The organism is Methylobacterium pseudosasicola, assembly GCF_900114535.1.
Lineage (GTDB): Bacteria > Pseudomonadota > Alphaproteobacteria > Rhizobiales > Beijerinckiaceae > Methylobacterium > Methylobacterium pseudosasicola.
In genome coordinates this window covers 1-41,169 of the sequence record NZ_FOTK01000044.1, presented here as the reverse complement: position 1 = coordinate 41,169, position 41,169 = coordinate 1, and the positions used below count along the sequence as shown (strand labels likewise).

Genomic DNA, 41,169 nt, shown 5'->3' with positions numbered 1-41,169 from the left:
TCGTGCTGGAGCGGCGCCGGGTGGTCGAGCGCACCTTCGGCTGGCTCGGCCGCTGGGGCGGCCTGCTGCGCGAGCGCGCCGGCCGCCTGGATGTCGCCACGAGCCGTCTCGCCCGCCTCGCCAGCCTTATGGCTGCCCGCGCACTCAACAATCTGGCTTGAGAGCAATGGCTCAAACAGGCTCTAAGTTTGCCCGTGTCTCCGACGTTACGGTCTGAAATGGTGGCCAACGTTGATTCGAAGAGCACGTGCCGGCAGCTGTAGCGGCGCCAGCTGGGTGAGTTAGTGAAAGGCAGACCGCTGCTGCTTCCGTCCCGAATGTCTGGATCGCAAGTGAGGCCTTGCCGACGCGGCTCCCCACCGTACGGGTGGCAGTATCGAGAGGACTTTGCGGCCGATTGATTGGTCCGGCGGCAGATCGGTCACGTCGGTCGCAATGATTGGGCCCGTCGTCGCGGGAGCGACTCCATAGACAGGCCGACGACACGGGTATGTCATCGTACCCGAGCGTTTGGTGCCTATCCTGAACGGCCCACGCCCTGCATCCGGAGCGCCATGCCGGACTTCAAAAGCCTCGACGTCTATTACTGGGCCGCCACCCTCGGCAGCTTCAGCCGTGCGGCCGAGCGATTGAACATGACGCAGCCCGGGGTCTCGCAGCGTATCGCCGCGTTGGAACGAGAGTTCGGCCTGCCGCTGTTCGAGCGCGGCGCCCGTGCCGTCGTCCTCACGCCCAAGGGCCGTGAACTCCTGAGCTATGCCGAGCGCTTCCTGCGCCTGCGCACCGAGATGATGGGCGCCGTCGCCAATCCCGCGGCGACGACCGGTGTGCTGCGGCTCGGCGCATCGGAGACCCTGGTCCACACATGGCTCATGCAGTTCATCGAGGCGATGAGCCGGACCTATCCCGGCGTGGCCGTGGACCTCTCGGTCGATGTCTCGCCGAACATGCGCGACGCGCTGGCACGCCACGAACTCGACCTCGCCTTCCTCGTCGGACCTATCACGGCGCCGGAACTCATCAATCTCCCGCTCTGCCGGTTCTCGATCGCCTGGATCGCCGCGCCGAGCCTCGATTTCGGAGACGGCGAGATCGGCTTGGCCGAACTGGTCCGGCATCCCGTGATCACCTATCCGCGCAACACCAATCCCTATGCTCAGCTGCGCGAGCTCCTAGCTCGCTCGAATCTACCGCCGCCGCGGCTCTACAGCAGCGCGTCACTCTCGACGATCGTACGGATGGCAGTAGAGGGCATCGGCGTCGGAGTGATCCCGGCCGAGACCGTGCGCGCCGAGTTGGCGGACGGGCGTCTGCGCGTCGTCGACACGACTGTCCGTCTTCCGGATATCGATTTCACCGCAACCTACGAGAACGTGCCGGATAACCGTCTCGCCGCGGCCGCCGCCGAGATCGCGCGCAGCATCGCCGCCGACTGGTGCAACTGTCCATAAGCCGGACTTATGGATACCGATGATAAAAGATAATTCGACGTCACGTGCCCGTCAGATAGGCTTGCCGCATACGAAGGCAGAAGAGGTCGGTGATGGCGTCAACGGCGATGATGTCCGCGAGCGATCCGACGGTTCGAGCGAGTTGGACCGGCCTTGAGGGCCGGCTCGCCTGCCGCGATGGGACGATCCCCGGCAGCACGGCGGGCGTCGCGGACGGCTACGTCCAGGGAAATCTCGCGGTCTTCCCCGAGCGACTGGCCGATGACTTCCGCCTGTTCGCCGAGCGCAACCCGAAATCCTGCCCGGTGATCGGCGAGTCGCGCCCCGGCAGCCGCGCGATCCCGGACCTCGGTCTCGACCTCGACCTCGCCACCGACGTGCCCGGCTACCGCATCTGGCGCAATGGCGCGGTGGTCGGGGAGCGGACGGAGGTCGCCGATCTCTGGCGCGACGACCTCGTAGCCTTCGTCATCGGCTGCTCGTTCTCGTTCGAGGCGGCCCTGGTCGAGGGCGGACTGCCCCTGCGCCACGTCGAGATGGGCGTGCGCGTACCGATGTACCGGACGAGCATCCCTTGCGTCCCGGCCGGGCCGTTCGCCGGGCAGATGGTGGTCTCGATGCGTCCGCTCACCCCGGCGCAGGCGATCCGCGCGGTAGAGATCACCGCCCGCTATCCCCGGGTCCACGGTGCGCCCGTCCATCTCGCCCGGCCGGACCTGATCGGCATCCGCGACCTTGGCGCCCCCGATTACGGCGACCCGGTGCGGGTGGGCGCCGACGAGATCCCGGTCTTCTGGGCCTGCGGCGTCACCCCCCAATCGGTGATCGCGTCGGCCCGCCCGGACTTCGCCATCACCCACGCGCCGGGCTGCATGCTCATCACCGATCGGCTCAATGCCGAATTCGCGATGGCGTGAATCCCGCATTGCGGTTCCCGTACCTGATGGAGAACGCCCCATGCTGCGTCGTCGCGAAGTTCTGGCCGCTGGCGCCCTGGCGCTCGCGGGCCTCAAGTCCCAGCGCGCGACGGCCGCCGACGAGGTGGTTGTCGGCGTGCTGTACGCCCTGTCCGGCGCCAGCGCCCAGAACGGCGTCGATGCCCGCCGCGCCTTCGAGACGGCGCTCGACGTCATCAACGAGAGCCACGACCTCGACCTGCCCGCCGCCAAGGGCGCCGGCCTCGAAGGGCTCGGCGGCGCCAAGATCCGCCTCGTCATCGCCGACCACCAGGGCGACCCGCAGAAGGGCCGCGCCGAGGCGGAGCGCCTGATCACCCAGGACAAGGTCGTCGCGATCGTCGGCGCCTATCAGTCCAGCGTCTCGGCCACCGTGAGCGCGGTGTGCGAGCGCTACGGCGTGCCCTTCGTCTGCGCCGATTCTTCCTCGCCGAGCCTGAGCCGACGGAACCTGAAGTACTTCTTCCGGCCGGCCGCCAACGACGAGATGTTCTCGGCGGCAATGTTCGATTTCATGGACGGCCTGCGCAAGCAGGGCAAGGCGATCGACTCGATCTCCCTGTTCTACGAGGACACAATCTACGGCATCGACTCATCCAATGTGCAGCGCAAGCTCGCGAACGAGCGCGGCTACAAGATCGCCGCGGACGTGAAGTACAAGAGCAACTCGCCCTCGCTGACCGCCGAAGTGCAGGCGCTCAAATCCGCGGGTGCCGACGTGTTGCTGCCGACCTGCTACACCAACGACGCCATCCTGCTCACCAAGACGATGGGCGAACTCGGCTACAAGCCGAAGGCCATCATCGCCCAGGCGGCGGGATTCTCCGAGAAATCCGTCTACGACGCGGTCGGCGACAAGCTCCAGGGCTTGATCTCGCGCGCGAGCTTCTCCCTTGATCTCGCCGCTAAGCGTCCCTCGGTCGGCATCGTCAACGAGATGTTCGAGAAGCGCGCCGATCGAGACCTGAACGACAACACCTCGCGCCAGTTCACGGCGATGCTCCTGCTCGCGGATGCTCTCAACCGGGCCGGTTCGACCGACGGCGCCAAGCTGCGCGCGGCGCTCGCCGCGACCGACATTCCCGGCACGCGCACGATCATGCCCTGGAAAAAGGTAGTTTTCGACGCGGGCGGCCAGAACCCCGACGCGACGCCGGTCCTGATCCAGTACGTCGGCACCAAGTTCGTGACGGTGTTCCCCGAATCCGCCGCCGTTGCCCCTGCGATCTGGCCCATGAACGCCTGATTGGACGGGTCGCGCTCGGCGAATGCTTGCCGCTGCCCGCGCGCGGAGCGAGGGCCCGCGCGTGACCTCGATCAGCCCTCGATCAACCCTTCCTCGGACCTGCGCGGGATCATGCCGATGACGATGCAAGCCCTCGTGCAGGTGCTGGCGAGCGGGTTACTTACCGGGCTGATCTACGGCCTCGTCGCGGTCGGCCTGTCGCTGATCTTCGGCTTGATGGATGTGGTGAACTTCGCTCACGGCGAATTCCTGATGCTGGCAGTGTACGCGACCTTCGGGCTCGTTGTCGTGTCCGGGCTCGATCCGATCGTGCTGATGCCGCTCGTCGCCGCGCTGATGTTCGTCTTCGGCGGCACAGTCTACCTCGGCGTGGTCCGCTTCGCGATGCGGGCCAAGGCCAACCAGGGCATGGTGCAGATCTTCGCGACCTTCGGCCTGGCGATCCTGCTCCAGGGCGTCGCGCAGTACCTGTTCACCCCGGATTACCGCAGCCTCCAGGTGTCCTGGCTCGGCGGGAAAACCCTCGACCTCGGTGGCGTCTACCTGCCCTGGCCGCAGGTGTTCGGAGCTCTCGTCTCGCTGGCGGCTTTCGGCGGCCTGTTCCTCCTGATGACGCAGACCGATTTCGGCCGGGCCCTGGAAGCGACGCGCGAGGATCAGGGCGCCGTCGCTCTAGTCGGCATCGACCGCAACCGGATCTTCGCCCTCGGCTGGGGGCTCGGTGCGGCGCTCGTCGGCCTCGCGGGCGCCGTGCTGACCGTGTTCTACTACATCCATCCCGGCGTCGGAGGCGCCTTCGCGCTGATCGCCTACGTCACGGTGGCGCTCGGCGGCTTCGGCAGCGTCTTCGGCGCGCTGGCCGCGGGCCTGATCGTCGGGTTGGTCGAAGCGGCGACGACGCTGGTCCTGCCGCCCTCCCTGAAATCGGTGGGCGTCTACGCCCTCTACCTCCTCGTGGTTCTTGTGCGGCCCCAGGGCCTGTTCGGGAGGCTCTGACATGACCGGCACGTCGCTGATCGCAGCTCCGGCGATCTCCCCAAGCCTGGACGAGGCTGACCGGCGCTTCGCGGTCAAGCGCCGCCGCAGCCTCTACGTCGGCGCGCTGGTCTTCGCCGGCCTCGCCGCGCTGCCCTACGCGATCCGGGACGTCTACCTGCAGAACGTCCTGGTCCTGACCCTGCTCTACGCGGCCCTGTCGCAGAGCTGGAATATCCTGGGCGGCTATTGCGGACAGATCTCTCTCGGTCACGCGCTCTACTTCGGCATCGGCGCCTACGCCACCAGCATCCTGTTCGTGAATTACGGCGTGTCGCCGTGGTTGGGCCTCGGGCTCGGCGCGGTGCTCGCGGCTTCGGTGGCCCTCGCCATCGGGTGGCCCTGCTTCCGTCTCGGCGGTCATTACTTCTCGATAGCAACCATCGTCATCGCCGAAGCCGGGCTGCTGCTCGTGCAGAACTGGGATTTCGTGGGCGGGGCGATGGGCGTGCAGTGGCCGTTCAATCCGGACAGCTGGGCGACCCTCCAGTTCGCCCGGGACAAGATCCCGTACGCCCATCTGGCCCTCGGCCTGTTCGTCGCGACCTGGCTCGTCACCTTCGTCGTCGCCGAATCGCGGTGGGGCTATGGCTGGCGCGCGGTCAAGGATGACCCGGCTGCCGCCCAGAGCCTCGGCGTCGAGGTGTTCCGGTCCAAGATGGCTGCGGCGGCGATCTCCGCCTTCTTCACGGCTGTCGGCGGTGGGCTCTACGCGTCCTACGTCTCGTATATCGATCCCGAGAGCGTGATGAGCTTCCGCTTCTCCCTGCTTTTCGCGCTGCCCGCCGTGCTCGGCGGCGTCGGGACCCTGTGGGGCGCGCTCGTGGGTGCGGCGATCCTCATCCCGATCACCGAGATCAGCCGCTCCTATCTCGGCGGCACCGGCAATGGCATCGATCTGATCTTTTACGGTGGCCTCGTGATGGTCGTGGCGATCGCCCGCCCCGAGGGCGTGCTCAGCCTGTTCAAGCGTACGCGCGCCGCGCGCAACGAGGAGGTGTGAACCCGTGAGCGCGGACCCGAGCGACCCGATCCTGCGCGTCGACGACGTGACGCTGGCCTTTGGCGGCCTCGTCGCCAACCGCGACGTGACCCTCGACGTGCGCGGAGGCGAGATCCTGGGGCTGATCGGCCCGAACGGGGCCGGCAAGTCGACCCTGTTCAACCTGATCTCGGGTGTCTACCGCCCGAGCAAAGGGCGCATCCTGTTCGAGGGGGCCGACATCACCAGATTGCCGCCCGCCGAGCGCTGCCGCCGGGGCATCGCACGCACCTTCCAAGTGCCACGCTCCTTCGACTCGATGAACGTCCTGGAGAACGTCACGGTCGGCGCGCTCGCCCGCCACCGCACCGCCGCGTCCGCCCGCCGCGCCGCCCTGGACACCCTGGAACGCGTCGAACTGACCCACCGTGCCGAGGCGGTGGCCGGCGAGTTGACGCCGCCCGAGAAGCGCCGCCTGGAGGTGGCCCGCGCGCTCGCCACCGGCCCGCGCCTGCTCCTCCTCGACGAGGTGCTCACCGGCCTCACTCCCTCCGAGGCCAAGGCCGGCGTCGCGCTGATCCGGCGCGTGGCGGCCACGGGCGTGACCGTGATCATGGTCGAGCACGTGATGGAGGTGGTGATGCCGCTCGTCGACCGGGCCGTGGTGCTCCACCTCGGCAGCGTTCTGGCCCAGGGCCTGCCGGCCGAGGTGGTGCGGGACGACGGCGTCATCACGGCCTATCTCGGGGAGCGTCACCGTGCTGCTTGAGGTCGACGGGCTCTCCACCGCCTACCAGGGCCTGCTCGCGATCCAGGGCGTGTCGCTGGACGTGTCCGAGGGCGAGATCGTCGTCGTGGCCGGCGCCAATGGCGCGGGCAAGTCGACGCTGCTCAAGTCGATCGCGGGGCTTGAGCGGCCGCGCGACGGGACCGTACGCTTCGATGGCGGCCGCCTCGACGGGCTCCCCGGCCACCTCATCACCGCCCGCGGCGTCGCCTACGTGCCCGAGAACAAGCGGCTATTCCCGCGCCTCTCGGTGGCCGACAATCTGCGGCTCGGCAGCTACCTGCATCGGAGCAGGGCCGACCGCGAGGCGCCGCTGGAACGGGTCTTCGCGCTTTTTCCCCGGCTGAAGGAACGGCTGCCGCAGCGGGCCGCGACCCTCTCGGGCGGCGAGCAGCAGATGCTGGCCATCGGTCGCGCCCTGATGACCCGCCCGCGCCTGCTGATGCTCGACGAGCCCTCGCAGGGCATCATGCCCAAGCTTGTCGACGAAATCTTCGCCGCCGTCGTGGCGATCCGCGACGCCGGGGTGACCGTCCTGCTCGTCGAGCAGCGGCTCGCGGAGAGTCTCGCCATCGCCGACCGCGCCTACGTCCTCCAGACGGGGCGCGTCATCCTCTCCGGGCCGGCGGCGCAGGTGCGCGACGATCCGGAGGTGCGGCGGGCCTACCTCGGAATCTGAGACCATCCCGTGCCGGCGCCGCCGGCACATGGCGAGACGGGAGAACGGGCGATGACCCGCGTGGACCTCAACTCCGACCTCGGCGAAGGCTACGGCGCCTATGCCTGCGGCGACGACGCGGCGATCCTCGACCTGGTCACCTCGGCCAACGTCGCCTGCGGCCTGCACGCGGGCGATCCCGAGATCATGGCCCGCACCTTCGCCCTGGCGAAGGAGAAGGGTGTCGCGGTGGGCGCGCATCCGGGCTTCCCCGACCTGTGGGGCTTCGGCCGGCGCCGCATCCCGTTCAGCCCGGACGAGATCGAGCGGCTGGTGGCCTATCAAGTCGGCGCTGCCCAGGCGCTCGCCGCCTATGCGGGTCACCGCATCACCTATGTCAAGACGCACGGGGCGCTCGGCAACATCGCGGCTGAGGAGCGTTCGGTGGCCGACGCGGTCGCCCGCGCGGTTAGGGCCGTCGATCCGAATCTCGCCCTGCTCGCCATCGCGCTGAGCGCGCAGGTGGCGGCAGGGGATGCGGCAGGCCTCGAGGTCCACCAAGAAATCTTCGCCGACCGCGGCTACACCGAGGACGGGTTGCTGATCCCGCGCAGCCAGCCCGGGGCCTTCGTCACGAACCCGGACGCGGCCGCCAAGCGGGTGCTGCGCATGGTCCAGGGGGGCATCATCCTGACGGCATCGGGCCGGGAATTGCCGACGCCGATCCGCTCGATCTGCGTCCACGGCGACACCGCCCACGCGGTGGCCACCGCCCGTGCCGTCCGCGTCATCCTGGAGGGCGGCGGCGTGACGCTCGCCCCGTTCCTGCCATGAGCGTCCCCCGCCTCCTTGACGCGGGCGAGGCGGCCCTTGTCGTGGAGTTCGGCACCACGGTTGACCCGGCGCTCAGCGACCGGGTGCTGGCGCTCGACGAGGCGCTCGCCGCCGACCCGCCGCAGGGCCTGCGGGAGCGGGTGCCGACTTACCGATCCCTGATGCTGCACTACGACCCGCTCGTTCTCGACCGGGCGCGACTCGTCGACCACGTGCTAAGGCTGACCGAGAACGCCGCGGAACGCACGGGTGCGGCCACCCTGTGGACTCTGCCCTGCTGTTACGACGCCCCGCACGGGGAGGATGTCGTCGAACTCGCCGGGCGTGCCGGGCTGTCGCCCGAAGCGGTGGTCGCGCTGCATGCCGGGGCGACCTACCGGGTCTACATGTACGGCTTCGCTCCGGGCTTCGCCTATCTCGGCGGCCTTCCCGAGGATCTCGCTGTGCCGAGGCGCGCGAGCCCGCGCCCGCCGCACCCGCGCAACGCCGTTGTGGTCGGTGGTGGCCTCGCCGCGGTCGCCACCGTGCCGATGCCCACCGGCTGGTACGTGGTCGGCGCCACGCCGTCCCGGCTCTACGCCCCAGAGCGCGCCAAGAGCTTCTTCGTGGCGGCCGGGGACGCGATCCGGTTCGAGCCGGTGGACGCGGCGACCTTCGACGCGCTGGCCGCCCGCGAGGCGTCGGGCGAGCCCGTGGCTCGACAGGGACGCGCCGCATGAGAGCCCTCGTCATCGAGACCGCCGGTCCCGGCATCAGCGTGCAGGATGGTGGCCGGCACGGCTATCTGCGCTACGGCTTCACTGCCGCCGGGCCGATGGACCCGCTGATGCACGCCATCGCCAACCGGGCGGCCGGCAATCCCCTCGATGCGGCGGCGATCGAGATCTCGACTGGCGGGGTCACGCTCGCGGTCGAGGGCGGAGCCCTCGGGCTCGCGCTCGCCTCGACGGGCTTCCGCATCGCCCTCGACGGCGAGCCGTTGCCATCGGCCGTCGCTCTCACGTTGGAGCCGGGCCGGAGCTTGGTCGTGCGCGCCGGAGACACCGGCTCTTGGGGCTATCTCGCCGTCCACGGCCGGCTCGATCTCGCCCCGGTGCTCGGCTCCTTGGCGACCCACACGCGCTCCGGCGTCGGCGGTCTCGACGGGCGTGGGCTGGCCGCGGGCGACCGGATTCCGGTGGTGGATGGCCGTCCTGGTGAGCGCGCGCCCCATAGGCTGGTCGCCCCACGGCTCGACCGCGCTCCAGATACGATCCGCGTCATGCTCGGCCCCCAAGACGATTATTTCGCACCCGACCAAGTCGCCGCCTTCCTCGCCGGTCCCTGGACCGTCTCGCCCCGCGGCGACCGCATGGCCTGCTTCCTGGACGGGACGCCGCTCACGCACGCTAGGGGGCACGACATCGTCTCCGACGGGGTAGCGATGGGCGCGATCCAAGTGCCGGGCAACGGCCTGCCCATCGTTCTGATGGCGGACCGGCAGTCGACCGGGGGCTATCCGAAGATTGCTACAGTGATCGGGCCCGATTTCGGGCGGCTGGCTCAGGTTCGCGGTGGTGCGCGGATCGCCTTCCGGGCGGTGTCGATCGCCGATGCGGTTGCGGCCCGGCGCGCCGAGGCGGACGTCCTGCGCGGCCCGGTCCCGTGGGAGCCGGTGGTGCGGACGGATTTCGCCTCCGATTTCCTGCTCGGCCTCAACCTCGTCGACGGCGTCACGGACGGGCGGCCTTGAGAACACACGCACCGATAGGGGCGCCTCCGGTCCGGTGACGCCTCCGCGCCGCTGACCCGTTCCGAAACGAGATCCTGCTGCCGGAGGGCCGGCCTCGGATGCCCCACGCCAAGCCGCTCACGGACCCGATGTGATTGTCCCGTGATCGTGATTCCGGACGCGATCGGGGAGGATTCAGCCCGGCCTCAAGAGCGGAGCCGGGTCACAGAAGTGTTGCCGGCTCTCGGCGCGGGCTGAATTGAGTAAAGCGCACGTCGCCCCATTGGCTCGTCGGCCCAACATATGAGCGACCCTGCCACACAAAGAGGCGCCGCATGACGCCTTTTCCCGCCGCCGCGATTTGACAAGCTGCTGAAACGGCAGTGATATACCGATATACCGCGAAGTGCTTCCGTAGACGGGACGGTCCCGTCCACCCCTTCGGGTAAGCCCGCCGGCCTTCGGATGGCGAAGGGTCGATCTTGATCCCGGCAAGATCAGATCACATCAAGGTCTAGCGAATTCGATGTGCCCGCGCATGTGATCTCAGTGGATGGAGCTTCCATGTCGAACATTCTTCGAAGCTTGCTCACGATATCGGTCCTCGCCGGACCAGCCGTCGCGCAGGCGCAGCCCATCCCAGGCGGTCGCGCCAATCTGATCGTCCAGCCGGTGCCGCACAGCCTGATGCTCGGCCTCGTGACCAACGCGCCGACGCAGCTGGTGGCCGGGCAGATCTACGAAGGCCTGCTGCGCTACGACGACAAGCTGAAGCCCTTGCCATCCCTCGCAAAGAGCTGGGAGATTTCCCCGGATGGGCTGCGCTATACCTTCCACCTCAATCAGGGGGTGACGTGGCACGACGGCAAGCCGTTCACCGCCGCCGACGTTCTGTTCTCGGTCAACGACTTCCTCATGAAGACGCAGCCGCGCCATCGGAACACGATGACGCGCGTGGCCGATGTCGGCGCGCCGGACGATCACACAGTGGTCTTTACCCTCAAGGAGCCCTTCGAGCCCTTCATCCGCAGCTTCGCCTTCTGGGTGATGCCGATGGTTCCTAAACATATCTATGAGGGCACCGACTACGCCTCCAACCCAGCGAACGACAGGCCGATCGGTACCGGGCCGTTCAAGTTCGAGAGCTGGCGGAAGGGTAGCGCGATCCACCTCGTGAAGAACGAGACTTACTACCTCGCGGGCAAGCCTTATCTTCAGGATATCTACTATCACGTCATCCCGGATGGCGCCTCCCGGGCAGTCGCCTACGAGACCGGCAAGGTCGACGTGCTGCCGGGCGGGTCGGTCGAGAACTTCGACGTGCCGCGACTGACGGCGCAGAATAATACCTGCGTCTCGCAGAAAGGTCAGGAGTTCGACTCGCCCCTGTCGTTTCTCTGGCTCAACAACCGCAAGCCGCCGATGAACGACGTGCGGTTTCGCCAGGCGGTCATGTACGCCATGGACCGGCAGTTCGCCCTCGACGTCCTGTGGAACGGGATCGGCAAGGTCGCCACCGGTCCGATCGCCGGGACGACACCATTCTACAAGGCCGTCCAGCCGCAATATCCGCACGATCCGAAGAAGGCCAAGGCGCTGCTCGCCGAGATGCACTACGACGGCAAGCCGCTGAGGCTGCTGCCGCTCCCCTACGGCGAGACGTGGCAGCGCTGGGCGGAGGCCGTGAAGCAGAATCTCGGCGACGTCGGCATTCCCGTCGAGATCCAGGCCACCGACGTGGCGGGCTGGAACCAGCGCGTGTCCCAGTGGGACTACGACATGGCCTTCACCTTCCTGTTCCAGAACGGCGACCCGGCCCTCGGCGTCGAGCGGAATTACATCAGTTCGCAGATCTCCAAGGGCAATCCCTGGAACAACGTTGAGGGCTACACCAACCCGACCGTCGACGCGCTGTTCGCCAAGGCGGCGTTGGCGACTCCGGCCGAGAAGCGCCAGGATCTCTACGACGAGGTGCAGAAGGCGGTTCAGGCGGACGTGCCCGTGGCGTGGCTGCTCGATCTGCGTTTCCCGGTGATCTACCGGTGCAATTTCCAGAACCTGATCACGACCGCCAACGGTCTCAACGACTCGCTGCGGGACACGTGGATCAAGCGCTGACGGCGCTGGACCGACACGCCGCCCCTCATGGCCCCGGCCTCGATCGCGAGGCCCCGTCCGACACCGAGCCAGCGGCCGCCCCGGCCGGGCTCCCGCGCGGAGGACCGCTCCCGTCATGCCCCGCTTCATCGTCTCGCGCCTGGGAAAGATGGCGCTCATCCTCGTCGGGATCATCATCCTCAACTTCGTACTGATCCACGCGGCACCGGGAGATCCGGCCTCCGTGATGGCGGGCGAGGCCGGCGATGCCGACGCTGCCTTCCTGCAGCAGCTGCGCGAGCGCTTCGGCCTCGACAAGCCGCTCCCGATCCAGCTCCTGACCTACCTGTCGAACGTCCTACGGCTCGACTTCGGCTATTCCTACCGTCAAGGCATGCCGGTGATCGACCTGATCACCGACAGGCTGCCCGCCACCCTGCTCCTGTCGGGCTCGGCCTTCCTGATCTCCCTCGTCCTCGGGGTGGCAGCCGGGGCGCTGGCGGCCTCCCGCCAGGGCAAGGTCTCCGACTCCGTCATCTCGACCCTCGCCCTCCTCTTCTACGCCACGCCGCTGTTCTGGCTGGCGCTGATGGCGGTGCTGCTGTTCTCGGTGCAGCTCGGCTGGTTTCCCGGCTTCGGCTACGAGAGCGTCGGATCCGGCTACGGCGGCCTCGAACGGGCGGCCGACATCCTCCACCACCTCGTGCTGCCGGCCCTGACGCTCGGCCTGTTCTTCATGGCGGTCTACGCCCGCATGACCCGGGCCTCGGTGCTGGAGGTGAGCCGCCTCGACTTCGTGCGGACCGCCCGCGCCAAGGGTCTGCGCCCCCGCGTCGTGCTGGTTCGCCACATCCTGCGCAACGCCATCCTCCCGGTCGTGACGCTGGCGGGTCTCCAGGCGGGGCAACTCGTCGGCGGCGCCGTGTTGATCGAGACCGTGTTCGCGTGGCCGGGCATCGGCCGGCTTATGTTCGAAGCCCTGGAGCAGCGGGACTACAACCTCCTCCTCGGCATCTTCGTCGTCTCCGCCGCCATGGTGCTAGCCTTCAACCTCATCACCGACATCCTCTACCGGCTGGTGGATCCCCGTATCGGAGCTGCGGCATGACGGCGTTCTGGGTCCGATACGCCCGCAACCGCGGCGCGGTGGCGGGGATCGTCATCCTCGTCCTGGTGCTGGTCCTGGCGATCGCGGCGCCGGCACTCTACCCGCGCTCCCCCTGGGCGATGGTGCAGCGCCCGTTCCTGCCGCCCTTCACCAACGGCGGCTTCCCGCTGGGCACCGACACGATGGGCCGGGACATCGCCTCCGCGGTCGCCCACGGAGCCGGGGTGTCCCTGCTGGTCGGCTTCGTCTCGACCCTGGCGGCGCTGCTGATCGGCATCCCAATCGGGGCCGTCGCCGGCTACTTCGGCGGCCGGGTCGACGACCTGCTGATGCGCTTCACCGAGTTCTTCCAGAGCGTGCCGAACTTCGCTCTCGCAGTGGTGTTGGTTGCGATCTTCAGGCCGAGCCTCGTGTCCATCGTCGCGGCGATCGCGATCGTGAGTTGGCCGCCGGTGGCCCGGCTCCTGCGGGGCGAGGTCATGGCGCTGCGCGGGCGGGAATTCGTGCAGGCCGCGGTGCTGTCGGGCCAGCGCACCGGCCCGATCATCCTGCGGCAGATCCTGCCCAACACGCTCTCGCCGGTCATCGTCCTCGGGACCATGATGGTGGCCGCAGCCATCCTGCTCGAGAGCGCCCTGTCCTTCATGGGGCTCGGCGACCCCAACATCATGTCGTGGGGCTACGTCATCGGCGCCGGGCGCACGGTGATCCGGCAGGCGTGGTGGGTGAGCCTCTTTCCCGGCGTCGCGATCCTCCTGACGGTGCTCGCCCTGAACCTCGTCGGCGAGGGGCTGAACGACGCCCTCAACCCGCGCCTGTCGCGCAAGACGCGATGAGGGGCGCAGCCATGACCGACACCCCCAGGAGCCAAGCCCCCCGGAGCCACGCCCCCGGCGAGCCGGTCCTCGTCGTCGAGAAGCTTGCCATCGCCCTGCCGCCCGGCGCGGACCGTCCCTACGCCGTCGACCGGGTCAGCTTCACGCTGAGGGCCGGGGAGATCCTCTGCATCGTCGGCGAGAGCGGCTCGGGCAAATCGATGTCGGCCAACGCCGCGATGGGTCTCCTGCCTGAGACGGTGCGGACGGTCGGCGGGCGGATCCTCCTCGGCGGGACCGACCTGCTCACCCTCGACGAGGCAGACCTCTACGCGGTGCGCGGGCGGCGCATCGCGATGATCTTCCAAGAGCCGATGACGGCCCTCAACCCGTTGATGCGGATCGAGGCTCAGATCGCCGAGGTCTTCGCCGCGCACCGCCTGTTGACGCCCCGGACGCGCCGGAGCCGGGCCCTCGAACTGCTGGCCGAGGTCGGCCTGCCCGATCCCGCCCGCGCCGCCGCCTCGTACCCGTTCCAGCTCTCGGGCGGCCAGCGGCAGCGCGTGATGATCGCCATGGCGCTCGCCCTCGAACCGCAGGTGCTGATCGCCGACGAGCCGACCACCGCCCTCGACGTCACCACGCAAGCGCAGATCCTGCGCCTGATCCGCGATCTCCAGGCCCGGCGCGGCATGGCGGTGATGTTTATCACCCACGATTTCGGTGTGGTCGCCGAGATCGCCGACCGGGTGGCGGTGATGCAGCACGGCCGAATCGTCGAGCAAGGCGTCGCCGCCGACATCCTCGAGCGGCCCCGACACCCCTATACCGCCAAGCTGATCGCCGCGATCCCCGACATGGAGGCCGGTGTCGAGCAGGCGACGCAGGCGGCGTCCCGAGGCTCCGTCCTCGACGTCGAAGGCCTGACCAAGACCTACACCCTCGGAGGCGGCCTGTTCCGGGCGCCCCGGACGGTCGCGGCGGTGCGCGACGTCTCGTTCACCCTCGGCCGCGGCGAGACCCTGGGCATCGTTGGCGAGAGCGGATCGGGCAAATCCTCGGTGGGGCGATGCCTTGTGCGGCTCCAGGACCCGGACGAGGGACGGGTGCGTCTCGGCGGCATCGACATGGCCGGCCTGTCGGGCGAGGCCCTGCGGCAGGCGCGGCGGCGTATCCAGATGGTCTTCCAGGATCCCTACGGCTCGCTGAACCCGCGGGTGCGCGTCGGGCGGGCCATCGCCGACGGCCCGATCGCCTACGGCGAGGACGTCGGGACGGCCCTAAAGGCCGCATCCGCGCTCCTCGAACGGGTCGGCCTCGAAGCCTCGGCGGCGGACCGCTACCCCCACGAGTTCTCCGGGGGGCAGCGCCAGCGGATCGGCATCGCCCGGGCCCTGGCCCTCAAGCCCGAGATCATCGTTGCGGACGAGGCGGTCTCGGCCCTCGACGTCTCGATACAGGCCCAGATCCTCGACCTCCTCGACGAGCTGAAGCGCGAGCTTCACCTCTCGCTCCTGTTCATCACCCACGACCTGCGCGTGGCCGCGAAGATCTGCGACCGCGTGATGGTGATGGAGAAGGGCTTGGTCGTGGAGATCGGGCCGGGCGCCGAGATCTTCTCGAACCCCCGCGAGCCCTACACGCGCAGCCTCGTGGCGGCGATCCCTGGCCGCAGAGCCCGCACGACCCCGCTGGAGGCCGTTGCCTCCGCTACCCTTCCCGAGCCGATCAGGACACCGGTTTGATGACTTTCATGCTTAATTCCATCGAGGCGCGCGACATTGCCTACCAGCTTCATCCGCTGGTCGACCTGCGCAACTACGACAAGACCGGCGCGCTCGTGATCGAGCGGGGCGAGGGAATCTACGTCTTCGACAATGCCGGCCGGCGCTACATCGAGGGGCTGGCAGGTCTCTGGTCCGTCGCCGTCGGTTTCGGCGAGCGGCGGCTGTCGGACGCCGCCAAGCGGCAGATGGACCAGCTTTCGTACTACCACATCTTCGCGCACAAGACGCACGGTCCCTCGGTCGACCTCGCCGAGAAGCTCATCGGGATGGCGCCGGTGCCGATGTCGAAGGTGCATTTCACCTCCTCCGGGTCCGAGGCCAACGACCTCGTGGTCAAGCTGGCGTGGTACCGCTCGAACGCCCTCGGTAAGCCGGAGAAGAAGAAGATCATCGGACGCCTGAAGGGCTATCACGGCGTCACCATCGCGGCGGGCTCGATCACCGGCCTTCCGCGCAACCACGAGAGCTTCGACCTGCCGCTCGACCGGATGCGGCACGTCTCCTGCCCCGACTATGTCGGGTCGGCCCTGCCGGGCGAGAGCGAGGCCGCGTTTTCCCGGCGCATGGCGGACGAGCTCGAAGCGCTGATCCTGGCCGAAGGGCCGGACACCGTGGCGGCCTTCTTCGGTGAGCCCGTGATGGCCTCTGGCGGGGTCTACGTCCCGCCGGAGAACTACTGGGCGGAGATCCAGGCGGTGCTGCGGCGCTACGACGTGCTGCTGGTGGCCGACGAGGTGATCTGCGGCTTCGGGCGCACGGGGGCGATGTTCGGCTGTGAGACCTTCGGCATCGAGCCGGACGTGATGGTGCTCTCGAAGCAAATCTCCTCCTCGTACATGCCCCTCTCGGCGATCCTGATGAACGCGAACTTCTACGAGCCGATCGCCGACGAATCCGCCCGGCTCGGCGTGCTCGGCCACGGCTACACGGCCTCGGGCCATCCCGTCGCCACCGCCGTCGGTCTGGAAAACATCCAGATCATCGAGGAGCGCGACCTCGTGGGGAATTGCCGGCGCCTGAGCCCGCTCTTCCTCGAGCGGCTGGCGGGGCTCGCCGAGCACCGCCTGGCGAAGACGTGGCGCGGCGTCGGACTGATCGGGGCCCTTGAGCTGAAGCCCTGGACGGCACCCGGGGCGAAGCCCGGCGCGGCCGGAGCCGCGATCCAGGCCGCCGCCCTCGAACAGGGGGTGATCGCCCGCGCCATCGGCGATTCCCTGTGTTTCTGCCCGCCGCTGATCATCACCGCGGAGCAGATCGGCGCGATGTTCGACGCCGTCGGCCGTGCCCTCGACACGATCGCCGCGTGATCCCGATGGACCAGATCCGCACGACTGGCCGCACCGATCTCGGCGAGATGGACGCGGTGGAGCTTGGGGCGCTGTTCGCGTCCGGCCGAGTCTCGCCGGTGGAGGCCGCGCAGGCGGCGTTGGCGCGCATTGAGCGGTTCAACCCGCAGGTGAACGCCTTCGCGTATGTCGCGCCCGAACCGGCGCTCGAGGCCGCGAGGGCCTCGGAGGCGCGCTGGGCCAGGGGCGAGGCCCTCGGCCCGATCGACGGGGTGCCGACGACGATCAAGGAGTTGACCGCCGTCAAGGGTATCCCGTGGCGGCGGGGCTCGAAGCTCACGGCCGATGCCCCGGCCACCGACGAGATCCTGGTGATGCGGCGCCTGCGCGCCGCCGGGGCGGTCATCCTCGGCACGACCACGTCGCCGGAATTCGGCTGGAAGGGTGTGACCCACGGCCCGGCCTTCGGCAACACCGTCAATCCCTGGCGCACCGACCGGGCCTCGGGGGGCTCCTCGGGCGGGGCCGGCGTCGCCGCCGCCCTAAACATGGGCGTCCTGCACGAGGGATCCGACGGGGCGGGGTCGATCCGCATCCCGTCCGCGTTCTGCGGCGTCGTCGGGATCAAGCCGACCTTCGGCTGGCTGGCCACCGACGCGCCGACGCCGCTGCGGGACATGGCCCATCGCGGCCCGCTCACCCGGACGGTGGCGGATTCCGCCCTGTTCCTGAACGCCGTCACGGGCCCGTCCCCGGACGGGCTGTACGGCGACTGCCCGAGCCCCGTCCCGGACTGGACGGAGGCCACCCGCGGCGGCGTCGCGGGCCTGCGCATCGGTTACAGCCGGAACTTCGGCTACGCCCGCGTCGATCCCGAGGTCGCTGCCGCTGTGGACCGGGCCGCCGCCCGCCTCGCCGCGATGGGCGCCGTCGTCGAGGAGACCGATCCGGGCTTCGCATCGCCCCTGGAGGCCCTGCGGGTGATCTGGTTCTCCGCCATGTCGGTCCTCGTGGATCGCTTCGCGCGCACCGAGATGGATCGCGCGCGCATGGATCCCGGATTCGTCGCCGTCGCCGAGATCGGGCGCCGGTACAGCGCGGCGGACCTCCTGGCGGCGGAGCAGGTCCGGGCCGAGCTCAAGGTCACGATGGCGCGCTTCCACGCACGCTACGACCTGCTCCTCTCCCCGACCATGCCGGTGACGGCGATCCCGGCCGGCGTCGACTACCCCACGGGCCAGGGCATGACCGACTGGACCGACTGGAGCCCCTTCACCTACCCGTTCAACATGACCGGCCAGGCCGCGATCTCGGTGCCCTGCGGCTTCGATTCGGGCGGCCTGCCGATCGGGCTGCAGATGGTCGCCGCCCGGTTCCGAGACGACTTCGTCCTGCGGGCCGCCGCGGCGTACCAAGTCGCCTATCCGGAGGCTTTCCCGGACGCCCCCGTGGTCCGGTCCGCCTGAGCGCGCAGAGCGCGCCGGTTTCGAAACAGTTTTCTGGATCTCCGATGTTTCATCCTACGATCGACGCCCCCGAAACCGGCATCGGCGCCGGCTTGTCGGTCGTGGCCGAGCCGGTCGATGCCCGCACCGCCGAACGCATCGCCGTCGAGCATTACGGCATCATCGGCACGGCGACGTGGCTCGCCGGGGAGAAGGATTCGAACTTCCGCCTCGCTCCGGAGGCGGGAACCGCCTACTTTTTGAAGGTCCTGAGCCCAGGCGAGGATCCGGCGGTGTCCCGCCTGCACAGCAACGCCCTGATCCATGTCGCGCAGGCCGCGCCGGACCTGCCGCTGCCGCGCATCGTGCCGACTCGCGCGGGCGAGCCCGACCGGCGCATCACCGTCGCGCCGGATGATTGCCGCACCGTGCGGCTCACCACCTTCACACCGGGGCGCTCGCAGGCCGCCGGTCCCCGAACCGATGGGCAGCGCCGAGCGGCCGGGGCCTTGTTGGCGCGCCTCCAGAGAGCGTTAGAAGGCTTCACGAGCCCGGCGGCGGATCACCACTCCTCGTGGGACCTCCGACATGCCGGACGGCTCCGCGCCGTGCTCGACGTCTTCCCCGGGGGTGAACAGCGCGACCGCCTCGCTCGCGTCCTCGACGCGTTCGAGGCGCGGATCGTGCCTGCCCTACCGGAGCTGCCGCATCAGGTGGTCCACAACGACCTCGGCGGGGACAACATCCTCGTCGATCCCGACGATGCCGACCGGATCACCGGGGTGATTGATTTCGGCGACATGGTCCGCACGGCCCGGCTCTTCGACGTGGCGATCGCGGCGGCCTACCAGCTCGGCCTCGACGCCGATCCCCTCGGCCCGGCGCTCGCCTTTTTGCGGGGCTACGCCTCGGTCACGGTGCTGTCGGAGGCCGAGGTCGCGCTGCTGCCGACGGCGATCCGGACGCGGATGGCGCTGCGCCTCTTGATTCCGGAATGGCGCGCTCGCCGCTTCCCCGAGCGCCGGGACTACCTCACCCGCAACAGCGCTGCCGTCTGGGGGCAGTTCCGGCACCTGGACGCCATGGCGCCGGAGGCGATCGATGCGGCAATTGCCGAAGCCTGTTGTTCTTGAGGCCACGCCATGACCGCCCCTTCCGCCCCCGCGTCCGCCGAGGCCATGATCGCCCGGCGCCGCAGCCTCCTCGGCGCTTCGTACCGGCTCTTCTACGAGCGGCCGGTCCACATCGTGCGCGGCGAGGATGTCTGGCTGTACGACGCCGACGGGCGCCGCTACCTCGACGCCTACAACAACGTGCCCTGCGTCGGCCATTGCCACCCGCGGGTGGTGGAGGCGGTGACGCGCCAGATGGCCACCCTCAACACCCACACCCGCTACCTACACGAGGCGGTTCTCGACTATTCCGAGCGGCTGCTATCCACCTATCCGGCCGCTTTCGGCCACGTCATGTACACCTGCACGGGGTCCGAGGCGGTGGACCTCGCCCTGCGGATCGCGCGCTACCAGACCGGGGGCACCGGTCTGGTGATCACGCGGAACGCCTATCACGGGACCACCGAGGCCACGGCGGGAATCTCTCCGTCGCTCGGCCCGGCCGTGCCCCTCGGCCGCGATGTCTGGACGGTGCCGGCTCCAGACGCCTACCGCAATCCCGGCGTCGATGTCGGCGCGCGGTTGGCCGAGGACGTCCGGGCGGCCTTCGCCGACATGCGTCGCCACGGCGTGCGGCCCGCGGCATTCATCGCCGACGGCATCTTCTCAACGGACGGGACCCTGGCCGAGCCCGCGGGCTTCCTCCGGCCGGCCCGGGAGGCGGTGCGGGAGGCCGGCGCGCTCTACATCGCCGACGAGGTGCAGCCGGGCTTCGGCCGGACGGGCGCCGGTATGTGGGGCTTCGCCCGCCACGGCATCGTCCCCGACATGACCGTGATGGGCAAGCCGATGGGCAACGGCCAGCCCATCGCCGGGGTCGCGATGCAACCTGAGGTGGCGGAACGGTTCGGCCGGGACGTGCGCTACTTCAACACCTTCGGCGCCAACACCGTCTCGATCGCGGCGGCCGGTGCGGTGCTCGACATCCTGGCGGATCAGGATCTCGTGGCGAATGCCGCCGCCACCGGCGGCCTGATGCTGGAGGGGATGCGGGCGCTGATGGCGCGGATCCCGGCCATCGGCGACGTGCGGGGGGCGGGCCTGTTCCTCGGCCTCGACCTCGTCGCCTGCCGCGAGAGCCGCGCCCCCGACGCGGCGCTGGCGAAGCGGGTCGTCAACGCCCTGCGCGACGAGGGCGTGCTGATCAGCGCGTCCGGGCCCCACGACAACGTGCTGAAAATCCGCCCGCCGCTGACGTTCTCCGCCGAGCACGCCGCGCTCTTCCTTGAGATCCTGGGTAAAACCCTGTGCGATGCGGCCTGACAAGAAGAACGCGAGATCTGGCAGGAGACGACCCATGCATCCGGCGGAAGTCTTGGACCCGAGTCCGACCGCGGGACCGGCCCTGCGCGCCGATCTGCCGAAGGCGGCGCGCGTCTACGCGACCCTGCGCGAGGCCATCATCGCCATGCAGCTGAAGCCCGGCGCGCGTCTCGTGGAGAAGGATCTCTGCGACGAGCTCGGCGTGTCGCGCACGCCCCTGCGGGACGCGATCCTGAGGCTCGCGCAACAGCGGCTGGTGACTGTGGTCCCGAGCGACGCCACCTTCGTCAACAAGATCATCCTGGACGAGGTGATCGAGGGACAGCTCGTGCGCGAGAGCCTGGAGCTGCGGATGGTGGCCCTGGCGGCCGAGCGCTTCGAACCCGCCCGCCGGTCCGCCTTCGAACTCGTCCTCTTCCGCGAGGCCGAGGCGGCGCGGCGCGGCGACAACGCCGAGTCCTTCGCCCTCGACAACGACTTTCACCGGCTCCTGTGCGCCTGCGCCGGTTTTCCCCGCGTCTGGGACACGATCCATCTCGCCACCGGCCAGCTCGACCGCGTGCGGCGCAACGCCTTCCCACTGCAGAACTATCATGTGGAGGTGCTCGACGAGCATAGGGCGATCTTCGAGGCGCTCTGCCGGCGGGACGCGCAGACCGCGGTCTCGCTCCTGCGCACGCATCTGGGCGGGACGCTGAACTCGTTGCGGATCCTGCTCGCCCGCGAGCCCGATTTCGTCGCGTTCGACCCCGCATCGCCGGCCTTCGCGCTGCTGAGGCAGTCCGAGCAGGCCGGGAATCCCACGCTGCCCCATGGCGCCGAAGGATCACCGAAGCGGGGCGCCCGACGCAGAGTCGCGGAACGCCGAACTGCGCCGGGAGCCCGGTAGGGCGATGGCGATCCCCGTCATTCTCAAGACCATTCCGGAGCACGCCCGCATCTGGCACCACGTGTTCTCCCGAGAGGCCCCGGAGCTGCGCCTGATCGACTGGGAGCACGGAACGCCGTTTCCCGGCGTGAGCGCCTTCGCCAGTTGGCACCCGCCCGCGGACTTGGCCGCGCAGATGCCGGACCTGCGCCTCGTCTTCTCCGTTGGAGCCGGGATCGATCTCCTGCCGCTCGATGCCCTGCCGGAGCACGTGGACATCGTCCGCATGGTCGCCCCCAACGTGACGCGCTCGATGGTCGAGTATGTCACGCTCGGTGTGCTGGCTCTGCACCGGGACCTCGTCCTCTACGCAAACGAGACTCGTCGGGGCATCTGGAATCCGCGTGCGATCCGCACGGCCCGGACCACCCATGTCGGCGTCCTCGGGCTGGGCGTGCTCGGGAGCGCGGCGGCTGCAGCGCTGGCCGGCTTCGGCTTCAAGGTTCGCGGCTGGGCGAGAAGCCCCAAAACGGTGGACGGCGTTACGTGCTTCGCCGGCCGTGCGGCGCTTCCCGATTTCCTGTCCTGCTGCGACATCCTCGTGTGCTTGCTGCCCCTGACGCCGGAAACGCGCGGACTGCTCGACAGAGACCTGTTCCGGCATCTCCCACTCGGGGCGGCTCTCCTGAATGCCGGTCGGGGCGCCCATATCGTCGAGAGCGACCTGATCGCGGCGTTGGACACGGGACAGCTCGGGGCGGCCATTCTCGACGTGCTGACAGAGGAACCGCCGCCCACGGATCATCCGCTCCTCGGACATCCGAAGATCATCGTGACCCCCCACAGCGCCAGCGCCAACCAGCCGGACGCCGCCGCGCATCAGATGATTGCGGCGGTTCGAGCCTGTCGAGACGGGCAGCCGTTTCTCAACCGGGTTGACCGCAGCCGCGGATTTTGAGCGCCATCAGACATCTTCGGGAGCAATATGGTCCATGAACGTTCGCATCGTGCGGCGCGGAGGCCCGGTTGGCAGGGTGCGATAGGCCGAGCTTCTCCCGGAATGTGGTCTTTTCAGACTCCCCCGGGAACAGGTCTGCCCGGCGCTGTTCAGGAATCACCAGGGACATGGCGTCGTCGAGGTCGGCCGGCATGGTCGGCGGCCTCGTGTTGAAGCCGTCCGCACGATAGGCCTCGAATCACTCCTAAAGAGCATGGACGACCTGAGCCGACGCGCCGGACCAGGCCCCATGGAGATTGATCAGCGCCGAGTTATGGATTTACGTTATGTGGTGGATGTTGCACTGATTGGCAAAATATTTTGCAATATTTTGTTTTAGTTTAGCTTATCTCGAGCGTCCGCGCAATCGAATAGTTACAAATAATCTGAAAACCTGAGTCTGACCGCTGTGCGGGCGTCTGCTTTTATGGCGGCTCATCCCAGAAGCGGACATGCTGCTTTCGGCCAGACTACGTCTCGCCGAACTACCATCGGCGGCAAAACCGGACGTTCGGCTTGGCGTCCTTTGCCGCCTCACAGCCGAACCCAGCAGAATCCCGAGAGCGGATGTCGCGGCATCCCCGCCCGGCAGCTGCTTCCAAGATCCTTCGCCCTGTCAACGAATACCGCCATCGCTCAGGCGGTACCAAGCGATGATCGCAGAAACGTACAGGCGGTGTAGGGGGTGAAGCGGCAGGGGTCTCAACTGGGTGAGCGGCAGGGGCAGGCTGTCGGCATCGCTGGTCGCGATGTACGTGGCGATCGCCCGGCCCATCGCGGACTGAAGACCGACGCCGCGTCCTTGACAGCCGATGTCGATGAGCAGCCCGGGTGCCGGCTCGTGAAGATGGGGCAGATAATCCCGGGTGATCGCCACGCGGCCGCACCAGCGGTGGTCGAAGGCGATGCCGTCCAGCTGTGGGAAGAGCTTGCCGACGATCCGTTCGAGATGCGCCCAGTCCTGCGGGCTTCGCGGCTCCCGGAACGGGCCACGGCCGCCCATCAGCAGCCGACCGGTATGGTCGAGCCGAAAGTAGAGCAGCAGCTTGCGCGTGTCCGAAGAGACGTGTCCCTCCGGCAGGATCGAGCGGCGCAGGTTGTCGGAGAGTGGCACCGTGGCGACCTGGAAGGAGTTGGCCGCGATCACCGTCTGGGCGAGGCCGGGCCAGAGCCCGCCGGTGTAGCCGTTGGTGCAGAGGACGACGCGCTCGGTGGCGAGGCGGGTGCCCTGCGCCGTGGTGACGGTCCAGCCCGATCCCGTCCGATCGAGGGCGGTCACGGGCGATCTGCCGTGGATCGCGGCCCCGGCCTTGAGGGCGGCCCGGGCGAGGCCCCGGGCGTAGCTCAGCGGCTGGATCGCGCCGCCGCGGCCGTCGAGCCAGCCGCCGAGATACCGGTCCGTGCCGAGCAGCCGATCGGTCTCGTCCTTGTCGAGGACGCGGGCCGGAGCGCCGAGGTCCGCCCACTGGCGGGCCCGCCGCGCGAGGTCGTCCAGTCCGGCCTCGGTGTGGGCGCCCTGGATCCAACCTTCGCGCCGGTGCGGCACATCCATCCCGTGCCGGGCGATGAGATCGAAGACCGTATCGGTGGTGCCGCCGGCGAAGCGGGCGAGCCGTTCACCGCGCTCGCGCCCGAACCGGGCGATGAGGTCGGCGGGATCGTGCTTCAATCCCGGGATGACCTGGCCGCCGTTCCGCCCGGAGCCGCCGAAGCCGATCTCGTGCGCTTCCAGAACGACCGGTCGGATGCCCCGCTCGGCGAGATGCAGGGCGGTGGACAGGCCGCAGAAGCCGCCGCCGACGATCACCACATCGGCCCGCCCGGATTCGACCAGCGGCGGCGTCTCCGGCGCGGGGGCCGCGGTGGTCGCCCAGAGCGACGGGGCGAGCGGGAAGGGTTCGGCCACGGCCTCTCCTACAGCGGATGCAGCACGCGCTGCAGGAAGTCCTGCGTGCGGGGGTTCTGCGGACGGTTCAGGACCTCGGCGGCCGGCCCCTGCTCGACGAGGCGGCCTCCGTCGAGGAACAGGACCCGGTCGGCCACCTCGCGGGCGAAGCCGATCTCGTGGGTCACGACGAGCATGGTCATGCCCTCGTCGGCGAGCCCGCGCATCACCCGCAGGACGTCGCCGACGAGCTCGGGATCGAGCGCCGAGGTCGGCTCGTCGAACAGGATCGCCTCGGGCCGCATGGCGAGCGCCCGCGCGATCGCGACGCGCTGCTGCTGACCGCCGGAAAGCTGGTCCGGCCGGGCGTGCTCCTTGCCGGAGAGCCCGACCCGCGCGAGCAGGGCGCCCGCCCGCTCCTCGGCCTCCGCACGCGGCTCGCCCTTCACGTGGATCGGCCCCTCGACGACGTTCTCAAGGGCGGTGCGGTTGGCGAACAGGTTGAAGCGCTGGAACACCATCGAGACCCGCGTGCGGATCGCCTTGATGCTGCGCGCATCCCGGTCGACCCGCTGCCCGTCGACGCGGATCTGCCCGCCGTCATAGGCTTCGAGCCCGTTGATGCAGCGGAGAAGGGTCGATTTGCCGGAACCCGACGGCCCGATGATGCACACCACCTCGCCCTTGGCGACTTCGGCGGAGACACCCTTGATCACCTCCAGCGCGCCGTAATGCTTGCGGACATCCTCAAGGACGATCATCGGTGCCGACCCTTGGCCTCGAAATGACGGACCAGCAGGATCAGCGGCAGGCTGAGCGCCAGGTACATCAGCGCCACCATCGTGTAGACGCTGGTGTTCTTGAAGGTGGAGGACGCGATCAGCTTGCCCTGGAGGGCGAGTTCCGCGACCGTGATGGTCGAGGCCTGGGACGAGTCCTTGAGCATCATGATCATGATGTTGCCGTAAGGCGGCAGCGCGATCCGGATCGCCTGCGGCAGGATCACCCGCCGCATGGTCATGCTCCAGCCCATGCCGATCGACAGCGCAGCCTCGACCTGCCCGCGGTCGACCGCCTCGATGCCGGCGCGGAAATTCTCGGCCTGATAGGCCGAGTAGGCGATGCCGAGCCCGATGATCGCCGCCTGGACGGCCGTCAGCGACAGGCCGAAATCGGGCATGACGAAGTAGATGTAGAACAGCTGCACGATGATCGGGATGCCGCGCAGGATGTTGATCATCACCGCGCTGAAGCCGGCGAGGATCGCGATGCCGGAGACCCGCAGCATCGCCCAGACGAGGCCCAGCAGCGTCGAGACCACCAGCGAGGCGAGGGTGATCAGAACCGTGAGCTGCACGCCCTGCAGCAGGATCGGCAGATAATCCTGCGCGTCGGCGAGGAACTCGCGCATGCCGCTCAGGACCGGTCGGCCGAGGGCGGCAGGCCCCACTTGGTGAGGATCGCCTGAAGCGTCCCGTCCGCCTTCAGCTTGGCGAGTGCCGCGTCGATCCTGGTGAGCAGCGCGGCGTCGGTCTTGCGCACGCTGAGGCCCACCGAGGCGACGACGGTCGGCTTGAAGGTCTCGACCAGGCGCACGCCGGGGAACACGCCCTGCTTGACGTAGTAGGCGAGGATCGGCGCGTCGGCGAAGCCGGCCTTCAGCCGCCCGGCATTCACGTCGCGGATGATGTCGGGGATCGTGTCGTAGATCTTCACCTCGCCGAAGAGACCCGATTTCTTCAGCGGCTCGACGAAGGCGGTGCCGACCTGGGCCCCGACGATCTCGCCCTTCAGGTCGGCGAAGGCGGTGTAATCCCGGGTGTCGGCCTTCGGGACGATCAGGCCCTCGCCGTAGCTGTAGACCGGCGCCGAGAAGGCCACCACCTCCTGGCGCTGGGGTGTGATGAACATCGCCGCCGAGATGATGTCGATCTTCGAGGCGGTGAGCGCCGGGATCAGCGTCGAGAATTGCAGCGGCTCCACCGCCACCGTGAAGCCCGCCTCCTTGCCGACCGCGTTGACGAGGTCGACCATCACCCCCTGGATGCTGCTGGTCTTGGTGTCGAGGAAGGTGAATGGCAGGCCTGTCGGCGTCGCGCCGACCCGCAGCGGCTGGGCGCTGCCCGCATGCCCCAGCAACCCGAGAAGCAGGGCCGACGACAGACACAGACTGGCCAACCGTCTTCTCATCATGCCGCTCCCATCAGGTGGCCGGGCTTTACGGCGATCGCCGTACCCGATTTCACATTCGTGAAGAATACCGCATGTTCCTTCAGTGGACGCAAGCATATTTCACGTGCATGAAGAATCGGACGAGAGGCAGGCTGGTGTGTCGGTGAGCATCCCCCGAGGCGACGCGATGGGCCCGGAACCGGTGGACAGGGCCGTGGGGCAGCGCCTGCGCGGCCTTCGGCGCGCGCGCGGCCTCTCGCTGGAGGCGATGGCCTCCAGCACGGGCCTGTCGATCGGCTTCATCAGCCAGGTCGAGCGGGGCCTGTCCTCGCCGTCGCTGCGCGTGCTGGCGCTCCTCGCGGACACGCTGCAGATCGGGATCGGAGGCCTGTTCGAACCCACCCTGGACGAGCCCGATCCGGATCCGATCGTCGTGTTCCGGAAGGATCGACCCGAGCTGCAGCTCTGGCGTGCCGGCATCACCAAGCAGCTTCTGACGCCGCCCGACGGGACACAGGGCATGAGCCTGTTCCACATGGTCCTGAAACCTGGCGCCAGCACGGGCGACGAGTCGTTCAGTCATGAAGGCGAGGAGGCCGGCCTTGTCCTCAAGGGAAGGCTGACCCTGGTCGTCGAGGCGCGCACGCTCCAGCTGGCGGAAGGTGACAGCTTCCGCTTCGAGAGCCGGCGGCCGCATCGCTTCAGCAATCCCGACCCGCGCGGCCAGTCCATCGTGCTCTGGGTCAACGTCCTCGGGCCTGCTCAAGCCAAGGTCAGATAGCGCATCGTTCCGGGCACCGGACCCGGAACGAGGTTCTAGGTCGCGCTCTTGGCATCGTCTTTTACCGAAGACCGGCGACCGCCTTTCGAAATGATGCGCCGGGGTGCCCTTCGCCGAGATGGATCGCGGTTCGACGCAGGAGCGCGCGCCGCGATCACCCACGCGACCCTATGCCGGTCGGCGTGGCGGCTCACCCCGGCGGCGCGTGCATGAAGAACTGCGCGATCAGCACCGCGCCGAGGAACGTCCCGGCATTGGCCAGGAAGGAGACCACGACGATCCGCCAGCCGAGGCTGCGGAACGCGGGCACGTCCTTGGCGACCGAGAGACCCGCGAAGGTCAGGATCGGCGTGGCCAGCGCCAGGAAGTTGAGCTTGCCGGTCAGGGCGGCGATCTCAGCGGCGTAGGGCGTGCCGGGATAGGTCAGCGCCATGCCGATGATCGAGACCCAGAGGACGACGGGCAGGCGCTGGCCGAGGAGCAGGTACAGGCCCCATCCGGCCAGGACAGTGCCGATGATGATCGCCATCCCGGCGACGACCTGCGCGTCGGGGACGACGCCGTAGGTCAGCCAGTTGCCGATGAGACCGTAGGCCCCGATCAGGATCCAGGCGAGTACGGTCTCGCCGAGGCCGATCCGCACCTCCTGATGGACCGGCTCGGCCGCCTGTGGGTCGACCGCTGGACGGGCGGCGTCCGGCCGGTTGCGGCCGAGGATCGGCTCCAGCTTGCCGTAGGCCCAGATCGTGAAGGGCAGCGAAAGGAACAGGGTGAAGTACGTGCCGATCGTCGTGGTGACGAGATTGCTGGCCGCCGCGAAGGTGGCGACGTCCCTGGCGATCTCAGGCGTCTGCTGGGCCGCGATCGCCCCCGAGGCGGCGGCCATCATGCTGCCGGAGCCGACGCCGGCCCCCATCGCCAGGGCCAGCGGGTCGAAGATCTTCAGGCTGGCGATCAGCCCGGCCAGCAGGGCGATGAACACCGCGCCGAAGACCGTGCCGGTCAAGTACTCGGCCAGCACGCCGCGGCCCTCCGGCGAATTCATGCCGTAGCGCTCGCCGATGATGGCGAGGCTCGGCTCGCGGCCGACCGAGAAGGTCGCGCCGATCGCCTCGCGCTTGATGCCGAGCAGGAGCGCGGCCGGCAGACCGAACACCATCGTCCCGAAGAAGTGGCCGAATTCCTGGAAGGCCAGGGCCCAGCCCGAGGCGAGAAGCTTCGGCAGCGACCCGCCGACGAGCAGGCCGAGCTTGGCGATGAAGATCAGCAGCGCGGGCTGGAGAAAGGCGGAGGCCGCATTCTGCAGGGCGCCCGACAGCCGCAGCGGCGCCGGGAGGCGCGGGCTCATCAGCCCCAGCGCCCCGCCGAGGAGCAGGGCCCAGAGCAGCGGGAGCAGCACGATCTTGCCGGCACCAACCGGGATGCTGACGTTGCCGATCGCCTCAGCGATGACGACGATGACGAGGGCGAGGAGGAACAGCGTCAGCTTCCCGCCGCCCGAGACGGGTGGCGCGCCCGGCCGCGCATCCGCCGCAGAGAGTTCGCCCGCCATCGTCGTCCTTTCTGCCTGCTGCCCGGCCCGCCGGTCCCGTCGGTTGATCCGATGCCTGGCGCGCGGGAGGCTTCAGCCCACGTAGCCGAAGGTCACCGCCGGCTCGGCGGCGGTCTCGACCCAGACGCTCTTGGTCTGGGTGTAGGCCATCAGCGCCTCGCGGCCGGAGGAGCGGCCGAAGCCCGATCGGCCGAAGCCGCCGAACGGCGAGGCCACGTTGATCGTCTTGTAGCCGTTGACCCAGACCGTCCCGGCCCGGAGCGCCGCCGCGACCCGGTGGCCGCGCCCGCCATCGCCGGTCCAGACCGCGCCGGCGAGGCCGTAGGGCGTGCCGTTGGCCAGTGCGACCGCCTCCGCCTCGCTCTCGAACGGCAGGACCGTCAGGACCGGGCCGAACACCTCCTCCCGGGCGATCGCGGCGTCCGGCGCCACGCCATCGACGATGGTCGGGCCGTAGTAGAAGCCCCCCGTGTCCCGCAGGTCCGGGGGGCAGGCCCCGCCCGCCGCGATGGTCGCGCCGGCACCCGCGGCGGCCTCGACCATGTCGGCGATCTTGTCGCGCTGACGCCGGTTGTTGATCGGTCCGATCTGCGTCGCCGGGTCGGTCGGCGCACCGACCGGGATGCGCGCGGCGGCGTGGGACAGGCGCTCGACGAAGGATGCGTGGATCGAGCGGTGCACGAGGAGCCGGGAGCCGGCCACGCAGCTCTGGCCGGCGCCGCCGAAGATCGCGGCCTGCGCGCCGATCAGCGCCCGGTCGAGATCGGCATCGGCGAACACGATGTTGGCCGACTTGCCGCCGAGTTCGAGCACGCTCGGCACGATGTTGCGGGCCGCCGCGGCGGCGATCTGCGCCCCGGCCTCGGCCGAGCCGACGAACACCACGAGGCGCGTGTGGGGATGGGCCACCGCCGCCGCCCCGGTGGTCGGGCCGGCGCCGGCGAGCACCGAGACGAGGCCGCGCGGCATCCCCTCGGCGCGGTCGCAGAGCAGGCCCAGCGCCAGCGAGGTCAGCGGCGTCAGCTCGGAGGGCTTCAGCACCACGGCGTTGCCGGCGCAGAGGGCCGGGGCGATCTGCCAGCCGGCGGTGAAGATCGGCGCGTTCCAGGGGGTGATCTGCACCACGGTGCCGAAGGGCTCGTGGCGGGTGTAGTTCAGGTGCGAGGTCGGGACCGGGATGACCTCGCCGTGGAGCTTGTCGCACCAGCCGGCATAGTACTCGAACATCTCGGCGACCTTGGCGACCTCGCCGCGCGTGTCGCGGATCGGTTTGCCGGCCGAGAGGGTCTCCAGCTCGGCGAGCGCGCCGGCGTGCTGCCGGACCAGGGCGGCCACCGCCCATAGTGCCCGGCCGCGGGCGGCGGCACTCAGGCCCCACCACGCGCGCTGGGCGTCCCGCGCCGCCGCCATGGCGGCCTCGATCACCGACGGCCCGGCATCGGCGAAGCGTGCCAGCACGCCGCCATCCGCGGGGTTGACCAGATCGAGGGCGGCCCCGGTCCCGTCGAGGATCTCGCCGGCCACGACGCTGCCGATGCGGCCGCCCGGCAACAGGTCGGCCAGAAGGGCGGCGACCCGGTCGGCGGCGGGCGAGTGCGGCATCCCGGACATCAGTGGGCTCCCTTGCGATCGCGGTAATCGGCCATGCGGGTGAAGTCGGCCGTGTCGGGAATGGTGTCCTGCGCGGCCTGCCAGATCCGCTTCACCGCGGCGGAGAGCGGCAGGTCGATGCCGCATTCGGCGGCGAGCTCGAGCGCGAGGCGCACGTCCTTGCGCATCAGGCCGGCCGAGAAGCCGCTGTCGAAGGTGCCGGACTGGACCCAGCGCGGGACCATGACCTCGCTGATCGCGCTGCGGCCGGTGGCGGTGTTGACGACCTTGACGGCCTCTTCGGCCGAGAGGCCGGCCGCCTCGGACAGCCGCAGGGCCTCGCCGGTGGTGACGAGATGCGCCGCGACCAGCAGGTTGTTGACCAGCTTAATGATGTTGCCGGCCCCCGACGGACCGACATGCGGCGCGCGCGCCGACATCGCCTCCAGGACCGGCCGGGCCAGTTCGTAATCCGCCTCCGCCCCGCCGACCATCATGGTCAGGGTGCCTTCGGCGGCGCCGGACGGGCCTCCGCTCACCGGGGCGTCGAGGAGCGCGTGACCGGCCGCGGCGAGGCGCTCGGCGAGGCGCCGGGTCGTGCCGGGATCCGAGGTCGAGGTATCCACGATGACCACCTTCCGGTCGGTCCAAGACAGGAGGCCGCCCTCGGCGGTGACGACCGCCTCGACGTCCCGCGCCAGCGGCAGCGAGAAGACCAGGGCGTCGGCTTGGCGCAGCACGTCGTGGAGGGCGTCGAGGACCGTAATCCCGGCCGCCTCGGCTGCGGGGCGCCGGGCCGGACTGAGGTCGTAACCGAGGACCGCGAAGCCCTTGCGGGCCAGGGTCGCGGCCATGCCCAGACCCATATTTCCGAGCCCGACGACCCCTACCGTTGCGATGGTCATGCCGATCCGTCCTCACCGTAGGGAAGGAGGATCTCGGCAAATGAGCGTTGCCACAATCATGGATTTTTGCACGTAGCGTGCGGAAATCCAGCACGATCGTGTCAGGCCGGTGGCGGACGAAACGCCACCATGTGGTCGGCCAGCCAGCCGAGCAGGCGCGCCGCGCCCTCGGGCAACCGTCGCCCGGCTCGGATGACGAGGTGGGCGCTCGCCTCCGAGAGGATACTGTCGCGCAGCGGCACCGCGTCGAGGAGGTCGGCCCGCAGCTCGGCCGCGACCACGAAGCGGGGCAGGAAGGCCACCCCCATGGCCGCCATCACAAAGCGGCGGTGCAGCTCGAACGAGGCGGTCTCCAGCCGCGGCACCAGCCGGAACCCGCCATCGGCCTCGACGCGGCCGATCAACTGCCGCACGCCGTGGTCGGGCGGCAGGAGGGCGGTCGGCTCGGTGGCGAAGCTGCGCAGCGGAACCGGCGCTGCCCCGTCGGCAAGGGGGTGCCCCTTCGGCAGGACGGCGAGCAGCGGCTGCCGGGCCGAGACGACGCCGCGGACATCCGGATGCGCGGGCGGGTTGTAGATGAGACCGATATCGGCCTCGCCCCTGGCGATCGCCGCGAGGATCCCATCGGTGGTGCCGATCTCGACCTGATAGGCGATGCCCGGATGATCCTGCGCGAACCCGGCGAGCGCGTTGTCGAGGAGGTCGATCAGGAAGCCAGCGCCGCAGCGCAGGCTGATCGTGCCCCGCTGGACCCCGCGCAGGCGCTTCAGCTGGTCCTCCAGCAGCGCCGCCTCGTCGGCCTGCCGCTGCGCGTGCGCGGCGACCAGACGGCCGGCCTCGGTAGGGACCACGCCCCGCGGCAGGCGCTCGAGCAGGGTCTCGCCGACCTGCGCCTCCAGCTCGATGATCTGCCGGCTCACCGCCGAGGCGGCGACGTTCAAAACGTCGGCGGCCGCCCTGACCGAGCCCGCGCGCACGACGGCCAGCAGATAGCGGAGCGCGCGGTCGTTCACGACGGCGGCTCCCCGGCCGCGGCTGTGCGCCGGTCGATCGCGACGGCGCCCCGCACCACGACGAGCACAGGCTCCTGGCGCTCCACGATCACCTGCGGCACCCCGCCAGCCGCGAAAGCGATCAGGTCGGCCCGCGCGCCGGGCGCGACCACGCCCGGGCCGAGGCCGAGCACCCGCGCCGGCACGACGGTGATCGGCGCCAGCAGCGCCGCGAGATCTGCATCGCCGCGCAGGTCGAACCGGTAGGCGGCGAGCTGGGCGCGGGCGATCATGCTGGTGACCGTCGCGGGGTTCCAGCAGTCGCGGACGTTGTCGGTGCCGAAGCAGACCGGGACGCCGAGGGCCCGCAGCCGCGGGATCGGCGGGCATCGGGCCCCGCCGGGGATGCTGCTGAGGATCGCGACGCCGGCCCGGTTCAGGGCCTCCGCGATCCGGCCGAGCTCGAGGTCGTCGGCCTCTGCAAGGGCGAAGGCGTGGCTGATCGTGACCTGCCCGCCGAGCCCGGCCGTCACCGTGCGGGCCGCAATCGCTGCAATCGTGTCAAGGCCGGCCGCGCCGCCCTCGTGGAGATGGATGTCGATCCCCCGGCCGTGCCGCTCGGCGAGGGCGAAGACGATGTCCAGGTGACCGTCGCGGTCGCCGTCGATGCCGACGGGGTCGAGGCCGCCGACGAGGTCCGCGCCCAACCGGAGGGCCGCGTCCAGATCGCCCGCGACCGGCGGGCAGCCCAGGATTCCGCTCTGTGGGAAGGCGACGATCTGGATCTGCAGCCGGTCGGCCCAGCGTGCCCGCAGGTCGAGGATCTGGGCAAGGTGGTCGAGGCGCGTGGCATCGTCGATGTCGACATGGGTCCGCAGGCTCGTCGTGCCGCCGCGGAGCATGCGTTCGAGCAGCGCCTCGGCGCCCTGCTCGGCGAGCGGGATCCGCGTGGCCCGGCGGAACGCCTTCTCGTCGTCGATGATCGCGCGGACGGACCCTGCAGCCGCGTGCGGGCGCCACGGGAGGCCGAGCAGGCACTTGTCGAGGTGGACGTGCCCGTCCGACAGGCCCGGCAGCACCAGGGTGCCGCCGAGATCGATCGTGCGGCCGGCCGGTGGCAGCGGCGCGTCGGGGTCGCGCAGCGCCACCACGCGGTCGCCGAGGATATCGATGGACGCCCGTCGGCCGTCGACGAGCGCGGCGTTGGTGAGGCGCAGGTCGCAGGGGGCGTCCGCGCCTGGTTCGGCGATCGTCGTCATGGCGTGGCTCCCTTCAGAGCGGCCGGCCGGCGGCCACGACGGTCTGGATGGCGAAGCTCGATTGCAACCGGGCGACCCCCGGCAGCCGCGACAGGACCTCCTTGTGCAGCCGCTCTTAGTCGGCTGCGTCGATCACCTTGAGCTTCACGAGGTAATCGGCCGTCCCTGTCATCAGATAGCAATCCTGCACCTCGGGACAGCGCCGGACGGCCGCCTCGGACCGGTTGAGGTAATCCTCGGTCTGGCGGGAACGGGGTAGCGCCGTATCCCACACCCTACGGCGAAGCCCGCCGAACCAGTGTTGCGCCGGCGCAGCTCAGCCTCGTCTGCCTGAATGCCGGCGTCGGAACGTGGCCCCTGGGTTCAACCGAAGCCTACCTCAGGGCGGCTAGCCTTGCCCCTCGGCGCGTCTGCCAACGCACGACCGACGGTCCGGGCAGCGCATAATAGACCAGCAGGACGATGTAGATCACGATGCTGAGGCGGGCATCAACCCAGGCAATTACGAAGGCGAGCCCGTAAAGCAGCGGCACGAGCATCCAATGGAAGCGCAGCGACTGCAAGCGGTGCTGGTCAGCGCGCGCGGAGACAAGGCCGGCGCGCAGTGCATGCTGCCACATCGCGCTGAAGAAGAGCCCTGCGGCGCAGAGCGCCCCACTGTAGACCATGGCAGCGAGCTGTCGCTCCGCATGCCCGGCGCGGGCATATTCCGCGAGCATCGCGGTCGTGAAGGGAAGAACAGCGACGCAGAGCAGAAGCAGCAGATTTAGGACCAGCAGCACGTGGTCGCTGCGGCGAATATAGTGGAACATCGTGTGGTGGTTGGACCAGACCACGCCCACCTGCAGGAAGCTGAGGACATAGGCCGCGTAGAGCGGCCATTGCCGCATCAGCGCGGCATCGAGGGACTGACCACCCAGTGCCTCCTCCCGCGGGACGCGGAGATCGAGCACCAGCAAGGTGATGATGATGGCGAAAACACCATCGCTGAACGCCTCGATGCGAGCGGGCGGCGGCTCTTCCTCGGGCCGCGGGATAGCCTCGGCAATCGCCTCTGCGGCATCAGTCATGGCAGGCTCCTCGCCAACGACTCACGCCCCTGCATCGAGAGCGAGCGAGCCCATAGGAAATTTGTGGCCGAGCAGCATCAGAAGTCCATCCCACCCATTCCGCCACCCATGCCCCCGCCGGGCATGGGTGGCGGCGGGTCCTTGATGGGCACCTGGGCGATCATCGCCTCGGTGGTGACGAGGAGGCCGGCGACGGAGGCCGCATCCTGGAGGGCGGTGCGTACGACCTTGACGGGATCGACGATCCCGGCTTGGATCATGTCGACGTACTCTTCGGTCTGGGCGTCGAAGCCGAATGTCGGCGCCTTGCTGTCCATGACCTGGCCGACCACGATCGAGCCCTCGACGCCCGCGTTCTCGGCAATCTGGCGGATCGGGGCCTCAAGGGCCTTCAGCACGATCTTGATGCCGGATTGCACGTCGTTGTTTTCGGTCTTCAGGCTGCGGGCCACCTCCTTTGCCCGGAGCAGCGCCACGCCGCCGCCGGGGACGATGCCTTCCTCGACCGCCGCGCGGGTGGCGTAGAGTGCATCCTCCACCCGGTCCCTCTTCTCCTTCACCTCGACCTCGGTCAAACCGCCGACGCGGATCACCGCGACGCCGCCCGCGAGCTTGGCCAGACGCTCCTGCAGCTTCTCACGGTCGTAGTCCGAGGTGGTCTCCTCGATCTGCGCCTTGATCTGGGCGATCCGGCCCTCGATGTCGGACTTCTCGCCGACGCCGTCGATGATCGTGGTGGTCTCCCTTTCGATCCGCACGCGCTTGGCCCGGCCGAGCATCGGCAGCGTCACGTTCTCGAGCTTGATGCCCAGATCCTCGGCGATCATCTGGCCCTTGGTCAGGATCGCGATGTCTTCCAGCATCGCCTTGCGGCGGTCACCGAAGCCCGGCGCCTTCACGGCCGCGACCTTCAGGCCGCCGCGCAGCTTGTTCACCACGAGCGTGGCCAAGGCCTCACCCTCGATGTCCTCGGCGATGATCAGCAGCGGCTTGCCGGTCTGGACCACGACCTCGAGCACCGGCAGCATGGCCTGGAGCGAGGAGAGCTTCTTCTCGTGAATCAGGATGTAGGGGTCTTCCAGCTCGGCGACCATCTTCTCCGCGTTGGTGACGAAGTAGGGTGAAATATAGCCGCGGTCGAACTGCAGGCCTTCGACCACGTCGAGCTCGGTCTCGGCGGTCTTGGCCTCCTCGACCGTGATGACGCCCTCGTTGCCCACCTTCTGCATGGCGTGGGCGATCATCTCGCCGATCTCACGATCGCCGTTGGCCGAAACCGTGCCGATCTGCGCAATCTCATCGTTCTTGGTGACCTTGCGTGCGCTCTTCTTCAAATCGCCGACGACGGCCTGCGTCGCGAAATCGATGCCGCGCTTGAGGTCCATCGGGTTGATGCCGGCGGCCATGTACTTGGTGCCCTCGCGCACGATCGCCTGAGCCAGAATGGTGGCCGTGGTGGTGCCGTCACCGGCGACGTCGTTGGTTTTTGACGCCACTTCGCGCACCATCTGGGCGCCCATGTTCTCGAACTTGTCGGCGAGCTCAATCTCCTTGGCGACGGTGACGCCGTCCTTGGTGATGCGCGGGGCGCCAAAGGACTTCTCGATCACGACGTTGCGGCCCTTCGGACCCAGCGTCACCTTCACCGCGTCGGCGAGGATGTCGACGCCGCGGAGCATCTTCTCGCGGGCCGTGACGGAAAACTTGACTTCCTTAGCAGCCATGACTCTGCTCCATAAACCAAATTTTCTATCTTATTCTCACAGGGAGGCTCGGTCTAATATTCTATAATGCCCATGATATCGGTCTATTTTATAACCAAGACATCTTCGCCATCAACAACCATTTCAGTGCCGGGCCACTTCCCGAAAATAACTCTGTCGCCAGCCTTGACGTCGAGCGCCATGATATCTCCTTTATCATCGCGTATACCCGGACCGACGGCGATGATTTCACCCTCCTGGGGCTTCTCTATCGCTACATCGGGGATGATGATGCCGCCTTTGGTCTTCTCCTCGGCACTGATGCGCCTGAGGACGACCCGGTCGTGCAGCGGACGGAATTTCATCGTCAGCGTCCTTAATGCGTCGGTTCGGCTATCGCTGTGTGCTGAATTTGTCCGTCCGAGCACTGCTTAGCGCGCTCTCACTGGCCTCCCCCGTGCAATCCAATTGCGATTCAGCTTGTCTGCATCTCGCTTCTTCGTCGCAAGGAGAGCCGGCGTCACCAGTTGGCTTCAATCAGGCGTTGCGCCACGACGCATTACGTCAAGTAGCGAAACTCCGGCAATTTCCTCAACTCGTCCTTGCTGGCGCCAGGCAGCACGACCTTTCCATTCTCGTCATCGAGTTTCAATTGATCGAAGGGCGTTGCGATCAGATGACCGCCCAACCCCAGGAATCCTCCGACCTGTATGACGACAAATAAGACCTTATCCTTCCCGATGATCATGTCGTCGATGGTGCCGATCTTCTCATCCTTGTCATTGACGACGGCGCTGCCGTGCAGTTTCGTCGTGCGCCAGCCCTTTGCGACTTCTTTTACGTCTACGCTCAGGAGGCGGACGACCTGGGACAAAGCCGGTACGGCGACCCCGACCTTCGCGATACCTCCTGCAAACACGGCTCCCACCACGAGCATCGCAATGACTGGAAGGCGCGCCTGGCCGGCTCGACCCGAACCGGGAAGCCGAGAAGCTTGGTGACCGGCGTCGTTGGCTAGGGTTTCCTGCCGAGCTGCGTCAGGTCGGAGGTGGCGATAAGGGCGCATGAGAACACTCCTCGGCAAGGGCGCTGAACACGGCGTTCGACCGAATCAGTGACCGTTGCCGCGGACAGCCACTTCGCCCGAAGTTCTGCCCCCGAAATTGACGTTGCACATTGATCCGCGTCAGACGCGCGAGCGATTGGTGATCGCGTGGTCAAGACCTGGCGTCGGCGGACTTTGGGCGCTCACGTTCTCTGCGGCGGACGCGGTCGGACATGCGGCGACACTCTGCCGGCGCCCCTGCACGGCGCCCTTCGCCGACGAACCACCGACTCAAGGACAGCCCTGGCTTCTTCATGGCGCTCGGAGAACGGCAGCCGGCGCGGTTCCTCGCCTCATTGCTGCCGAGCGCCGTGAAACCTGCAGCGACGATACCTTTTGAGGCACGGTCGACTGCCCTCGGCGAGTCATCGCAAGCTCTGATCGACACACGCACCGGGCTGTTCGCCGCGGTCCTGCGCCAGACACGGATAATCCGTGTAGCCCTTCTCGCCGCCGCCATAGTAGGTGGTCGGGTCGTCGGCGTTGAGCGGGGCGCCGGCGCGCAACCTCTCCGGCAGGTCGGGATTCGCGATGAACTTGCGGCCGAACGCGATGAGGTCGGCCCTTCCCTCGCGGATCCATTGCGCGGCGGTTTTCACGTCGAAACCTCCGGCGGCGATCAGCGCCCCCTTGAACCTTTTGAGGATCAGTTTGACGAACGCGAGGGACCGCTGATCGGGAGGAGCCCCTTTCTGCATCTGCGCTATGCCCGGGTTGACCAAGTGGAGATAGGCGAAGCCGAATTCGGCAAGCCGCTCGACGAGGTAGCCGAAGGTGGCCTCCGGGTCGTCGTCGCTGATCTCGTTCATCTTGCCGAGTGGCGAGATCCGGACGCCGATACGGTCGGGTCCCCAGATCCGAGAGAGCGCCTCGGCAACTTCCAGGAGCAGTCGCGTCCTGTTCTCCACGGAACCGCCATACGTGTCGGAACGACCGTTCGTGCTGCTTTCTATGAACTGGTCGAGCAGATAGCCGTTCGCGGCATGGATCTCGATCCCATCGAAGTCCACGGACTGGGCGTTTTTCGCCGCGCGCTCGTACTGCGCCACAATATAGGGCATGTCTTCGAGGGTCAGGGCACGCGGTCGGACGAAGGGGACGAGCGCCCCTTCACCCCGCTCGTTCTCGATGAAGGCCTTGCCCTGCGGAATGGTCGCGGATGGGGCGACGGGAAGCATGTTGTCGGGCTGCAGCCCCGGATGCGAGATCCGACCGACATGCCACAACTGGCAGACGATGCGACCGCCGGCCTCGTGCACGGCTTTGGTGACGCGGCGCCAAGCCTCAACCTGCTCGCTGCTGTGGATGCCGGGCGTCCAGGCATAACCCTGCCCCTGCATCGAGATCTGTGTCGCCTAGCCCACGATGAGCGCCGCGGAATCGCGCTGCGCGTAGTAGCAAGCCGTAAGGGCACCCGGCACGTTACCCGGCAATCGCGCGCGCGAACGCGTGAGGGGTGCCATGACGATGCGATGCGGAAGATCGAGAGGGCCCAGCCGGTAGGGCTGGAACAGCACGTCCGTAGCCAAGAATTGCGCCGGGCCGCGCTTTCGCGAGAGGGTCGCCGTGTCTTCCATGGAGTGCCTCCTTCGGACGCATTCCAGCCCGCATGGCCAGGCCGCCCGTGTCACGCGATCTGGAAGCACACCGCACGCGGCGGGCTACCCGCTCGCACTCCGAACATAGGCACGGCGGCGCCACCGCAGGTCCTGATGGCCGTCAGCGTCGGGCGAACTTTGAGCGGTTCGCGGGCGTGAAGCGCGCCGGACACACGGTGTCGTGGCGCCTCAGAAAGCGTAACGCAGGATCGCCGCCAGGGCGTGCCCTGCAGGCATCTCCTCGCTCCTTGCGCACACTACCCGGGCGTCGGTGCAGAGAGCACGCCGGGCCACTTCATCGAGAACTGAATAGGTTTCGGCGTCGTCGGATACGGAATACGTCACGCTGCCGTCGATATCGCTGACGACGCCTGGGATCACGCGATCGAGATCGACAACGAGCCGGTCGATAGCTGCAGCTGTCGCGGCATGGGCCGCATGGGAGACGTCGCTGGTGGCCCGATGGGGCTTCAACTCATCATAGAGGTCGAGGATGCCTTTCACTTCGTTCCGGTAGAGGCGGTCTAGGATGGGGAGTGCGGCGTCGCCGAGCTGCGCGTCACTGCGGTGGTCCGGACTGCCCTCGATGACTTCCGCGATAAGATGCGGATACGTGTTCACTTCGCGAAAGATGCTGAGCATGGGTTCCGCCGCGGCCAGGACCATCGGTGTCGAGCGACCCGCAAGCGCTTCCCCAACCGCACGGTCCACCTTTCGCGCATACTGCGCTTCGAGAATTTTCTCACCCTCGAGGTTCTGAAGGCGGCGGCGCGGGGCCCGTATGTGAAGCGAGGGCCGGTCAAGGGTCTCCGCAGGATTCTCAGAGACGTGGGCAACAGGGACCCGCGCTGGCGGCATGTTCACGACCACGTGGAGAAGTCGAGCTCCGCCTTCCGAAATCGCGAGAACGAAAATCTCCAGCGGAGATGTCATGGTCCGGATCAGCGGAGCGAGGTGGAACCGGTCGGCGACCTCGGCGAGAGGCTTCGGCCGGATCGGTAAGCGGTACGTATGCATGGACTTCGTCTCTGGCCGCGCCAGCACCCCAAGACCGTGCGCCTGCGATTTCCAGAACTCTTCCACCGATGCGAGCGTATTCGCGCCGCTGAGCCGGTACTTGTTGTCATCCAGGCCCTCCTGGATTCGGCCCGACAGAGCTCCGGACTGCCGTTCGAAGGACTCGATGATGCGTTTCGAGACGGCGGCTTCGCGCAACTGCGAAATGGCATCCTTGGCGACATCCTTGAATGCGATGCGGTTGGCGTCCGGGTGCAGGGGCGAGGTCGGCAGATAAAGCGACACGAACACTTCGCCTCGCGCCGTCGCGAGCGCCCTGAATTCCTGCAAATCGGGGATGTCGATGTGCATCATCGCGCAATAGCCTCAGCGGCTCGGACCTCGGCGGCTTCAGGCCGTGCGAGGCAGGGCTCCGCTACCTAAGCAGGCTATTGCCGGGATCGCCCTGACGGGCGTCAGTCCCCAGGCGATCCCGGGTCCGGGGGGCCTCGCGTGTCCATTTGCTGACGCTCATCAGGGACATGACGAGAAGGTCCGTCTCATCGTTCCCGGCGACGAGGATGGCCTTGGCGGCGCACTGCCTCATCACGCTCTCCCGGGGTGAACCATGCAGATCCATGCGAGCAGGATGCTGGTGGCTTCCCCAGCGAAGGTGTTCCGCCTGGTCTCGAACGCGGTGGAGTGGCCTCTCATTTTGCGGTCCGTAGAGAGCGCGGAACTCGTGACTAGAGCCGTGCCCGCTTATGTAGCGACGGCCAAGTCGTGTTCGTAACCGGCGGTTGTGAGACAGTGACGGCACTCGTCTGGTGTGAATCCGGTGCAGGCATCGCGGATGGCCGCCCAGAGGGCGGGCACGGTGCGGGCGACCGCGGTTCGCAACAGATGCTTCAACTTGGCGAAGATTTGCTCGATGGGGTTGAAGTCGGGACTGTAGGGCGGAAGGTAGAGGGCCCGCGCCCCCACCGCCTCGATCGCCTGGCGCACGCCGGCCACTTTGTGGGCCTGTAGGTTGTCGAGGATTACGGTGTCGCCGTGGCGCAGC

36 protein-coding genes and 2 pseudogenes are annotated in these 41,169 nt (G+C 68.5%); 21 read left to right on the top strand and 17 right to left on the bottom strand.

All coding sequences use genetic code 11. From position 1 onward, the window contains the following. Positions 1–554 precede the first annotated feature (554 nt). The 20 genes from BM228_RS28055 (at position 555) to BM228_RS27960 (ending at position 22,459) form a co-directional block, all read left to right on the top strand. Entirely contained in the window at positions 555–1,451 is an 897-nt protein-coding gene (locus BM228_RS28055) for a LysR family transcriptional regulator (protein WP_092045825.1), read from the top strand. Positions 1,452–1,558: 107 nt separating this feature from the next. Beyond that, entirely contained in the window at positions 1,559–2,368 is an 810-nt protein-coding gene (locus BM228_RS28050) for a putative hydro-lyase (RefSeq protein ID WP_244537346.1), read from the top strand. A gap of 40 nt (positions 2,369–2,408) precedes the next feature. Further along, positions 2,409–3,653 carry an ABC transporter substrate-binding protein gene (locus BM228_RS28045; protein ID WP_092045821.1) on the top strand — a complete coding sequence of 415 codons (1,245 nt, stop codon included), beginning with the start codon at positions 2,409–2,411 and terminating at the stop codon, positions 3,651–3,653. Between the two features lie 117 nt (positions 3,654–3,770). After that, positions 3,771–4,649: a branched-chain amino acid ABC transporter permease gene (locus tag BM228_RS28040; RefSeq protein WP_092045836.1), complete on the top strand. Its 879-nt coding sequence runs from the start codon at positions 3,771–3,773 to the stop codon at positions 4,647–4,649. Position 4,650: 1 nt separating this feature from the next. Beyond that, positions 4,651–5,691, top strand: coding sequence for a branched-chain amino acid ABC transporter permease (locus BM228_RS28035; protein ID WP_092045819.1), 1,041 nt, complete (start codon positions 4,651–4,653; stop codon positions 5,689–5,691). A 4-nt stretch (positions 5,692–5,695) separates the two neighbouring features. Continuing rightward, positions 5,696–6,439 (top strand): ABC transporter ATP-binding protein, encoded by a 744-nt coding sequence (locus BM228_RS28030; RefSeq protein ID WP_244537345.1) that lies wholly within the window; start codon positions 5,696–5,698, stop codon positions 6,437–6,439. Continuing rightward, positions 6,429–7,136, top strand: coding sequence for an ABC transporter ATP-binding protein (locus BM228_RS28025; RefSeq protein WP_425285008.1), 708 nt, complete (start codon positions 6,429–6,431; stop codon positions 7,134–7,136). The genes BM228_RS28030 and BM228_RS28025 overlap by 11 nt, the downstream gene beginning before the upstream one ends. Positions 7,137–7,187: 51 nt before the next feature. Beyond that, entirely contained in the window at positions 7,188–7,949 is a 762-nt protein-coding gene (locus tag BM228_RS28020) for a 5-oxoprolinase subunit PxpA (RefSeq protein WP_092045818.1), read from the top strand. After that, positions 7,946–8,668, top strand: a complete 723-nt coding sequence (locus BM228_RS28015; RefSeq protein WP_092045816.1) for a 5-oxoprolinase subunit B family protein — start codon at positions 7,946–7,948, stop codon at positions 8,666–8,668. The genes BM228_RS28020 and BM228_RS28015 overlap by 4 nt, the downstream gene beginning before the upstream one ends. Beyond that, complete coding sequence (locus BM228_RS28010) at positions 8,665–9,681, top strand: 5-oxoprolinase subunit C family protein (RefSeq protein ID WP_092045814.1); 1,017 nt, start codon at positions 8,665–8,667, stop codon at positions 9,679–9,681. The genes BM228_RS28015 and BM228_RS28010 overlap by 4 nt, the downstream gene beginning before the upstream one ends. A gap of 543 nt (positions 9,682–10,224) precedes the next feature. After that, positions 10,225–11,778: an ABC transporter substrate-binding protein gene (locus BM228_RS28005; RefSeq protein WP_092045812.1), complete on the top strand. Its 1,554-nt coding sequence runs from the start codon at positions 10,225–10,227 to the stop codon at positions 11,776–11,778. Positions 11,779–11,893: 115 nt separating this feature from the next. Then, on the top strand, positions 11,894–12,865 hold the full coding sequence (locus tag BM228_RS28000; RefSeq protein ID WP_092045810.1) for an ABC transporter permease: 972 nt from the start codon (positions 11,894–11,896) through the stop codon (positions 12,863–12,865). Then, positions 12,862–13,701 (top strand): ABC transporter permease, encoded by an 840-nt coding sequence (locus BM228_RS27995; RefSeq protein ID WP_092045808.1) that lies wholly within the window; start codon positions 12,862–12,864, stop codon positions 13,699–13,701. The genes BM228_RS28000 and BM228_RS27995 overlap by 4 nt, the downstream gene beginning before the upstream one ends. Before the next feature lie 11 nt (positions 13,702–13,712). Continuing rightward, a complete protein-coding gene (locus tag BM228_RS27990) occupies positions 13,713–15,425 on the top strand; it encodes an ABC transporter ATP-binding protein (RefSeq protein ID WP_092045806.1) in 1,713 nt (570 codons plus the stop codon). After that, positions 15,425–16,774, top strand: a complete 1,350-nt coding sequence (locus tag BM228_RS27985; protein ID WP_092045805.1) for an aspartate aminotransferase family protein — start codon at positions 15,425–15,427, stop codon at positions 16,772–16,774. The genes BM228_RS27990 and BM228_RS27985 overlap by 1 nt, the downstream gene beginning before the upstream one ends. A 5-nt stretch (positions 16,775–16,779) precedes the next feature. Then, entirely contained in the window at positions 16,780–18,219 is a 1,440-nt protein-coding gene (locus BM228_RS27980; RefSeq protein ID WP_208612112.1) for an amidase, read from the top strand. 44 nt (positions 18,220–18,263) lie between these two features. Beyond that, a complete protein-coding gene (locus BM228_RS27975; RefSeq protein ID WP_092045803.1) occupies positions 18,264–19,331 on the top strand; it encodes a phosphotransferase in 1,068 nt (355 codons plus the stop codon). A gap of 9 nt (positions 19,332–19,340) precedes the next feature. Then, complete coding sequence (locus BM228_RS27970; protein WP_092045801.1) at positions 19,341–20,633, top strand: aspartate aminotransferase family protein; 1,293 nt, start codon at positions 19,341–19,343, stop codon at positions 20,631–20,633. A gap of 34 nt (positions 20,634–20,667) precedes the next feature. Then, positions 20,668–21,522, top strand: a complete 855-nt coding sequence (locus BM228_RS27965; protein WP_092045799.1) for a GntR family transcriptional regulator — start codon at positions 20,668–20,670, stop codon at positions 21,520–21,522. Between the two features lie 4 nt (positions 21,523–21,526). Continuing rightward, on the top strand, positions 21,527–22,459 hold the full coding sequence (locus BM228_RS27960; protein ID WP_092045797.1) for a 2-hydroxyacid dehydrogenase: 933 nt from the start codon (positions 21,527–21,529) through the stop codon (positions 22,457–22,459). A gap of 655 nt (positions 22,460–23,114) precedes the next feature. Here the strand turns inward: BM228_RS27960 and BM228_RS27955 are convergent. The 4 genes from BM228_RS27955 to BM228_RS27940 are packed head-to-tail and all read right to left on the bottom strand — an operon-like array spanning position 23,115 to position 26,573. Then, positions 23,115–24,404 (bottom strand): NAD(P)/FAD-dependent oxidoreductase, encoded by a 1,290-nt coding sequence (locus BM228_RS27955; RefSeq protein ID WP_092045795.1) that lies wholly within the window; start codon positions 24,402–24,404, stop codon positions 23,115–23,117. Positions 24,405–24,412: 8 nt separating this feature from the next. Next, positions 24,413–25,144: an amino acid ABC transporter ATP-binding protein gene (locus BM228_RS27950; RefSeq protein ID WP_092045793.1), complete on the bottom strand. Its 732-nt coding sequence runs from the start codon at positions 25,142–25,144 to the stop codon at positions 24,413–24,415. Continuing rightward, positions 25,141–25,794, bottom strand: a complete 654-nt coding sequence (locus tag BM228_RS27945; protein ID WP_092045827.1) for an amino acid ABC transporter permease — start codon at positions 25,792–25,794, stop codon at positions 25,141–25,143. The genes BM228_RS27950 and BM228_RS27945 overlap by 4 nt, the downstream gene beginning before the upstream one ends. A gap of 5 nt (positions 25,795–25,799) precedes the next feature. Beyond that, complete coding sequence (locus BM228_RS27940; RefSeq protein ID WP_092045829.1) at positions 25,800–26,573, bottom strand: ABC transporter substrate-binding protein; 774 nt, start codon at positions 26,571–26,573, stop codon at positions 25,800–25,802. Positions 26,574–26,712: 139 nt separating this feature from the next. Here BM228_RS27940 and BM228_RS27935 point away from each other — a divergent pair, with 139 nt between their 5' ends. Further along, on the top strand, positions 26,713–27,336 hold the full coding sequence (locus tag BM228_RS27935; RefSeq protein ID WP_092045791.1) for a helix-turn-helix domain-containing protein: 624 nt from the start codon (positions 26,713–26,715) through the stop codon (positions 27,334–27,336). A gap of 190 nt (positions 27,337–27,526) precedes the next feature. Here BM228_RS27935 and BM228_RS27930 read toward each other — a convergent pair whose 3' ends face one another. The 13 genes and pseudogenes from BM228_RS27930 to BM228_RS27870 all read right to left on the bottom strand — a co-directional run. Further along, positions 27,527–28,888, bottom strand: a complete 1,362-nt coding sequence (locus tag BM228_RS27930; RefSeq protein WP_092045789.1) for a DUF3100 domain-containing protein — start codon at positions 28,886–28,888, stop codon at positions 27,527–27,529. A gap of 72 nt (positions 28,889–28,960) precedes the next feature. After that, entirely contained in the window at positions 28,961–30,499 is a 1,539-nt protein-coding gene (locus tag BM228_RS27925) for an aldehyde dehydrogenase family protein (RefSeq protein WP_092045787.1), read from the bottom strand. Beyond that, a complete protein-coding gene (locus BM228_RS27920) occupies positions 30,499–31,383 on the bottom strand; it encodes an NAD(P)-dependent oxidoreductase (RefSeq protein ID WP_092045785.1) in 885 nt (294 codons plus the stop codon). Before BM228_RS27920 ends, BM228_RS27925 begins: the two co-directional genes overlap by 1 nt. A 101-nt stretch (positions 31,384–31,484) precedes the next feature. Further along, positions 31,485–32,396 (bottom strand): LysR family transcriptional regulator, encoded by a 912-nt coding sequence (locus tag BM228_RS27915; protein ID WP_092045783.1) that lies wholly within the window; start codon positions 32,394–32,396, stop codon positions 31,485–31,487. Next, entirely contained in the window at positions 32,393–33,634 is a 1,242-nt protein-coding gene (locus BM228_RS27910; protein ID WP_092045781.1) for an amidohydrolase family protein, read from the bottom strand. The genes BM228_RS27915 and BM228_RS27910 overlap by 4 nt, the downstream gene beginning before the upstream one ends. 13 nt (positions 33,635–33,647) lie before the next feature. Beyond that, a pseudogene (locus BM228_RS27905) lies at positions 33,648–33,884 on the bottom strand (Lrp/AsnC ligand binding domain-containing protein); the annotation flags it as partial. 124 nt (positions 33,885–34,008) lie between these two features. Next, positions 34,009–34,704 carry a TMEM175 family protein gene (locus BM228_RS27900; RefSeq protein ID WP_092045779.1) on the bottom strand — a complete coding sequence of 232 codons (696 nt, stop codon included), beginning with the start codon at positions 34,702–34,704 and terminating at the stop codon, positions 34,009–34,011. Positions 34,705–34,781: 77 nt separating this feature from the next. Further along, positions 34,782–36,428 (bottom strand): chaperonin GroEL, encoded by a 1,647-nt coding sequence (gene groL, locus BM228_RS27895; protein WP_092045777.1) that lies wholly within the window; start codon positions 36,426–36,428, stop codon positions 34,782–34,784. 83 nt (positions 36,429–36,511) lie between these two features. Further along, positions 36,512–36,772 carry a co-chaperone GroES gene (locus tag BM228_RS27890; RefSeq protein WP_092045775.1) on the bottom strand — a complete coding sequence of 87 codons (261 nt, stop codon included), beginning with the start codon at positions 36,770–36,772 and terminating at the stop codon, positions 36,512–36,514. A gap of 194 nt (positions 36,773–36,966) precedes the next feature. Then, on the bottom strand, positions 36,967–37,473 hold the full coding sequence (locus tag BM228_RS27885; RefSeq protein WP_244537343.1) for a PRC-barrel domain-containing protein: 507 nt from the start codon (positions 37,471–37,473) through the stop codon (positions 36,967–36,969). 404 nt (positions 37,474–37,877) lie between these two features. After that, positions 37,878–39,089: pseudogene (locus tag BM228_RS27880) on the bottom strand (alkene reductase). A gap of 210 nt (positions 39,090–39,299) precedes the next feature. After that, the gene (locus BM228_RS27875; RefSeq protein WP_092045771.1) at positions 39,300–40,481 is read right to left on the bottom strand and encodes a baeRF11 domain-containing protein; all 1,182 of its coding nucleotides are present in this window, start codon (positions 40,479–40,481) and stop codon (positions 39,300–39,302) included. A 387-nt stretch (positions 40,482–40,868) separates the two neighbouring features. After that, the coding region (locus BM228_RS27870) for a transposase (RefSeq protein ID WP_208612111.1) at positions 40,869–41,169 on the bottom strand (301 nt) is incomplete at its 5' end.

What these genes read in the sequence shown, in the direction of transcription:
- BM228_RS27885 (WP_244537343.1), bottom strand. Translation starts at nt 37,473, where the DNA reads ATGCGCCCTTATCGCCACCTCCGACCTGACGCAGCTCGGCAGGAAACC.
- groL (WP_092045777.1), bottom strand. Translation starts at nt 36,428, where the DNA reads ATGGCTGCTAAGGAAGTCAAGTTTTCCGTCACGGCCCGCGAGAAGATG.
- BM228_RS27940 (WP_092045829.1), bottom strand. Translation starts at nt 26,573, where the DNA reads ATGAGAAGACGGTTGGCCAGTCTGTGTCTGTCGTCGGCCCTGCTTCTC.
- BM228_RS27875 (WP_092045771.1), bottom strand. Translation starts at nt 40,481, where the DNA reads ATGATGCACATCGACATCCCCGATTTGCAGGAATTCAGGGCGCTCGCG.
- BM228_RS28015 (WP_092045816.1), top strand. Translation starts at nt 7,946, where the DNA reads ATGAGCGTCCCCCGCCTCCTTGACGCGGGCGAGGCGGCCCTTGTCGTG.
- BM228_RS28040 (WP_092045836.1), top strand. Translation starts at nt 3,771, where the DNA reads ATGACGATGCAAGCCCTCGTGCAGGTGCTGGCGAGCGGGTTACTTACC.
- BM228_RS27985 (WP_092045805.1), top strand. Translation starts at nt 15,425, where the DNA reads ATGACTTTCATGCTTAATTCCATCGAGGCGCGCGACATTGCCTACCAG.
- BM228_RS27900 (WP_092045779.1), bottom strand. Translation starts at nt 34,704, where the DNA reads ATGACTGATGCCGCAGAGGCGATTGCCGAGGCTATCCCGCGGCCCGAG.
- BM228_RS27965 (WP_092045799.1), top strand. Translation starts at nt 20,668, where the DNA reads ATGCATCCGGCGGAAGTCTTGGACCCGAGTCCGACCGCGGGACCGGCC.
- BM228_RS27925 (WP_092045787.1), bottom strand. Translation starts at nt 30,499, where the DNA reads ATGTCCGGGATGCCGCACTCGCCCGCCGCCGACCGGGTCGCCGCCCTT.
- BM228_RS28035 (WP_092045819.1), top strand. Translation starts at nt 4,651, where the DNA reads ATGACCGGCACGTCGCTGATCGCAGCTCCGGCGATCTCCCCAAGCCTG.
- BM228_RS27960 (WP_092045797.1), top strand. Translation starts at nt 21,527, where the DNA reads ATGGCGATCCCCGTCATTCTCAAGACCATTCCGGAGCACGCCCGCATC.
- BM228_RS28000 (WP_092045810.1), top strand. Translation starts at nt 11,894, where the DNA reads ATGCCCCGCTTCATCGTCTCGCGCCTGGGAAAGATGGCGCTCATCCTC.
- BM228_RS27990 (WP_092045806.1), top strand. Translation starts at nt 13,713, where the DNA reads ATGACCGACACCCCCAGGAGCCAAGCCCCCCGGAGCCACGCCCCCGGC.
- BM228_RS28050 (WP_244537346.1), top strand. Translation starts at nt 1,559, where the DNA reads ATGATGTCCGCGAGCGATCCGACGGTTCGAGCGAGTTGGACCGGCCTT.
- BM228_RS27995 (WP_092045808.1), top strand. Translation starts at nt 12,862, where the DNA reads ATGACGGCGTTCTGGGTCCGATACGCCCGCAACCGCGGCGCGGTGGCG.
- BM228_RS27910 (WP_092045781.1), bottom strand. Translation starts at nt 33,634, where the DNA reads ATGACGACGATCGCCGAACCAGGCGCGGACGCCCCCTGCGACCTGCGC.
- BM228_RS27890 (WP_092045775.1), bottom strand. Translation starts at nt 36,772, where the DNA reads ATGAAATTCCGTCCGCTGCACGACCGGGTCGTCCTCAGGCGCATCAGT.
- BM228_RS27920 (WP_092045785.1), bottom strand. Translation starts at nt 31,383, where the DNA reads ATGACCATCGCAACGGTAGGGGTCGTCGGGCTCGGAAATATGGGTCTG.
- BM228_RS28010 (WP_092045814.1), top strand. Translation starts at nt 8,665, where the DNA reads ATGAGAGCCCTCGTCATCGAGACCGCCGGTCCCGGCATCAGCGTGCAG.
- BM228_RS28020 (WP_092045818.1), top strand. Translation starts at nt 7,188, where the DNA reads ATGACCCGCGTGGACCTCAACTCCGACCTCGGCGAAGGCTACGGCGCC.
- BM228_RS27970 (WP_092045801.1), top strand. Translation starts at nt 19,341, where the DNA reads ATGACCGCCCCTTCCGCCCCCGCGTCCGCCGAGGCCATGATCGCCCGG.
- BM228_RS27945 (WP_092045827.1), bottom strand. Translation starts at nt 25,794, where the DNA reads ATGCGCGAGTTCCTCGCCGACGCGCAGGATTATCTGCCGATCCTGCTG.
- BM228_RS27950 (WP_092045793.1), bottom strand. Translation starts at nt 25,144, where the DNA reads ATGATCGTCCTTGAGGATGTCCGCAAGCATTACGGCGCGCTGGAGGTG.
- BM228_RS27975 (WP_092045803.1), top strand. Translation starts at nt 18,264, where the DNA reads ATGTTTCATCCTACGATCGACGCCCCCGAAACCGGCATCGGCGCCGGC.
- BM228_RS28055 (WP_092045825.1), top strand. Translation starts at nt 555, where the DNA reads ATGCCGGACTTCAAAAGCCTCGACGTCTATTACTGGGCCGCCACCCTC.
- BM228_RS28045 (WP_092045821.1), top strand. Translation starts at nt 2,409, where the DNA reads ATGCTGCGTCGTCGCGAAGTTCTGGCCGCTGGCGCCCTGGCGCTCGCG.
- BM228_RS27930 (WP_092045789.1), bottom strand. Translation starts at nt 28,888, where the DNA reads ATGGCGGGCGAACTCTCTGCGGCGGATGCGCGGCCGGGCGCGCCACCC.
- BM228_RS27980 (WP_208612112.1), top strand. Translation starts at nt 16,780, where the DNA reads ATGGACCAGATCCGCACGACTGGCCGCACCGATCTCGGCGAGATGGAC.
- BM228_RS28005 (WP_092045812.1), top strand. Translation starts at nt 10,225, where the DNA reads ATGTCGAACATTCTTCGAAGCTTGCTCACGATATCGGTCCTCGCCGGA.